The organism is Phyllobacterium sp. SL163 (genome assembly GCF_049896885.1).
In the GTDB taxonomy this organism is placed as follows: domain Bacteria; phylum Pseudomonadota; class Alphaproteobacteria; order Rhizobiales; family Rhizobiaceae; genus Phyllobacterium; species Phyllobacterium calauticae.
Map to the genome: position 1 here is coordinate 504,905 of NZ_JAFCVE010000002.1, position 55,560 is coordinate 560,464.

A 55,560-nucleotide genomic window follows, 5' to 3' on the forward strand; every position below is an offset into this window, starting at 1 on the left:
TTGGGGCCGGAAAAAATAAATGAATGCATTCATGATGTTGTTCGTAAGTAATTCTAATTTTATGTAAATTTGAATCAAGGTAAGAAGCTATTGCCAAAAGTTGTGATCATTGCAGGGCTTTTCAAGCGGTGAATTTTGCTAATAATACCGTGAGAAAACTTTCAATATAAACTGCAAGAACAATTAACTACTGAGGAAAATATCCATCAATTGTGCCGTAGAGTTTGTTGATCGTGCGGTCTGCAACGTGGATTTTTATCTGCAATAGTGTGAATGTTTCAAAGAAAAGAAAAAATGATAGTGCCGCTGGTGGGATCTGGAGAGAATAGCATGAACAAAAGAGTTCAGACGCTGAAAGTATTGAAAACAGAACTCTCGAAACTGTGCGCTATTGCCGATGGTGAAGGCTTTGAAATGATCGCCTATTTCATTGAAACGGCTATCCGTGAGTCCGATGAGCAATTGTCCCAGGAAACACGTGCGCTTGTTGGAATGGAATTGCGTGCCGAGGCTGCCGGTCTGCGGGTCCTGAAGAACTGAATGCTGGTCCAATTCAGGGTGCTGGGATTCATTATCTTCCATTGAACATGGCTTCAAATTTTGTGAATCATGAATCGGTTGGCGCGCATTGTGTGCGATGATTGCGCGCCTATATGAAGGCAATGACCCCACTTTCCGTCCTCGACCTTTCACCGGTTCCCGTTGGCAGCACGCCAGGGCAATCCCTCCGCAATTCGCTGGATCTGGCTCAGCATGCCGAACGTCTCGGCTACAACCGATTGTGGCTTGCCGAGCATCACAACATGCGCGGCATTGCGAGTGCAGCGACAGCCGTCGTCATTGCGCATGTGGCCGCGGGCACGTCGACCATTCGCCTTGGTGCTGGCGGCATCATGCTGCCGAACCATGCGCCGCTGATGGTCGCCGAGGCTTTTGGCACCCTTGCTGCATTGCATCCGGGCCGTATTGATCTCGGCGTCGGTCGCGCGCCGGGGACGGACCAGATAACGGCCCATGCCCTGCGCCGTAATCTTGAGCAGGACATCAACGGTTTTCCGCAGGATGTGGTGGAACTGATGGGCTATTTCCGCGAACCGGAACCCGGCCAGAAAGTCCAGGCCGTACCGGGTGCGGGCCTCGATGTTCCGGTCTGGATTTTGGGTTCGAGCCTGTTTGGCGCCCAGCTGGCCGCAGCCCTCGGGCTGCCTTACGCCTTCGCCTCGCATTTTGCCCCGGCCGAGATGGAACGGGCAGTGGAGATTTATCGCGCGCGTTTCGAACCGTCCGAACATCTGGAAAAGCCCTATGTGATGCTGGGGCTGAACGTTTTTGCAGCGGCAACGGATGATGAAGCACACTTGTTAAAAAGCTCGCAGCAGCAGGCATTCGTCAATCTGCGCACGGGTATGCCGGGGCCATTGCCCGCACCTGTCGAAGGCTATGAGGAAACACTCGACCTGCACGCGCGGGCGATTTTGCGCCAGTCGCTGTCGTGCACGGTCGCTGGCTCACCGTTGACCGTCAAGGCGGGTGTCGAAGAGTTCATCCGGCGCACAGGCGCCGATGAAATCATGGCGACGGGCCACATATTCGATCACAAGGCGCGGATTCGGTCCTATGAAATTCTCGCCGAGGTCATGATCGCAGGGCAGCAGGCCGAGCCTGCACGGGCCAGCGGCTAAGGCCGCAGACCCCCTGCGGTCTCAATGAATGCGATGACCTCGTCAAGCCCGTTGCGCCGCAGCATGTCGGTGAAAACATAGGGCTTGGCCCCGCGCTGCAGCTTCGTGTCGGCATCCATGACATCAAGATCGGCGCCGACATAGGGTGCCAGATCCTTTTTGTTGATGATCAGGAGGTCGGAGCGGGTGATGCCGGGGCCTCCCTTGCGCGGTATTTTTTCGCCCTGGCAGACCGAGATGACATAAATCGTCAGATCGGCGAGATCGGGCGAGAATGTTGCGGCCAGATTGTCGCCGCCGGATTCGATGAAGACGATATCGAGGTCCGGATGGCGCTTGTTCATCTCGGCAATCGCCTGCAGATTGATTGTGGCATCCTCGCGAATGGCGGTATGCGGGCAGCCGCCGGTCTCCACACCCATGATCCGGTCTTCGGGTAGGGCCTGCAGGCGGCTGAGGATCAGTGCATCTTCCTTGGTATAGATGTCATTGGTCACGACGGCGACGGAGTAGCGGTCGCGCATCGCTTTGCACAGCATTTCGGTGACTGTGGTCTTGCCGGAGCCAACGGGGCCGCCAATCCCGACGCGAAGCGGTCCATTCTGTGAGATCATGAGCGGAAAACCCTCGAATATTGTGTTTCATGCTGCATCGCCATGATGTCCGACAGGATCGCTGCCGATCCCAAATCATCGAGGCTTGAGGCGGCGGCGCGTTGCGCAACCGCCAGGATCGGCTGTTCCAGTGCCGCCATCAGCGCGACTCCGTGGCTTTGGCCAAGGGGAACAAGCCGCACCGCACCCTGAATGAGGTTGGAAATGACCGCATGCAGAATGGCGGCCAGCCCTGGCTGCAGCGCCACGCCATTGCTGGCGGCGGCAATGGCAACCGCAACGGGGTAGGGCATTTCGCCGGTCGTGCCCGATTGGTCTGCACCCCAGTGCGCGATGGCTTGCAGGAAAGCGCTGCCTTGCAGCATGGTTTCCATGTGCCGTTCCCTCGATCCGGCCATGGCCTCGCCGAGGGTTGCAATGGGCTGGCAATCCCCACCTTCCCGCGCATCATGCCAACCGGCGGCAAACAGCACGGCGTCGTTCCAGACGGAGCCGTGATGCAGAAGGTCTGTCAGCCATGCGTGCAGCGTATCCTTGTCGCGGATCAGTCCGTCATGGACCGCCCGCTCAATGCCGTGGCTGTAGGAAAAGGCCCCGACGGGAAAGGCCGGGGACAGCCAGGTCATGAGCCGCAGCAGCGCGGTGTTTGCGGTAAAATCAGTCATGGGAATGATGGTGATGCCCGTGATCATGATGCGCATGATCGTGGTGATCGTGACCATGGCCGCTGTGATAGGCACCCCGCAAAGGATGGAACGGGGCGACAATCTCGGTTACCTTGGCTCCAAGACCTTCCAGCATGGCCTTGATCACATGGTCGCGCAGGATAACGATGCGGTCTTCTTCCAGCTGGGCCGGCAAATGGCGGTTGCCCAGATGCCAGGCCAGTTCCGACAGGTGCTGCCGGTTGCGCGGCGTCACTTCGTAGAGGACTTCCTCGGCGGCGATAATCTCCGCCATCCTTCCATCGTCGAGGACAAGGACGTCGCCATGGGTGAAGGCGATTGGATCGGGCAGGTCGATCAGGATCTGCTCGCCCCGTTGCAGGGTCAGGACCTTGCGGCGCAGATGTCTCTCGTCATGCGCCAGGACGATATGGTCGAAGGGCGTGCCGCTGTAGTGACCGGCATGCGCATGGCCTGTGACGCGTTTCATGGTTCATTCTCCTCAAAACAGGAAGTAACGCTGCGCCATGGGCAGCACTGTCGCCGGTTCGCATGTCAGAAGTTCGCCGTCGGCGCGCACTTCATAGGTTTCAGGGTCAACTTCCACGTGCGGCGTGGCGTCATTGTGGATCATCGATGCCTTTGAAATGCCGCCACGGGTGTTCTCGACGCCGATCAAGCGTTTGTCCGTTCCAAGCGACTGGCGCAGGCCAGCCTCCACCGAAGCCTTGCTGACAAAGACAACGGAGGAATTGGAGACATTCTTGCCGAAGGTGCCGAACATGGGGCGGTAATGCACGGGCTGCGGCGTCGGGATGGATGCGTTGGGGTCGCCCATCGGCGCGGCGGCGATGGAGCCGCCCAGCAGCACCATGTCGGGTTTGACACCGAAGAAAGCCGGGTTCCACAGAACGAGATCGGCGCGCTTGCCCACCTCGATCGAGCCGATATGCCGGGACACACCCTGCGCAATCGCCGGATTGATCGTGTATTTGGCAATATAACGTTTCACGCGGAAATTATCGTTGTCGCCGGTTTCCTGCGGCAGGCTGCCGCGCTGGCGTTTCATCTTGTCGGCGGTCTGCCATGTGCGGATCAGAACTTCGCCGACGCGGCCCATGGCCTGGCTATCCGACGAGATGATCGAAAAGGCGCCGATATCGTGCAGGATATCTTCGGCCGCAATGGTTTCCTTGCGGATGCGGCTTTCGGCGAACGCCACGTCTTCGGGGATCGACGATGACAGGTGATGGCAGACCATCAGCATGTCGAGATGTTCGGCAATGGTGTTCTTCGTGTAAGGCCGTGTCGGATTCGTCGACGAGGGAATGACATTGGGCAGGCCGCAGATCTTGATGATGTCAGGCGCATGTCCGCCGCCTGCGCCTTCCGTGTGAAAAGCATGGATCGTACGCCCCTTGAACGCGGCAACCGTATCCTCGACAAACCCGCTCTCGTTGAGCGTGTCCGTATGGATCATCACCTGTATGTCGAACCGGTCGGCAACGGTGAGGCAATTGTCGATGGCGGCCGGCGTGGTGCCCCAATCCTCGTGCAGTTTCAGCGAGCAGGCGCCGCCGAGGATCATCTCCTCCAACGCTTTCGGCTGCGAGGCATTGCCCTTGCCCGATAGTCCGAGATTCATCGGAATGGAATCGAAGGCCTGGATCATCCGCGCCAGATGCCATGGGCCCGGCGTGCAGGTGGTCGCCAGCGTGCCGTGTGCCGGGCCGGTGCCGCCGCCGAACATGGTGGTCACGCCCGACATCAGCGCTTCGTCGATCTGCTGCGGGCAGATGAAGTGGATATGCGCGTCCATGCCGCCGGCCGTGAGAATCTTGCCTTCCCCGGCGATGATTTCCGTGCCCGGACCGATGATGATGGTAACGCCCGGCTGCGTGTCGGGATTACCGGCCTTGCCGATGGCGGCAATCAGCCCGTCCTTGAGCCCGACATCAGCCTTGTAAATGCCGGTATGGTCGACGATCAGGGCATTGGTGATGACCGTATCGACGGCACCGTCAGCCCGGGCCACCTGGCTCTGTCCCATGCCGTCGCGAATGACCTTGCCGCCGCCGAACTTCACCTCTTCGCCATGGATGGTGAAATCCTTTTCCACTTCAATGAACAGCTCCGTGTCGGCAAGGCGCACCTTGTCGCCGGTTGTCGGGCCGAACATGCGGGCGTAGGCGGAGCGGGAGATTTTAGCGGGCATGATGGTTCCCTCCTGGGCTGTAGGTCTGGCACGGTACGCGCACGGCGGCGGGAGACCGGAGCCACATTCCGGCCACGATATCGCCCCGGAATGACCCGATGACCGACCGCTTGAGATCGAATTCCGCAGGTGAACTGCGCCCGTCATCAAAAGATGATCGTTCGCCAATCACGTGAAAGGAAAAACGATGCGAAAGATGATGATCCTGGCCATGTGTGCCGCTTTCCCGCTCGCCACGTCCGCTGCCTATGCGCAGACTGCGGCACCAGCCACGCAGCAACCGGCCAGCAAGGCCCCGGCGCAATCCGGAACGGTGCCGGTCACGACGATCAACATTGTTGATATCAACGAATTGCCGGAGAGCACAAAAACCCAGGTCAACGATGCCGTGGCCAAGCGCTCCGACAAGGACATGCAGCAGCTGCGCACCTCGATCGATGCATCGCCGCAAGTCTCCGCAGCCCTGAAGGAGAAGGGCCTGACGTCGGCGGCGGTGGTTGTCGCGAGCCTCGATGCCAAGGGCCTTTTGACCCTTGTCACCAAAAAGCCGAGCTGACCGCGCGACAGAGCATTGGGGAAGCTGGTCGGTCAAAGCTTTCCCATGATCTTTTGCTGGAACCCGTAGACGGTCCTGTTTCCGCCAAGCGGCACGAGCGTCACGTCGCGCTCCTGTCCCGGCTCGAACCGCACCGCGGTTCCCGCCGCGATATCCAGGCGCATGCCGCGTGCCTGAGCACGGTCGAATATCAGCGCATTGTTGGTTTCGAAGAAATGATAATGCGAGCCGACCTGCACGGGACGATCGCCGGTGTTTGCAACCTTTAGTGTTACAGTGGTTGCGCCGGCGTTCAGTTCGATCTCGCCTGCGGAAGGAATGATTTCACCCGGGATCATGGTGTCTCCTAACGGATCGGTTCGTGAACGGTGACGAGCTTGGTGCCGTCGGGGAACGTGGCTTCCACCTGAATGTCGTGGATCATCTCGGGGATGCCTTCCATCACCTGCGCACGGGTGATTACGTGGGCCCCGGCTTCCATAAGTTCGGCAACCGAGCGGCCGTCGCGCGCGCCCTCCACGACAAAATCCGTAATGAGCGCAATGGCTTCCGGATGATTGAGCTTGACGCCGCGTTCGAGGCGGCGGCGGGCGACCATTGCCGCCATGGCAATCAGGAGCTTGTCTTTTTCACGGAGTGTCAGGTTCATTTTGTCCTCTTGGCCATCCCATGTTTGTTCCGTGCGCCGCGGCCCAGGCCCTAGATTGACCAGACTTTAGGCACGCCTGCCTTTTGATTCAGCAGTTCGATCAGCGGTATCAGCCGTTTCCGCAGGGAATAGGCATCCTCATCCACCAGCCTCGCAAGAAGCTTGCCAGACCAGGCGGAAGCACCGCCTTTTTCACCTATTATTTTTCGCGCCGGCTCCAGATGCCGCTCCGCATCGTGGTCGAGCAGCAGGATGGTGGCCATTGTCCGCATTCCGCCGAGCAGGGCAGGCCGGGCAAGCATGGCTGCCGTATCGGGACCAATCGCAAAGTCTTCGGCATGAACCAGCCTGTCCTGCCGGTAGATGCGCCAGCGGTCGCGGAACGTGCAGGTCTGGACGTCCTCGCCCATCGCCTTGCGGCCGAACACCAACGGCTCGATGATCAGCGCGCGGCCCGTTCCGGCCAGCCGCGCCGTCAGCGTTCGCTTCAGGGCCGAGCGCTCGAACAGGATCGTCTCCTGTGGCAGCCAGGCGAGACTGGCGTTCTCGCCAACCGACAGTGTGGTTTCCACCTCGGCGACAGAGAACGAGGCTTTGTAAATGCGCTCGCAGGCCTGCGTGGTGATCTGCGCGTGGCAATCATTGCCCGCATCGAACTGCCAGTGCATGTCGTCGCCGCCGGTGAGGCCGCCGGATGTGTTGATCATCACGGCTTCCAGCGCCGCATCGTCCCGGTCCGGCAGCCGGATTTTCGCGCAGCCTTCCTGATAGAGCGTGGCGATGCGCGTACGCCCGTTGACGGGTTTCACAGCCAGCCGGGCGTGCCCGTAGGCGCGCTGCGGCCTGGTTTCCGGTATCAGGTCAAGGGACGGGTGAACGTTCATACCGCAAGGCTAGCGCAGCCCGGCGGGGTGGGAAAGCTCAAACTTTCCCAAGTTCGATGGCTCGCTGGTGCGCCGCATGCACGGCCTCGGTCAGAAGGTTCTTCAGCCGGTCCTCGCCCATCAGCACCTTCAGCGCCGCAGCGGTGGTGCCGTTGGGGCTGGTCACCTGTTCGCGCAGCGTCGTCGGGGTGTCGGCACTGGCCGCAGCCAGCGCACCGGCGCCATAAACGGTCTGCATGGCGAGAAGGCCGGCGATCTCCCGCGTCAGTCCGGCGGCAACACCGGCCTCGGTCAGGCCTTCGATGAAATGGAACACATAGGCCGGCCCGGAACCCGAAACGGCCGTCACCGCATCGATCAGGCTTTCATCGTCAACGGAGGCGACGGCACCGCTGGTTTTCAGCAGCCTATCGACAAATGCCGCATCGTCGTCACCGACATGGGAATTGCGGAAGGTGACGATCATGCCCTTGCCGATTGCCGCCGGGGTGTTGGGGATCGTGCGAATGATTGCGGTCTTGTCGCCCAGATGCTTCTCGAAAAAGTTTACCGTAATGCCGGCAGCCACGCTCACGAATGTCGCGTGTTCCGCAAAACGCTTGTAGGCGGGCAGGACATCGCCCATCACCTGCGGCTTGACCGCAACAAGGATCACGCGCGGCTGAAGACTGGTGGCAAGCGATGCGGCGCCCGCGACGGCGTTGACCCCGAGTGTCGCTGCCCGATCCCGCAAGGCATCGGTCGGCTCGACGACATGGACCTGTCCCGGCTGCAATATGCCGGCATCCAGCCAGCCCTTGAGCATGGCGAAACCCATATTGCCGCAACCAACCAGAACCACGCTGTCAACCATTTGTCTTCTCCCAAATCATGTGGCCGCACTTTGATCCGGTCCTAAGCGCCGGGTCAACTGTGCAACCCTGCGGCCGGTGCACCGATCATTGAAATAATGGGAGACACCGCGACGCCGCAGGGCATCTTCGGATAAATTCCCCGGTGTTTCACCAATGATTAACGATTTATTTCCCATAGAACTTTAGGTTGGGTTAACCGTAAGCCATGCTTCGGGGGTAAGGTATTGAACGGTTCTTATGGAGTGCGGACAGGAATGGGTGATCGGGACAACGGGATAGACAAGCGGCCACGACGCTCGCTGCTCTCGTTTGCCAGCCAGCCGGAAACGGTGGGCAGTGCGCCCGCACGCGTGGCGCCTGCAACACCCCCGCAAGCACCCCGCCGCGAAGACGATCTGGAACACTATCAGCGGATGCGGGCGCTGCGTCTGGCGGCCAGCAGCGAAATCACGCAGCTCCCCGCGCCGGCGCCCGATACTGCCTTGACGGATGAAGAGGCCGAGCAGATCGCCATCGATCGCATGCGTGCGGACATGGCGGCCATCAAGGCCGAACTCAACCGCCGGATCGACGATAGCGCATCCGCCGCGCCGGTTTCGGCGACGGTTGCTGTTGATGCACCCGTTGCACCGGCGACAAGCCCCGTTGAGCCCGTTGCGGACAATCACGTCACGATGAAACGGTTCATCGAGCCATCCAACGCCCTCAATCGCGTCGTCAATTCCAAAAAACTGATTATCGCGACGACCCTGATCGGTACTTTGCTTGGTGCCGGCTATGCGATGACAATGCCGAAGCTCTACCCGTCAACCGCTGAACTGCTGGTCGACCCGAGCAACATCCCGTTGAGCGGGACGGCGCCTGTGCCCGGTCAGCTGCCGACCGAGGCATCCCTGGCCATTGCAGAGAGCCAATTGCGCGCTATCCGCTCGAACCGCGTGCTTTCCCAGGTGATCGACCGGACGGGTCTCGCCAAGGATCCGGAATTCAATGGCAATCTGAAGGACAAGGGCTGGCTTGCCGCCGTTCGCGAGCTTTTCTCGACCGACAGCACACCGGACACAGCGTCACGCGAAGCATTGCTCGTGCGCAATCTCTCCGACAATCTCACCGTGGAGCGGAGCGCGCAGAATTTTGTCTTCGATATCACTGTCAAATCCAGCGATCCGCAGAAATCCGCGCGCCTTGCCAACACCCTGTCCGATGTCTTCATCGAGGAGCAGCGCAATCCGTCACCGGGTGCGGGAGCAGCGGCCCCGCTTGCCGGGCGGCTGAATGAGCTGCGCAGTGCTGCGGAAGATGCCGAGAACGCGGCGCAGAAATTCAGGATCGACAAGAATCTCGCCGATGCCCAGGGCGGACCGGCCGACGATGTTGCAAAGGCGGGCGATGCGCTCGCCGCCGCCCGCGATCAGACGATAAAGCTCAACGCGCAGGCTGCCGCCATCCAAGGCGCGTCGGTGGACAGCGTTCTCGGCAACACGGTGCCGGATGCGTTGGGGTCCGACGCGATGGCAGCTTTGCGTTCGCAATATTCGGTTCTCAAGCAGCAGGCCGATACGCTGGCGATCAAGCTTGGACCGCGCCATCCGCTGCTCATACAGGCGCGGTCGGAAGTTGAGGCAATCCGCAAGGACGTGCGCAGCGAATTGAGCCGCATGGTGGCCTCGGCGCAGGCCGAACTCAAGCGTTCGGTGCAGCGGGAGCAGGATCTGGCAAACCAGCTTGCGCAGCTCAAATCGCGCACGGCCGGAACGAGCGGGGATATGAGCCGGCTGCGAGCACTGGAGCAGGATGCCGCAACAAAGCGCGCGGCCTATGACGCCCATGCGCAGCGCGGCCAGGCAAGCGCGCAAACCGCCGATATGAGCGGCACCAGTATCCGGGTTGTTTCGCCAGCGCAGCCGTCAGCCGAGCCCGCAGGGCCGTCACGCAGTATTCCCGTGATTGGCGGCATGCTGGCTGGCCTGCTTGCCGGACTGGGTGTCGCAATGCTGCGCGGGTGGGCTGTCCGCAACCGACATGAGCCTGCGGCAGCCGGTGCCGGAAACGACGGCCCGTTTGATCCGCCGTCGGGCGGAAAGCGGACGGAACAGGCTGCTATCAGCCCACTCACGGCAACCGCCGAGTCACGCCTGGGTGCTGCCATCAAGCAGGCCCAAACGCGCAATTCCGCTTCCGATGCGGCGGAAATGGCCGATGAAGATGCGGCATGGGCCGAGGATCAGGTCGCGGTTGCGCAGCTTCTCTACGAATATGCCGACATGCATTTCGCCCCGCGCCATCATGACAACTCCAACATCGAGGACATGCTCGCGGATATTGCGGAGATTCGCGATGTGTTGCGCCAGCGCGCCGCCGGAGACTAAAGCCGCGTTCAGTGCAGGCGCGGCGTCGGCCCCATGCCTTTATCGTCGATGACATAGCCCCTGTAGAACCGGTCAAGCGTGAACGGCGCCGACAGCGGGTGTGGTTCGTCCTTGGCGATGGTCCAGGCGAAGCATTTACCGGAGATCGGCGTTGCCTTGAAGCCGCCATAACACCAGCCGGTGTTGAGATACATGCCCGGCAGTGGTCCGGTGGTGATGATGGGGGAGCCATCCATGGACATGTCCATGATTCCACCCCAGGAGCGCAGCAGCTTGACGCGGGCCAGCGCCGGCATGAGGGCGACGAACTCGCTCATCACATCTTCCACCACCGGCAGGTTGCCGCGCTGCGCATAGGAATTGTAACCGTCGATATCGCCGCCGAAGACCAGCCCGCCCTTGTCCGACTGGCTGAAATAGAGATGGCCGCCGCCGAACGTCGCAACCGTATCGACGACGGGCTTGAGCGCTTCCGAAACGAAGGCCTGCAGGACATGCGATTCCAGCGGCAGCCGGTCGACACCTGCCCGGCGCATCAGCTCGCTTGTATGTCCAGCGACGGCGCAGGCGGTCTTTTTCGCATTGATCGGACCGCGCGTGGTCATGACGCCGGTGACCTTGTCGCCGTCCTTGATGAAGCCGGTGACTTCGCAATTCTCGATGATATCAACACCGAGCTGGTCGGCTGCACGGGCATAGGCCCAGACCACTGCATCATGGCGCGCGGTTCCCGCGCTGCGCTGCATCAGGCCGCCAATGATCGGAAACCGCGCCGATGCACTGGTGTCGAGACCGGGAATGAGTTTTTCCAGCTGTTTGGGATTCATCAGTTCGCAATCGATGCCGTTGAGCCGCATCTGGTTGCCGCGCCTGACATAAACATCAAGCTGCGGAAGATTGTGTGCGAGATTGACCACGCCGCGCTGCGAGAACATCACATTGTAGTTGAGGTCGTGCGACATGGTTTCCCAGAGCTTCATGGATGCTTCGTAGAAGTGCTGGTTTTCCGTCAGGAGATAATTGGAGCGCACCGCCGTCGTGTTGCGGCCGATATTGCCGGAACCGAGCCAGCCCTTTTCAACGACAGCGATATTGCGGATGCCGTGTTCCTTGGCCAGGTAATAGGCGGTCGCCAACCCGTGTCCGCCGCCGATGATCACCACATCATAGGCCGGCTTCGGATCGGGTTTGCGCCACGCAGGCTTCCAGTCCTTGTTGCCGTTGAGGGCGTTCTTGAGAAGGGAGAAAGCGGAATAGCGCATCGACGAATCCAGTTTGCGGGCGGAACAGTGTGATCATGCGTGGTTTTGGCGTATTCGCAAGCCCCAGAACCATCCTTGGGTCACATCATCGCATTGCCCTTATGGGCCGCTTTCGTTATTGCGTCAGTGAACGCCGTTCTGGCGGTATTGTATTGCCTAAGAATCCTCAGAATGACGTCCATTCCCGAAGCGCGATGCCCAGGAGCAGCACATGGCAGTGACGATTGATGGCAAGCAGATTGCCGAAGACGTGGTTTCAAAGGTCAAGGCGTCCGCCGCCGAGCTGATTGAGGTCACTGGCATCACGCCCGGTATTGCCGTGGTGATCGTCGGCGAGGACCCGGCCAGCCAGGTCTACGTCGCCTCGAAGGGACGCAAGGCCAAGGAGTGCGGCTTCCATTCCGTGCAGCACACCCTGCCGGAACAGACGAGCGAAGATGAACTGGTCAGGCTGGTGGAAACGCTCAATGCCGATCCGGCCATCCATGGCATTCTCGTGCAATTGCCTTTGCCCAAGCACATCGATTCCGGCCGCATCATCCAGACCATTTCGCCCGACAAGGATGTCGACGGCTTCCACTTCATCAATGTCGGCAAGCTGGGAACCGGCGAGCTCGACACCGCATTCGTCCCCTGCACGCCCGAGGGCTCGATGCTGCTGATCGACCGCATTCTCGGCCGTGATCTCTCCGGCCTCAATGCGGTGGTTGTTGGCCGTTCCAATATTGTCGGCAAGCCGATGTTCAACCTGCTGCTCGCACACAATGCCACGGTCACGATCGCCCACAGCCGGACGAAGGATCTGCCGGGCCTTTGCCGCAATGCCGATATTCTGGTGGCTGCCGTCGGTCGTCCGCAGATGATCAAGGCCGACTGGGTGAAGCCTGGCGCGACCGTCATCGATGTCGGCATCAATCGCATTCCGGCTCCCGAGCGGGGTGAAGGCAAGACGCGTCTTGTCGGCGATGTCGATTTTGCCGATGTGGCTCCCGTCGCCGGTGCATTGACGCCGGTTCCCGGCGGTGTCGGGCCGATGACGATTGCCATGCTGATGGCCAACACGCTGGTTGCCGCCCACCGCAGTGCCGGAAAAACGCCGCCCCGCTTCTAATTCATTGGTTTGCAACCGGATTGTCGTTAGAACAGCATATGCCCGAAGCCCTCAAGGTCAGTAGAACCTTCGCTTTTCTGCTTGTCGACAAATTCCCGATGTTCAGCCTTGCCGCTGCCATCGATACGATGCGCACGGCCAACCGGATGGCGGAAGAGCCTTTCTACGGCTGGACCACCGTGTCCGCCACGGGTGCGCCGGTCACCGCATCGAACGGTCTGCAGATCAATGTGCAATATTCGCTGGCGGAGCTTCCCGCCGCCGATATTTTCTTCATCTGCGCCGGGCTGACCACGGAGTTTGAAGAAAAACCCAAGGTGATTGCAGCGCTGCGCAATCTCGGACGGCGCGGTGCGGCGCTGGGTGGGCTCAACATCGGCAGTTACATCCTCGCCGAAGCAGGGCAGCTTGAGGGGCATCGCTGCACGATCCATTGGGAAAACCGCGCTGGTTTTCAGGAGCGTTTTCCGCAGATCGAATGCACCGGCAATGTTTTCGAGATCGACCGCAAGCGCTATACCTGCGCGGGCGGGACGACCTCGATCGATCTGATGCTGGAGATCATCCGGCAGGATTTCGATCCCGGCCTTGCCAATGAAGTGGCCAATCAGTTCCATCATGAGCGCATCCGCTCGCAGACCGATCGCCAGCGCATCGGGCCCGAGCGGGACCTGACCGGAAAATCCGAAAAGCTGCGCAAGATCGTCGAGCTGATGGCCGACAATCTCGAACAGCCGAAATCGGCGGTGCGGCTGGCCAAGGCTGTCGGCTTGTCCGTCCGGCAGGTGGAGCGCTTGTTCCTGCGCCATCTCAACATGACGCCGGGGCGCTATTACATGAGCCTGCGGCTGGAGCGGGCGCGCGAGCTGTTGCGCCAGACGCATTCGCCTATTCTCGACGTGGCGCTGGCAACGGGCTTCACGTCCCATTCCTATTTTGCCCAGAGCTACCGGGCACAGTTCGGGCGCTCACCCTCCGATGAGCGCCGCACCACCTATTGATCAGCCGAAAACCGAAGCGCCTTCGTCGGCGCGGCCCACGACATTGCGGAAGGCGGCGAACAGTTCGCGGCCCATGCCATAGCTGTTATGGCTGAGGTCGACGACCGGTTCAGGACGGGCGGCGAGAACCTCAGGGTCTTCCAGCACGTCGAGCGTTCCGATTTCCGCGTCGAGCCGCATCATGTCGCCGTCGCGGATCTTGCCGATGATGCCACCACTCAAGGCTTCCGGCGTCACGTGGATTGCCGCGGGCACCTTGCCCGAGGCACCCGACATGCGCCCGTCCGTTACCAGCGCAACCATATGGCCGCGATCCTGCAGCACGCCGAGCGGCGGCGTAAGCTTGTGCAGTTCGGGCATGCCATTGGCCTTTGGACCCTGGAAGCGGACCACGGCGACAAAGTCACGGTCGAGCTTTCCGGCCTTGAAAGCGTCCTGCAGCGCCGCCTGGCTGTCGAACACGATGGCAGGCGCCTCGATGATGCGCCGTTCCGGCTTGACTGCCGATGTCTTGATGACGGCGGTGCCGAGATTGCCCTTCAGCATCTTCAGGCCGCCGGTTGCCTGGAACGGCTCCTTGACCGTGGACAGGACCTTCTTGTCGGCGCTTTCGCTTGGAATGGGATTGCGCTGCACCGTGCCGTTTTCACCGAGCTTGACCTCGATCGTATAGGCACGCAGGCCTTCGCCCCAGACGGTCTTGACGTCCTCGTGCAGCAGGCCCGCATCCAGAAGTTCACGGATGATGTAGCCCATGCCGCCAGCCGCGTGGAAATGGTTCACATCGGCGAGGCCGTTCGGATAGACGCGGGCGAGCAGCGGCACCACGTCGGAAAGGTCGGAAATATCCTGCCATGTCAGCTTGATGCCCGCAGCCGCCGCCATGGCGACGAGGTGCATGGTGTGGTTGGTCGAACCGCCCGTGGCATGCAGCCCGATAACGCCGTTGACGATGGTCTTCTCGTCGATCATTTCGCCGACCGGCGTGTATTCATTGCCGAGTGCGGTGATGGCAAGGGCGCGCTTGGCGGCCTCGCGCGTCAATGCTTCGCGTAAGGGGGTACCCGGATTGATGAAGGACGAGCCCGGCGTGTGCAGCCCCATGATTTCCATGAGCATCTGGTTGGAATTGGCCGTGCCGTAGAAGGTGCAGGTTCCCGGTCCGTGGTAGGACTTGGATTCCGATTCCAGCAGTTTGTCGCGGCCGACCTTGCCTTCCGCATAGAGCTGGCGGGTTTTTGCCTTCTCATCATTGGGAAGGCCCGTGGTCATCGGACCAGCCGGGATGAACACGGCGGGCAGGTGACCGAATGTCAGCGCGCCGATGACGAGGCCCGGCACGATCTTGTCGCAGACGCCGAGATAAACAGCCGCATCGAACATGTCGTGCGACAGGCCAACGGCCGTCGCCATGGCAATGACATCGCGGGAAAACAGCGACAGGTCCATGCCCGGCTGTCCCTGGGTCACGCCATCGCACATGGCCGGCACGCCGCCGGCTACCTGCGCCACGCCGCCCGCCTCGTGCACGGCCGCCTTGATCAGCTGCGGATAGGTTTCGAACGGCTGATGCGCCGACAGCATGTCGTTGTATGAGGTGATGATACCGATATTGGGCACAACATCGCCAGCCAGCGCGGCCTTGTCGGACGGTCCGCAGGCGGCAAAGCCGTGGGCAAGATTGGCGCAGGCGAGAGCCGAGCGTTTCGGCTTGTGGGAGGCAGCCTCGCGCAGACGGTCGAGATAGACATCGCGGGTCGGGATCGACCTCTCACGGATGCGGTTGGTAATGCTTTTGACCCTTTGCAGGACGGTCATCGGTTTTCTCCTTATGGAGCCCAGAAAATCTCAAGATTGATGGGTGTGTGGCGCAGGACAGCGCGAATGGGCATGTCAGCGGTTGCCCCGTCGCCAAGCGCCTTGTCGAGAACGGCTTTTTTGCCGTCGCCTTCGATGTGCAGGACAACGAACCGGGAATGAACGATCACCGGCAGGGTGAGTGTCAGGCGCGGCTCACCGGCACCTTCCGCCTGCATCGGCAGGACGAGCGCCGGCTGCGTCATCGAAATCGCGTCGGCAAGGCGGTCTCCGCCGGGGAAGAACGAGGCCGTGTGACCATCGCCGCCCATGCCGAGAATGGTCACGTCGAAAGGCTGGCCCAGTGCGGCGATGGCGGTCGCCGCGGATTGAACCGCAGCGTCCGCATCCGCAGACGCATGATAAAGCCCGACGAAATTGGCCTTCGCTGCGGCATTCTGCAGAAGCAGCTCCGTCACCAGCTTCTGGTTGGAGCGGTCATTGCTTGGCGGCACGAAACGTTCGTCCACCAGCGTGACGGTGATCCGGGTCCAGGGCAGGTCCTTGACCGACAGCGCCTTGAAAAAGCGGGCAGGGGTGGTTCCGCCCGATACGGCCAGAACCGCCTTGCCGCGCGCATCGCATGCGGCCTGCAGGTGTGCTGCAACACTGGTCGCCAGTGCTTCCGCAAGAGCGTTTCCATCGGCAAAACTGTTCAGTGTCTGCTGCATCATCATGTCTCGTGCCAAGTGCGTCCGTCGCGTTCAATCAAGGCGATGGCTGCGGATGGTCCCCATGTACCGGCGGTATAACCTGCTGCGGACTGGTCATTGTCGGTCCAGGCTTTCAGGATCGGATCGATCCAGCGCCATGCGGCAACAACTTCGTCGCGGCGCATGAACAGGGTCTGGTTGCCGCGCACCACATCCATCAGCAGGCGTTCATAGGCATCGGGGCTGCGCACCTGGAACGATTCCGCAAAACTCATGTCGAGCGGAACATGGCGCAGGCGCATGCCGCCCGGACCCGGATCCTTGATCATCATCCACTGCTTCACGCCTTCGTCGGGCTGCAAGCGGATCACCAGCTGATTGGCGACGACCCGGCCCGCGCTCTCGCCAAAGATCGAGTGCGGAATGGGCTTGAACGAAACGACGATTTCAGAGGCCCGCGTGGCAAGGCGTTTGCCGGTGCGCAGGTAGAACGGAACGCCGGCCCAGCGCCAGTTGGCGATCTCGGCCTTGATGGCGACGAAGGTTTCCGTATTGCTCGTCGCGCCCAGTTCTTCCTGATAGCCCTTGACCGGGCCGCCGGCGGACGCGCCGGCGCGGTACTGGCCACGCACGGTCAGCTCTTCGGCATTCTTGCCATCGATGCGGGCAAGCGAGCGCAGGACTTTCAGCTTCTCGTCGCGCACGGCATCGGCATCCATGGATGCGGGAGGCTCCATCGCAACAAGGCAGAGAAGCTGCAGCATGTGGTTCTGCACCATGTCGCGCAGTGCACCGGCCGTATCGTAGTAGCCAGCGCGGCCTTCGAGGCCCACCGCTTCCGCGACCGTGATCTGCACGTGGTCGATATGCGCCGAGTTCCACAGGGGCTCGTACAGCGCATTGGCAAAGCGCAGCGCCATCAGGTTCTGCACCGTTTCCTTGCCGAGATAGTGATCGATGCGGAAAATCTGCTGTTCGTTGAAGACGCTGCCGATCGTGTCATTGAGCGCAATGGCTGATTTAAGATCGCGGCCGATCGGCTTTTCGACGATGATGCGGGTCTGATCGGTGATCAGCTCATATTTCTTCAAGCGGCTGGCAATGTCGCCGAACAGGCTCGGGCTGACCGCGAGGTAAAACGCCCTGATCTTCCTGTTCGCATCGCCAATCGCGCTCTTGAGATCGTCCCAGCCATTGTCCGATGTCGCATCGACGGCAACGTAGGACAGGCGCTGCAGGAATTGCTCCACCTGCTTCTTGTCGATCTCTTCCGGTTTGACATGTTCCTTGATCGCGGCTTCCGCAAACTTGCGGTAGTCGGCATCGGACATCGCCGAACGCGATGCGCCAATGATGCGCGTGGGCTCCGTCAACTGGCCGTCCCGCTGGCGCTGATAGAGCGCGGGGATCAGTTTGCGCTCGGCAAGATCGCCGCTGCCGCCGAAGACGATGCAGTCAAAAGGTTCAACCGGGATAATCTGGCTTGTCATAAGATTAAGTCTCGCTATGCCAAAAATAGGTGTTCCGCTAATGCAGGCCTGTATAATCTAATCGATTTAAAAAGGCCAGCACCGATCCGTCTTCTGCGTCAAAATGCATTCCCAAGACGGTTCAATTCCAATACCATCGGCGCAAAGCAGGAACCCGTCATGGATCAGAATCTCTCTCGAATTGTCGCACAGGATAAGAATTTCCTGAATATCATTAATGGCCGGCGGGTCGCCGCACTCTCGCAGGAAACGATCACTGTTTTGTGTCCGTCCGATGGTTTGCCCTTCGCCACCATCCCGGCGGGCAATGCCGATGATGTGGATCGCGCCGTGCGTGCAGCGCGGCAAGCCTTCGAACACGGATCCTGGAGCCGGATGCCGGCCTTCGAGCGTGGCCGCCTGCTGACACGGCTCGGCCAGCTCGTCGAAGAGCATGGCGACGAACTTGCAGCGCTTGAATCGCGCGATACCGGCAAGCCGGTCCGTCAGGGCAAGGCGGATGTCGCCGCGACCATGCGTTACTATGAATTCTATGGCGGTGCCGCCGACAAGATTCATGGCGATACCATTCCCTTTCTCGACGGTTTCACGGCGCTGACGCTGCGCGAGCCGCACGGTGTGGTTGCCGGCATCATTCCATGGAACTATCCGATGCAGATCATGGCGCGCGTGGTTGGTGCCGCGCTGGCGATGGGTAACACGCTGGTCATCAAACCGGCCGAGGATGCCTCGCTGTCCACCATCCGTATCGGCGAACTGGCCATTGAGGCAGGATTTCCCGATGGCGTTCTCAATGTCATCACCGGCTATGGCCGTGATGCAGGTGCCGCACTGTCATCGCATCCGGGCATCGATTACGTCACCTTCACCGGCTCACCCGTCACCGGGACCGCGATCCAGCAGGCCGCCGCCGCGAACAATCGCGGCGTCACCATGGAACTCGGCGGCAAGTCGCCGCAAATCCTGTTTGCCGATGCGGACGTGGAAAAGGCCCTGCCGGTTCTGGTCAATGCCATCATCCAGAACGGCGGTCAGACCTGCTCGGCAGGAAGCCGTATCCTGATCGAGCGTCCTCTCTATAATGACGTCGCTGCCGCCCTTGGCGAGCGCTTCAGCAAGCTTGTCGCCGCACCGCACGACATGGACCTTGACCTTGGCCCGATGGTGAACCCGGCGCAGAAGCGCAAGGTCGAGAACTTCATCACCTCCGCTGCCGAGTCCGGGATCGAGGTTGTCGCCCGCGGCTCCATTCATGTGGATGCGCCGCTGGAAGGCTATTACGTCGCCCCCGTGCTTTTCGGCGCTGTCGATCCCGCGTCGGTTCTGGCACAGGAAGAAGTGTTCGGGCCGGTATTGTCGCTCTTTGCTTTTGATGACGAAGCGGATGCCATCAGGCTTGCCAACGGCACCGATTACGGCCTTGTCGCGGGTATCTGGACGCGGGACGGTGCCCGCCAGCACCGTGTCGCCAAGAAAGTTCGCGCCGGACAGGTTTTCGTCAACGCCTATGGCGCTGGCGGCGGCGTCGAACTGCCGTTTGGCGGTTTCAAGAAGTCCGGTCACGGGCGGGAAAAGGGCTTTGAAGCGCTCTTCGATATGTCCGCAACCAAAACGGTCGTGTTCCGCCACGACTGACCGGGCCGACATCCGGAACAATCCCATTCAAGATCAATAGCATGAGGAAATGACATGACCCGTTTGGCAGGCAAGACAGCGATCATCACCGGCGCAGCCGCCGGTTTCGGCGAGGGAATGGCGAAGCGCTTTGCCGAAGAGGGGGCCAATGTCGTCGTCGCCGACCTGAACCACAAGGGTGCGGAAACGGTTGCGGCCGCCATCGGAAAAAAGGCGATTGCCGTAGAGGTGGACGTCTCGCGCAAACACGATATCGATGCGATGGTTGCTGCCGCAATGGATGCATTCGGCCGCGTTGACATCATGATCAACAATGCCGGGTTCACGCACCGCAATGGTTCCATGCTGGAGGTGGATGAAAGCACCTTCGACCTGATCACGGCCGTGAATATGAAGGCGATTTATTATTCAACGCTTGCCGTGGTGCCGATCATGGAAATGCAGGGCGGCGGCTCCATCATCAACACGGCCTCGACGGCGGGCCTGCGCCCGCGTCCCGGCCTGACCTGGTACAATGCGTCCAAGGGCTGGGCGATCACCGCGACGAAATCCATGGCGGTTGAACTGGCACCGAAGAATATCCGGGTCAATTGCCTGTGCCCCGTGGCGGGCGATACCGGCATGCTCAGCCTGTTCATGGGCGAAGACACCCCGGAAAAGCGCGCGCAGTTCAAGGCTTCGATCCCGCTCGGCCGCCTGTCGACACCGCTGGATATCGCCAATGCGGCCCTTTGGCTCGCTTCCAGCGAGGCTGAGTTCATCACGGGTGTGGCGCTGGAAGTCGATGGCGGGCGCTGTATTTAGGCGGGATCAACTGATTTTGTCTTGAATCACGCCCGTATCGGCCTACATCCGGAGTGTCGTCCAATTTCCCCAATGGCTGTATTCGGCTGAACGTGATCCGATCAGCGGCGCGGCTCATCTTTCAAGGACATGATCATGACATCGAAACCTGTCTGGTTCATCACTGGCTGTTCAACCGGTTTTGGCCGCGAGCTGGCGCGCCATACGCTTGAGCTGGGTTATCCCACCATCATCACCGCACGTAATCCCGCACAGGTCGAAGATCTGGCGCGGGGCAATGAAGACAAGGCACTTGTCCTCAAACTCGACGTGACCAATGCGGACGATATTGCCGCTGCCGTCAAGGCGGCGGAAGCCCGCTTCGGCCGTATCGATGTGCTCGTCAACAATGCCGGTATCGGCTATTTCGGTTCGCTCGAAGAGAGCGACATCGATGAAGTGCGCAAAATGTTCGAAATCAACGTCTGGGGTCTCGTCAACATGACCCGGGCCGTCCTGCCCGTCATGCGCAAGCAGCGGTCGGGGACCGTCGTCAATATTTCATCGATTGGCGGTCTCGTGGCCAATTCGGCCGTGAGCTTCTACAATGCCACCAAGTTCAGCGTCGAAGCGATTTCGGAAGCCCTGTCCAAGGAAGTCGCGCACCTTGGGATCAAGGTTCTGATCGTGGAACCCAGTGGTTTCCGCACGGACTGGGCCGGACGCTCGGCCAACGAGGCACCCACGACCATTGAGGATTATCGCGAGACGTCCGATCAGCGCATGCAGCAGATCAGGACATCCAGCGGCAATCAGCCGGGCGATCCGGTGCGGGCGGTCAAGGCAATCGTCCAGGCCGTGGAAGCGGACACGCCGCCCCTGCGCCTGCTGCTTGGCAAGTTTGCACTCGCCGGAGCCCGCAGCAAGATTACCGAACTGCAGCGGGATTTTGATGCCTGGGCCGAGGTAACCGAAGGCGCCGATGCGCCGAAGGGATCCTGATCGAGCAAAAATGGCCGGCATCGCCGGCCATTTTTTCATTCTGGCCTAAATCAATTGGCGCAGGATCACGAACAGGGTGAAGGACAAAGCAATCGACACAGGCAGTGTCAGCACCCAGGCCATCAGCAGGTTACGCACCGTCGACATCTGCAGGCCCGAGCCATTTGCCACCATCGACCCCGCCACGCCTGACGAGAGAATGTGGGTCGTGCTGACCGGCAGGCCCAGTGTGTCGGCAGTGAAGATCGTGCCCATGGCAACCAGTTCGGCCGAAGCACCCTGCCCATAGGTGAGATGCGTCTTGCCGATCTTTTCACCGACGGTGACGACGATCCGCCGCCAGCCGACCATCGTGCCCAGACCGAGGGCCAACGCCACGGCAACCTTCACCCAGGTCGGGATGAACTTCGTCGCATTGTCGATGGCCTGGTGATAGGTCTTGATGGTGGCAAGGTCAGCAGGCTGCATCGGCAGCAGCTTGGCCTTGTCGATCAGCTTCAACGCTTCGCCGGTCAGATACATGTTGTTGCGGGTGTTGCTGACCATGCCGACCGGAACCGTCGACGCGGAGCCGTAGGGCGATATGCTGGCATTGGTCTGGTCAATGAACTGGCGCAAGGCGACGGTGGTCTCATCGCTCCATGTCTTGTTGCGCACCGCATTGCTGACCACCGCATTGGCGTCGGTGACGGTGATGCCGGGCTTTTCATAGGAGCGCAGCGTTGTCGCGGCTGCGGTTGCGGCGGACTTGTAGGCTTCGAGATAATTGATATCCGGGGTGCGGTTGAGCGCGAAGGATGTCGGCACGACACCGATCAGGATAAGCATGATCAGGCCCATGCCCTTCTGGCCGTCATTGGAGCCATGGGCGAAGCTGACACCCGTGCAGGTGAAAATCAGCAGGCCGCGGATCCATAAAGGCGGAGGAGTCTGGCCTTTCGGCGCTTCATAAAGGGCTTTGTTTTTGATCAGCAGCCGCATCGCCAGCAGCAGCAGGGCGGCCATGCCGAAGCCGACGAGCGGCGAAATCAGCAGCGACATGCCGACTTCCGTGGCCTTCGACCAGTCGACGCCGCTGGTGGCAGTGCCTGTCGGCGCCAGGAACTGATTGGCGAGACCGACGCCGACAATCGAACCGATCAGCGTGTGCGAGCTGGAGGCAGGCAGGCCCAGATACCAGGTGCCAAGGTTCCACAAAATGGCGGCGGTCAACAGCGAAAACACCATGGCAAGACCGGCGCTCGAACCGACCTGCATGATCAGTTCCACCGGCAGAAGCGAGATGATGCCGAAGGCAACGGCACCGCTTGCGGTCATGACCCCAAGAAAATTGAAAATGCCCGACCAGATCACGGCGATCTCGGCGGGCAGCGAATTCGTATAGATCACCGTTGCAACGGCATTGGCAGTGTCGTGAAAACCGTTGACGAATTCAAAGCCCAGCGCCGTAACCAGTGCAAGCCCCAGAAGAATCCACGGCACGGCGACCGAGCTGGTCAAATCCTGGGTGAGTGAATATCCGACATAAAAAAGGCCGCCGATCAGGATGGCGACCACCGCATAATTAGGCCAATTGCCTAAATTGCTTGGTTTGTCGAGCGGGTGTTCGTCTTTCAACAGACGTGTGTCAGTCGCATTGCTTACCGTCATCAGGAAATCCCCAGTATTTGCTTCAAACACTAGGGGGAACGCTAAGGCCGGCGCGTGAACTCTTGATGACAACTTGCGCGAGGGCGTTTGAGCGTCTAACGCTTGAGACAGATAAAAACTATGGAAACGCCATGCATAAGGTTGTCATAAGCGGTACCGGTGTCTTTACGCCGGAACTCTCCATCAGCAATGCCGAACTCGTTGAAGCATTCAACAGCTATGCCGCGCGGCAGAATGAAATCCATGCGGATGAGATTGCGGCTGGCACACGCGCACCGATGACGATGTCCGCGGAAGACTTCATCGTCCGCGCATCGGGGATCGAGCGGCGCTACGTGCTCAACAAGTCGGGAATTCTCGATCCGGCGATCATGCATCCCGTCCTGCCGGAGCGCAGTGACGATGAACTGTCAGTCATGGCCGAAATGGCGGTCAAGGCAGCAACCGCGGCGCTGGCCAAGGCTGGCCGAACCGCTGCCGACGTTGACGCCGTGATCTGCGCCGCGTCCAATCACGAGCGCCCCTATCCGGCGATTGCCATCGAGGTGCAGGAAGCGCTGGGAATACAGGGCTTCGGCTTTGACATGAACGTTGCCTGTTCGTCGGCGACATTCGGCATCCAGGCGGCGGCCGACATGATCCGTTCGGGGTCGGCCCGTGCCATCCTCATGGTCAACCCGGAGATTTGCTCCGCCCATCTCGAATGGCGTGACCGCGACTGCCATTTCATTTTCGGCGATGTCTGCACCGCAGTGCTTCTGGAGCGCGACGACCTCGCAACCGCACCGGACCGGTTTGAGATCATCTCGACCCGCTGCCTGACCCAGTTCTCCAACAATATCCGCAACAATAACGGGTTCCTGCGCCGCACGCGCGAGGGCCACATGACCGACCGCCGCGACATGCTGTTCCGTCAGGAAGGCCGCAAGGTGTTCAAGCAAGTCGTGCCGATCGTTTCCGACCTGATCCTTACCCACCTTGCCGACGAGAATATCGCACCGGCGCATCTGTCGAGGCTCTGGCTGCATCAGGCCAACAAGGGCATGAACGATCTGATCGGCTCGAAGGTGCTGGGGCGTGAACCGGAAGCGGGAGAACAGCCGAACATCCTGCAGGACTATGCCAATACGTCCTCCGCAGGATCGATCATCGCCTTCTCCCAATATTCCGACGACCTCGCACCGGGCAGTCTCGGTGTCATCTGCTCCTTCGGTGCCGGCTATTCCGTCGGCAGCGTGATTGTGAGGAAGGTGTAGCTTGGCGGCATCGGAGCCTGTCACCACGGCGAAAACGTTGCGGCCCGATCCGTCGGAGTTCCAGTCCGGTGATTTTGTGTGGCCGAAGAAGCCGGGCGTCATCGTTCCCTATTCCGCGGCCTACGCGCCTGACATGCGGCAGGTTCCAACCGATTTTTACGACAGGCAAAAATTCGAGACTGAGAAGCGTGCTTACCTGGAGCATGTGGCGAAATCCGACCGGAATTTCACCGCATCGCGAGAAGATCGGTTCAATCGGCTGAGTTTTGAAGCGTTTGCCAAACAATATCAGGGGTCGCAAACCCTGAATGTGGAGTCATTGGGAACGGGATCGATCGTCTACGTCGGACATGTGGCTGTTCTTGAAATTTGGGATGGCAAGCCGTTTGTGATTGAAGCCGTTTCCGGCAGGGGCGTTGTCAGGCAACCCTATGAAAATTGGCTTGCTTCCCGTCCTGGGGAAGAGGTCTGGCATGGCCGTGTTGCGGACTTGCCGCAGGAACAATGCTCAAAAATACCAGCCGAAGCAAAAAAATATCTTGGCCGCCCCTATGAATTCTTCAATCTGGATTTGAATGACGATTCCGGCTTCTATTGTTCCAAGCTTGTCTGGCTGGCCATCTTCCGCAGCTTGCAATTTGCCATCGATGACGATCCGGAGAGCGAGAGATTTTTCTGGTTCTCTCCCAAGCAGTTGATGAACGCCAGGCGAGTCCAGCTTCTCTACAGTCCCGGAAGCTATTTGGACAACTGAGGCTTGTTTGAAAGCGAATATCGCTCGGCATCCCTGATTTCTGACAGGTGAACAAGTGCCGCCGCCGCTTTGCCCGCCGCCTCGACATAGCTGGCATCACGATGGACAAGCATGATGGAAAAGGCGCCGTCCATCAGCAGCACGATCTGCCGGGCGAGGGCTGGCGGCTCTTCCACTCCGGCTGTTGCCAGAACATCCGCCAGCCACGCTTCGAATTTCTTCTTGTGCGCGGAACCGATCTTGATGGCGGGGTGGCCGGGCATGTTGGCCAGTTCGGCAGCTGTCCGCAGAAAACCGCAGCCCTTCCATTTTTTGTGCCGCGCAGCCCTGGCCAGATGGGTGAAGATCGCTTCGACCTTGCCCGCAATCGTGCCGTCCGCCGCGTTGAACCATTTCGTAAACAGCGCAAGATTAGGCTGGTCGCGCGACTGGAGATAGGCGGCAACCAGATCGTCCTTGCTCTTGAAATGATAGTACAGCGTCCGCTTTGTGAGCTCCGCCGCTTCCGCAACGGCATCCACGCTGACCGCACGGATACCCTCCGCATAGAACAGGCGGCTGGCAGCATCGAGAATGCGGTCGCGGGTGGGGTCGGATGTCTTTGGCATGACGAAAAAGTATACTAACCAGTGAATATACACAATGCGCATGGAGCACTACATCTTCGGCCTTGATCCTTCCCAGTGAAAGGCAATATCGATGTCCGATCCCGTGCTCTTCGAAATCAAAGGCAATATCGCGTTTCTGACCCTGAACCGGCCGGAAAAGCTCAATGCCCTGAACTACGCAACCAATGATCTGCTGCTGCAGCTTCTCGATCGCATCGAGGATGATCCCGGCATCCGCGCCGTCATTCTGACAGGCGCGGGCGACCGGGCATTTTCGGCGGGAGGAGACATTCATGAATTCTCGCAAAGTATTGCCGCGGGGCCGGATATCGCCGTCAAGGCGTTCGTGCGGCGGGGGCAGGCGATGACCGCGCGGATGGAGGCGTTTCGCAAGCCCATCATTGCTGCCGTCAATGGCATTGCCTTCGGCGGCGGTTGCGAAATCACCGAGGCGGTGCATCTGGCCGTTGCGAGCGAGCGGGCGGTGTTTGCCAAGCCTGAAATCAACATCGGCATCCCGCCAACCTTTGGCGGTACGCAGCGCCTGCCGCGCCTTGCCGGTCGCAAGCGCGCGCTGGAACTGCTGCTGACCGGCGATACGTTTTCAGCGGCGAGAGCCCTGGAACTCGGGCTGGTCAACAGGGTGGTTCCCCATGATGAACTGATACCGGCAGCGCTTGAGCTTGCCGGCCGTATTCTGCGTCATTCCCCGGTGGTGGCTGCGGGCATCATCACCGCCGTCACCCGCGGGTTGAACATGCCCATTAGCGAGGGGCTGCAGATGGAAAGCGAACAGTTTGCCCGTGTCGCACCATCCTATGATACAAGAGAGGGACTGAACGCGTGGATCGAGCGGCGATCGCCGATTTACAGAGGCAACTAAGTCTATATCCGGTCCATCAGGGCATACCAGCTGAGTGCGAGAAACAGCAGCGGCGTGCGGAAGGTGCGCCCGCCCGGAAATGCCGGTACTTTCAGCTCTTCCAGCAGTTTCAGGCGGTCGCGGTTGCCGGCGACGGTCTCGGCATAGAGCTTGCCGACATAGTTCGACAGCATCACACCGTGACCGGAATAGCCGCCCGCCGAAATGACGTTGGGCATGACTTCGCGCACGAAAGGCTGCCGGGGCAGGGTGATGCCGACGGAGCCGCCCCAGGCCTGCGTGATTTCCACGTCGGCGAGAGCCGGATAAATCTCGGCGATCTGCCGGCGGATATGGGTGCTGATATCGAGCGGATTGTCTGCGGTATAGGCTTCCCGTCCGCCGAACAGCAGCCGCCCATCCTTGGAGCGGCGGAAATAGCGCACGACAAAGCGCGAGTCATCGACACTTTCGCCACCGGGCAGGACCGGACTGTCCCGGCCAAGCGGCACCGTGGCGCCGATGAACGAGCGGATCGGCATGACATGCGAAGCACTGACCGGTTCAAGGTTGCCGCCATAGGCATTGACCGCGATCAGGCATTTGGCGGCCGTCACATTGCCCTTGGCCGTTGCCACCGTCACCCGCCCGTTCTGCGAGGTGATGCCGGTAACCCGGGTATTCTCGTGAATACGGGCTCCGGCCCGGGCCGCTGCTTGTGCCGTGCCAACCACAAGTTTCATCGGCTGGATATGGCCGGTGCCCGCATCATAGACACCGCCGAGATAGCGGGTGGAACCGAGGCGTTCCGCTGTCTCCGCAGCATCCATATAATGAATATGCGGATAGCCGAAACGGGTTGCCATCAGTTCCGCGTGGGCGCGGTAATCTTTCAGATAGCGCTTCTTGTGCACAACGGACATTTGCCCCGGCACGAATTCGATGTCGATCTTGTGCGTGTCGGCGAACTGCAGAAGGTGCGCCTTCGCCTCTTCGGCAAGGTCGAACAGCGCCTTGGCGCGGGTAAAGCCATACTGTCCTTCCAGCTCCTCCGCCCAGGCGCGCTGCCCGGTGCCGAGCTGACCGCCATTGCGCCCGGAGGCGCCGTCACCGAAACGGTAGGCTTCCAGCAGGACGACATCGACACCCGCCGAGGCGAGGTGAACGGCGGCGGAAAGGCCGGTAAAGCCGCCGCCCACGATGACAACGTCGGCGGTGCGCGAACCGTCCAGTGCCGGATATTCGGTGCGATCCGCAATGGTCGACTCATACCAGGAGACGCCGGGGGAAATCGGTGACTGATAGGACATGTTATGAAGCAATCTTGTTTGCTGGTTTGCTGCACGACCATTGTGCGTGGTTCGACAAGCTCACCATGAGGGGAAGGTATTGGCTGCAATGCCGATTCTGCAATCCTCCATCTCCCTCATGGTGAGCTTGTCGAACCACGCACAGTGCTCCTGAAGCCAAAGAAACCTCACTCAAATCAGACGTTCAACAGCAGATATTCACGCTCCCATGGACTGATAACCTCCATGAAAGTCTCGAACTCCGCCCGTTTGATGGCTGCGTAGGTGATGGCAAAGGACTGTCCCAGCATGGCGGTCAGGTCCTTGTCCTGCTCGAACAATATGGTCGCCTCGATTAGCCCGCGCGGCAGTTCGATGAGGTTGTCATTGACCGTGGTCGACGCAGGTGCATCCGGCTCGATCCGGTTGTTCATGCCGAGCAGGCCGCAGGCCAGCGACGCCGCCAGGGCAAGATAGGGATTGGCGTCGGATGACGGAATGCGGTTTTCCACACGCCGGGCATTGGGGTCCGAACGCGGCACGCGGAAGGCCGTCGTGCGGTTGTCATAGCCCCATTTGACATTGACCGGCGCAGAAGCCGCCGGTGTCAGCCGCCGGTAGGAATTCACGTAAGGCGCGAACATGACCAGAGAGGCCGGAACATGCTTCTGCATGCCGCCGATGAAGTGGCGGAAGGCCTCGCTTTCGCTGCCGTCGGGATTGGAAAACACGTTGCGGCCGGTCTTCTTGTCAACGATCGACTGGTGGATATGCATGGCCGATCCGGGCTGGCCCTGGATGGGCTTGGCCATGAAGGTTGCATACATATCGTGCTTCAGCGCCGCTTCGCGGATGGTACGCTTGAACAGGAACACCTGGTCCGCAAGCTCGACGGGGTCGCCATGGCGCAGGTTGATTTCCAGCTGCGCCGCGCCTTCTTCATGGATCAGCGTGTCGATCTCCAGGCCCTGGCCCTCCGAGAAATGATAGATATCGTCGATCAGTTCGTCGAATTCGTTGACGCCGGCGATGGAATAGCCCTGGCCGCCGCCGATGGCGCGGCCGGACCGGCCGACAGGCGGGGTCAGCGGATAATCGGGATCGGGGTTCTTCTTGACGAGATAGAACTCGATCTCAGGCGCGACGACAGGCTTCAGGCCCTTCTTGTTGTAGGCGGCAACAACGCGCTTGAGCACGTTGCGCGGGGTGAATTCCACCGCGGCGCCATCCTTGTTCACGAGGTCGCAAATGACCTGCGCGGTGGGATCGCTCTCCCAGGGCACGACGGAAAGGGTCGACAAATCCGGCATCAGTTTGAGGTCGCCGTCGTCTTCCGGATAGGAGAAGCCATAGCCGTCTTCGGGATAGTCACCGGAAATCGTCGCCATGAACACCGCGGAAGGCAGCGCCAACGATGTGTTGGAGGTGAATTTCTTCGACGGCATCATCTTGCCACGGGCAACGCCCGCCTGATCGGGAGTGATGCATTCGATGTCTTCGATATCCCGCCAGGCCAGCCACTCGGAAGCTTCACGCCAGTTTTTTACGCCGCGTGTGGCTTTGACATAGGCGGGCGTGCGCCGCCGCGTTGAGGTCCGTGCGGGTTTCTTCTCAGGGGTTTCAGAAGGCATCAATCACCAGAATTTATTGCGGTTTTCGGATGATAGATCAAAACTCATCGCTATGGGAAGGCTGGCGCGAGAAAATTGTGGTCGCGTTTTTTGCCGTCAAAAACCAAAACCGTCCGCAATCGCTTGCGGACGGTGCAAAGGTACGAAGCTGAACTCTATGCGGCGTGTTTCGGCGTAACAGCAAGCTGCACACCCAGCGCCTTCAGGACGCCAAGCAAAGTGGTCAGTTTGGGATCGCCCTTGGCGCTCAGCGTTTTGTACAAGGCTTCCCGCGTGACACCTGCTTCCCTGGCAATTTGTGTCATGCCTTTTGCGCGGGCAACGATTCCAAGGGCGTCGGCAATATAGCTTGCATCGCCAGTTTCAAATGCGTCGCTCAAGAGTTCGGCCTGTGACTCCGGCGTATCGAAATAGCGCGCCGGGTCGAAGGGGGTTGTCCTGATCGTCATTTTTCTTTCTCCAAATCCGCAGCGAGAGCTTTAGCCTTCCGGATGTCTTTCTGCTGGCTGCTTTTGTCGCCACCGCACAGAAGAATGATCAAGACCGTTCCATGCTGGACAAAATAAAGGCGATAGCCGGGGCCGTGGTGAAGGCGAAGCTCGCTGACACCCTCGCCGACAGGCTGCACGTCGCCGCTGTGCCCATGCCGAAGACGCACAATCCTTTGCGCTATCATATGCCTGGCGTGCCTGTCCTTCAGGCGATCTAGCCAATCCGCGAAGACCTGTGTTTGACGTATCTCAAGCATGTAATAATTAGATTACAAATGCGATGACGTCAATCAATCCAGACTTTCGGCTAATCCGCGTGCAAAAACCAAAACCGTCCGCAATCGCTTGCGGACGGTTCAGCGCGCCGTGCTGGTTCCAGACCGAAACCAGAGAAGGCCACGGTGAGCTATTGCCGGGTGACGACCACCGGGATCAGCAGGTCGCCCCAATTGCCGTCGCCGCCGTGGTGGCGGGCGGAGCGGACCAGCTCCACGGACACGCCGGCATCCACTGCCTTCATGACGGATTGGTTGAGGCGATGCAGATCATTCGCGACCATGCGAATGACAGCCTGCTGGTCTGCATTCATGGCCGATGATTGCTCCTCGGCCCGTTCCTTCACGCGTGTCTGCGGTGCCATGATGATGCTCCTTGTTTCTGGCGTTGCAGTGGGCAGTCCCTGTGACTGCCCGGGAACAACCGGAATGATTGTCCCGTATGGACCGGCGGCATGTAAGGGCCTCGCCGGCGGTCCGGATTGGGTGCCTGTTACTCGGCTGCCGGACGGAACTGTGCCGTCTCGGTCGATTCCCTCATGGCCGTCGTCGACGACTGACCGCCCGTGATGGCCAGAGAGACCGCATCGAAATAGCCCGTTCCAACCTCGCGCTGGTGCTTGGTGGCGGTGTAGCCGTTTACCTCGGCGGCGAATTCCGCTTCCTGCAGCTCCGAATAGGCGGACATCTGACGCTCCTTGTAGCCGCGGGCCAGTTCGAACATGCCGAAGTTGAGCTGATGGAACCCGGCCAGCGTGATGAACTGGAACTTGTAGCCCATCGCACCCAGTTCACGCTGGAACTTGGCAATCGTCGCTTCATCCAGATGCTTCTTCCAGTTGAACGACGGCGAGCAGTTGTAGGCGAGCAGCTTGTTCGGGTGCTCCTTGCGCACGCCTTCGGCAAAACGCTTGGCCTGTTCGAGATCCGGCTTCGACGTCTCGCACCAGATCAGGTCCGCATGCGGCGCATAGGCGATCGCCCGGGCGATGCAGGAGTCGAGACCGTTCTTGACCTGATAGAAGCCCTCTGTGGTCCGTCCGGCATCATAATCGACGAAGGGACGATCACGCTCGTCGATATCGGAGGTCAAAAGCTTGGCGGCTTCAGCATCCGTGCGGGCGATGACCAGTGTCGGCGTTCCCATGACGTCGGCAGCAAGCCGCGCGGCGTTCAGGTTGCGGATATGGGCAGCGGTCGGGATCAGAACCTTGCCGCCGAGATGGCCGCACTTCTTTTCCGACGCCAACTGGTCCTCATAATGCACGCCTGCAGCACCGGCCTCGATGAAAGCCTTCATGATCTCGAAGGCATTGAGCGGGCCGCCGAACCCGGCTTCCGCGTCGGCAACGATCGGTGCGAACCATGTATCGACCGACAGGCCCTTGCCTTCCGCGGTTTCGATCTGGTCGGCGCGCTGCAGCGTCTTGTTTATGCGTTTCGCAAGCTCCGGCGCAGCGTTTGCAGGGTACAGTGACTGGTCAGGATACATGGCGGAAGCGGTATTGGCGTCGGCTGCAACCTGCCAGCCGGAGAGATAAATCGCCTTAAGGCCCGCACGCACCATCTGCATCGCCTGGTTGCCCGACAGAGCGCCAAGGGCATTGACGAAGCCGTCTTCATGGATGAGCTGCCACAGTCGGTTGGCGCCGTTTTCAGCAAGAGTATATTTGATCTGAACCGAACCGCGCAGTTTTTTGACATCGTCAGGCGTATAGGGACGTTCAATACCATCGAACCGACCTCCCGGAGCATTGGGTACGAGATTGTAAAAATCAGTCATTATCTTTCTCCAGCTTCTGTTGACGCGATCGCAGACAGGTCGTTTGGGAGTTTCGATGGCTGCGTTCATGTGACTGAATTTACATTGCGGTGCAGTAATTCCAATAAATATCGTTATAATCGGCGGATTTATCGAGTTAGCATGTGTTGTGTTTGACAAATATGGTTTGTAAATCTGTAAAAATTGTAATATTGGTTGATTGCCTGAAATTGTGTAAATTTTGTCAATATTGCTGACATAAGGGGTGGAAATGGCTGAAGGCAAGATATTCGCCGGTCCCCGCATCCGGCGCATCCGCAACGAGCAGGGGCTGACGCAGACGGCCATGGCCGAAGCGCTGGGCATTTCGCCGTCCTACCTCAATCTCATCGAACGCAACCAGCGTCCGCTGACGGTGCAGCTGCTATTAAAACTGTCATCGACCTACAAGATCGAACTCGACACGCTGCAGGTCGAAACCGGCTCGTCCATGGCAGCACTGAAAGAAGTGTTTTCCGATCCCTTGCTCAACGGTGAATTGCCCGGCGACCAGGAACTGATCGAGATCGGTGATGCCGCACCCAATGCGGCGGCCGGTGTCATCAAGCTGTACCGTGCCTACCGGGAATCGCTGGAGCGCCTGTCCGACCTCTCGGGAATGCTGGCAAAGGAAGGGCATGTGCCGTCGCTGTCGGCGACGCGTTTGCCGCTCAGCGAAGTGCGGGACGTGCTGGAGCGCAAGCCCAATCATTTTGCCCGCATTGAAGGGGAGGTCGACAGCTTCATCCATCTGATCAAGCCGGGCGATGATCTCTCAGGCGCCTTGAAGGCATGGCTGAAAAGCGAGCATGGAATCACGGTGCGCGTCCTGCCGGTCGCGACAATGCCGAACTGGCGGCGGCGCTATGACCGCCATTCGCAGCGCCTGTTCATCTCGGAACGGCTGTCGCCATTCGATCAATTGCGCGAGCTGGCCATCGAGGCGGTGCTCATCCGCATGCAGGTGGTCATCGCGGCGGAGATCCAGGAGCTGAAGCTATCCTCCGACGAAGCGCGCCGCATCGCCCGGTTCGAACTTGCCCGTTATGCCGCTCAGGCCCTGATGATGCCGTATCAGGCATTCCAGACCGCTGCCCTGCGCGCCCGCTATGATGTCGACGTGCTGCGCTCGCGTTTCAATGTCTCCTTCGAGCAGGCGGCCAACCGGTTGACGACCCTACAAAGACAGGGGGCTGCGGGCATTCCATTCTTCATGCTGGAGGTGGATCATGCGGGCAACCGCTTCCGCCGGGCAGGCGCACAGGGCTATCCGCAGTCGCGCTTCGGCGGCGAGTGTCCAAAGCTGGCCGTGCATGCCGCCTTTGCCCAGCCAGGGCAGATTCTGGTGGAAGCCATCGAGATGCCGGGTGGCGCTGAGTTCATGACCATCGCCCGCACGCTTGAGGGGCCGCAAGGCAGCTTCAATGAACGCCCGCGACGCACGGCGATCCTGCTCGGCTGCGATATCGGTTTCGCCGATGAAACGGTCTATGGCGCTGCGCTCGGCGGCAGGAATATCGGTGCGACGCCGGTCGGTCCGGCCTGCCGTCTCTGCGAGCGCTCTGCCTGTCTTTCGCGTGCCGAGCCGCCGGTCACCCGTCCGCTGGGGCTGGATGAGATGGTGACGGGCCTGAGTGCCTTCGATTTTCAATGATGCCGCTGGATTTGCCGGCGAAAACGATGCAGAAAGCGACAATCTCCAGTCGTTTCCCAAACTCACCGCAGATTTGAAATTTGGCATTGTACCCGCATGAGTGTTTCGTCCGTCCCGCTGCCACCGGTTGCTGCGCCCGATCCCGCCAAGAGCGCGTCGGAGACCGCGGTCGGCTGCCTGCTGGTTGCGGGCTCGGCAATCGCCTGGAGTACGGGCGGCGCTCTGACCCGCTTTCTCGAAACCACGGATAACTGGACCGTGGTGTTCTGGCGGTCCGTATTCGCCGGGCTTTTCCTTTTGTGTTTCATGCTGGTCCGCGATGGTCCGCACGGAACGTTGCGGCTGTTTCGCAACATGGGGCTGGCCGGGGTGGGCGTCGGCATCTGTTTTGCCATCGCGTCGTCCTGCTTCATCGTTGCCCTGTCCTACACGACGGTCGCCAATGTCCTGCTGCTCCAGGCGGCAGTGCCGCTGCTGGCAGCGCTGATTTCCTGGGTGCTCTTTCGCGAAAGGGTCAGCCTTGCAACCTGGGGTGCCATTGCCGTGGTGATTGCCGGCGTTGCCATCATGGTTTCCGATTCGCTGGATGGCGCGGTTTCTCCCATCGGCGACCTTCTCGCCTTGCTGATTGCCATCGCCTTTGCGTCCGCCACGGTGATCACGCGGCGCAAGGCGCATCTGCGCATGACGCCCGCGGTTTTTCTCGGCGTGGTGATGGCCGCCTGTGCGGCCTCGGTGATGAGCGGATCATTCTCGGCGAGCGTGCGGGATTTCGGTTTCCTGTTTGCTCTTGGGGCCGTCAATCTTGGTCTCGGCCTTGCCCTTTTCGTCAGTGGCGCCCGTCTTATTCCCTCGGCGCTCGCCGCATTGATCGGAACGCTCGAGCCTGTACTCGGGCCCGTCTGGGTCTGGCTTTTGCACAATGAAGTCCCGACGCAGCGCACCATCATTGGCGGCGGTATCATCCTTTGTGCATTGCTCTTTCATCTGGGCTGGGAATACCGGCGCCAGCGTGCGGCTTTGACACGAAAGCCACCAGCCTGACGCCGTGCGCCAAAATGCGGCGATCAAAATTGCGTTGATCTGCAACTTTAGATGAGGGAGTTGCTGCAACCCTGTTGACGAAGTGATCGCAATCTAAAAAGGTAGGGGAAATTTGGGAACCCCTGGCATGGCTGAAAGATCAGGTGCCAGCAGCATGGAGGCATTTTATGGGTATCAAATCCATCCTTTTAACGGCCACTTTCGCCCTTGGGCTTGCCACGGCAGCCGGCGCGCAGGAACGCGTTGTCAATGTCTACAACTGGTCCGATTATATTGATGACAGCATCCTTGCTGACTTCACCAAGGAAACGGGCATCAAGGTTGTCTATGATACCTTCGACTCCAATGAAATCCTCGAAACCAAGCTGCTGGCAGGCGGAACCGGTTACGACGTCGTTGTTCCGACCGCATCCTTCCTGCAGCGCCAGATTGCCGCCGGTGTTTTCCAGAAGCTCGACAAGTCGAAGCTGCCGAACCTGAAGAACATGTGGGATGTGATCAACCAGCGCATCGAAAAATATGATCCGGGCAATCAGTACGCTGTCGACTACATGTGGGGCACCACGGGCCTTGGTTACAATGTCGACAAGATGAAGGAAATTCTCGGATCGGATGCGCGTCCGAACTGGGATATCCTGTTCAAACCCGAGATGGCGGCCAAGTTCAAGGATTGCGGTGTCCATGTGCTTGATTCTGCCTCGGATGTCCTGCCGTCCACGCTGGCCTATCTCGGCCTCGATCCGGACAGCAAGAATCCCGACGATCTTGCCAAGGGCGCGGACCTGTTGACAGCGGTTCGCCCGTCGATCCGCAAGTTCCATTCGTCGGAATATATCAATGCACTCGCTGCCGGCGATATCTGTCTGGCACTCGGCTATTCCGGCGATATCCTGCAGGCCAAGTCGCGTGCGGAAAAGGCCAATGCCGGCGTGAAGCTGGACTATGCCATTCCGTCGCAGGGTGCGCAGATGTGGTTTGACGTGATGGCCATCCCTGCCGATGCACCGCATGTGGCGGAAGCGCACGAGTTCATCAACTACATCATGCGTCCGGAAGTTGCGGCGAAAGCCTCGAACTTCGTGTCCTATGCCAATGGCAACAAGGCCTCGCAGGAATTCATCGACAAGGCCATTCTGGAAAATCCGTCGGTCTATCCGGATGCGGCCACATTGGCCAAGCTCTTTACCGTGACGCCTTATGACACGAAAACGCAGCGAACCGTCACGCGGCTCTGGACCAAAGTGGTAACAGGCCAGTAAATCTCGAGAAAACCCCGGCAGAAAATGCCGGGGTTTTTAACGTCAAGACCAAAATGCCGGGGCAATCATGAAATCACTGGGAAGCTTTCGCCGTAAATTCGCACCTTGGAATGATCCTGAAGCAAAACCCTATATTTCCTTCGAGAATGTAACCAAAAAGTTTGGTGACTTTACCGCTGTCGATGACTTGTCCCTGACGATCTACGATCGTGAATTCTTTGCCCTTCTCGGCGCATCCGGCTGCGGCAAGTCCACGCTCCTGCGCATGCTGGCCGGATTTGAAGAGCCGACCTCGGGCCGTATCCTGCTTGACGGTCAGGATATGCGCGGCATCCCGCCCTACAAGCGGCCTGTGAACATGATGTTCCAGTCCTATGCCCTGTTCCCGCACATGACGGTCGAGGGCAACATCGCGTTCGGTCTGAAGCAGGATGGCATGCCGAAGAATGAAATCGACGCGCGTGTTGCGGAAATGCTCAAGCTGGTCAAGCTCGAGCAGTTCGCCAAGCGCAAACCGCATCAGCTGTCCGGCGGCCAGCGTCAGCGCGTGGCTCTTGCCCGCTGCGTTGCCAAACGGCCAAAGGTCCTGCTGCTGGACGAACCGTTGGGGGCACTCGACAAGAAGCTGCGCGAAGAAACGCAGTTCGAGCTGATGGACCTGCAGATGAAGCTTGGCCTGACCTTCGTCGTCGTGACGCACGATCAGGAGGAGGCCATGACCATGGCCGATCGCATCGCCGTCATGGACAAGGGCAAAGTCAAGCAGGTGGCAACGCCCGCGGAAGTCTACGAAGCCCCGAATTCCAAGTTTGTGGCGGATTTCATCGGCAATGTGAACATGTTCGAAGGTACAGCCTCGACAGTGATGCCGGGCAAGGTCGATATCGATGTCCCGGCCGACAGGATCACCATTCGCACGGATGCAACGCGCGACTGCTCCACCGGCCAGTCCGTCGGGTTTGCCATCCGCCCGGAGAAAATCCGCCTCAGCCGCAAGGAACCGGCAAACACTGCCGTCAACGCGGCGCATGGCGAACTCTACGATATCGCCTATTTCGGCGACATGACGGTTTTCCACGTCCGGCTTGAAAGTGGCCGGATCATCAAGGCAGCCAGTTTGAACGCGGTGCGCACGGTCGAAGACCCGCTTGGCTATGACGACAAGGTCTGGGTCAATTTCGATACCGACGCCGGCATCCTGTTGACGGCTTAGGGGGCTGCCATGCAAAAATTGATCGCGTCCGTCGTCAGCCGCCTCGTCATCAGCGTTCCCTATCTGTGGATGCTGATTTTCTTCCTCATCCCGTTCATCATCGTCTTCAAGATTTCACTCTCGCAAGTGACGATGGCGATACCGCCCTACACGCCAACGATTGATGTCTGGGCGGGCTGGCAGGGGCTGATCAACAGCGTGTCCCAGTTCTCCTGGGACAACTATACCTTCCTCGGCAGCGATCCGCTCTATGTCAAAGCCTATCTGTCCAGCGTGATCATTGCTGCCATTTCGACATTCCTGACGCTGCTGGTGGGCTATCCCATCGCCTACGGCATGGCACGGGCGCCCGCCACCGTGCGGTCAACCCTGCTGATGCTGGTGATCCTGCCCTTCTGGACAAGCTTCCTCATCCGCGTCTATGCGTGGATCGGTATTCTCAAGCCTGAGGGGCTGCTCAACCAGTTTCTTATGTGGGCCAATGTCATCCACACGCCCCTGAACATTCTCAACACCAATACCGCGGTGCTGATCGGCATCGTCTATTCCTATCTGCCGTTCCTGGTGCTTCCGATCTATTCGACGCTGGAAAAGATGGACTACTCCCTGGTTGAGGCGGCGGAGGATCTTGGCTGCCCGCCCATCACTGCCTTCTGGAAAATCACGTTCCCGCTGTCGCTGCCCGGCGTTGTCGCCGGATGCTTCCTTGTCTTCATTCCGGCTGTCGGCGAATTCGTTATTCCCGATCTTCTCGGCGGGTCGGAGACATTGATGATCGGCAAAACCCTGTGGAACGAGTTCTCCGCCAACCGCGACTGGCCGCTGTCTTCCGCGGTCGCCGTGGTTCTGCTGGCGCTGCTCGTCGTACCCATCGTGCTGTTCCAGCGGTCGGAAGCCAAAGCCCAGGAAAGCGAGAAGTGACATGAACACCACCTGGTCCCGCTTCAATATCGTCTCGCTGGTCATCGGTTTCGCGTTCCTGTACCTGCCGATCGTGCTGCTGGTTGTCTTCTCGTTCAATGAATCCCGCCTCGTCACCGTCTGGGCCGGCTTCTCGACCAAATGGTATGTGTCGCTGTTCAACAACAAGAGCTTTATCGATGCGGCGTGGGTGACCATCCGCGTCGGGTTGATCTCGGCGACCTTCGCGACAATCCTCGGAACGCTCGGTGCCCTCGCGCTCACCCGCTATACCCGTTTCCGCGGGCGGATGCTGTTTTCAGCGATGATCTACGCGCCGCTGGTCATGCCCGAAGTCATCACCGGCCTGTCGCTGCTCCTGCTGTTCGTCGCCATTGGCTTTGACCGGGGTATCTGGACCGTCACGCTCGCCCACATCACATTCACCATGTGTTTCGTGGCCGTCGTAGTGCAGTCGCGCCTGGTCACGTTCGACCGTTCGCTCGAAGAAGCGGCCATGGATCTCGGGGCGACGCCGGTCACCACCTTCTTCAAGGTCACCTTGCCAGTGATCATGCCGGCGGTGGTATCCGGCTGGATGCTCGCCTTCACGCTGTCGCTCGATGATCTCGTGATTTCAAGCTTCACTTCGGGTCCTGGTGCCACCACCCTGCCGATGCGCATTTATTCGCAGGTGCGTCTCGGGGTGACGCCGGAGATCAATGCCGCCTGTACCATCCTGATTGCCGTTGTCGCGGTGGGCGTGGTGATCGCGTCGATTGCCAACAAGCGCCGCGAGGTGCAGAAGGCGCGTGACGAGCAGGCCGCTGCCCGTCACTAACCTCTCGGTGCACTTAATTCGCCGGTGCGATGATCGGCGAGATAAACGGATTGTCCCAGGAACCGCCGATAAAGAAGCGCGTGTGGTTGAATACCGGCGCAGGCTTCTGGTCGGCGGGTGCAGCTTGCGCCGTCGCGTCGGCGGGCGCTGGAGCAGGGGCTGCTGTTGCCGCTGGCGCGGGTGCGGGTGCAGCAGGAACAGGCACCGCATAGTCTCCCGTCAAGGCCAGGCTCTTGCCGATAAGGGTGACGATGCCGGCAAAGCTCAGCACGCCGGATTTCATCTGGACTTGCGCGGTCTCGAGGGCTGCCACGCCGTCCATGATATTGGCCTTGATCTCCATCCGGTCGAATGCCAGCCAGGCGTCGGTTTTTTCATTCAGGCTGAAAAACCGGTCCGTTTTGGCCCGGTTGAGCAGATTGTTGAAATCGATGCTTTTGATCTGCCCCGTGCCGAAGCGCATGCTGAGAGTGCCCTTGGCGTTCTCCATGGCCGATGACCACCGGGAGATCGGTCCCTTGAGAAGGAGGGATATCGTGCCTTTGCCGAGCTCGAACCGGTTGCCAAGCCCCAGCAGCGGAGCGATGGCCGCGCTGTTCACATCCGTGCCGTTGAGACGCAGTTCACCCGTGGCGCCGCCATCGCCTTCTTCGGCCAGCTGGAAACTTGCGGCAATGGAGCCGTTGAAGGCTGCGGCCTCGCCGATGTCGAAAATGGCCCGGCCGTTGCGAACCTGCGCGGTTGCGGCAACATTCGTCAGATTGACCGAACCCGCCGTGGCCTTTTGCGTGGAGACGCGCAGGTCCACATTGGCCTGCTTGAGGAAGCGGGTATCGATAACCGCATTGGCGTTGGCCGACCCGTCGGGCAGCGGCATGAAGCCCGACAGCACGGAGCGGAGGTCAAGCGTCTCGAAGGCGAGCGTGCCGGTGATGCTTGGCGTTCCATCGTTCAGGACGATTTCAATGCCGCCCTTTGCCGGATTGTTGTTCAGGGTTGCCGTCAAACCGTCGAGCTTCATGCGGTTGGCCGAGCCGGAAACCGTGGCGTCGAGGGCGAAGCTGCCAATCGGCGCGCCGGGAATGGATGGGGTCTTCGACCATTCCAGCGTCCGGCGCAGGGACGGGGAGGTCAGCGACAGGGTGCCTTGAAAGAACTGGTTCTTGGCAATATTGGCCGAGCCGTTGAAAGCAAGGGTGAGCGGCGTCGATGTCAGGTTCACCTGCAGCGGGCTGGTGCCGCCAGCCAGCAGCAGCAGCGCCTTGCTGGCGGAGCTGTCGATCTCGGTTTCCTCGCCATGCCAGATGGCATTGCCGCGGAAGCTGGCGACGCCCGAGGTCTGCGGCCATTCAAAAACGCCGCTGATGCTGGAAATCTGCTCTTCCGACCCGTTGAGCGGCCGCTTGAACGTCACCATCGCATCTTCAAGCCGGATACGTCCGAACGGCTGCGACGACACATTGCTCATATCCGGTTTTGCCGGATTGGCCTCGATGGCCGCCCGTGCCTCGCGCATGACGTCGCCGATGCGCCCATCGGTTTTTGCCAGGGATTCGCCGATCTGTGACAGGCTTTTGATCGGCTCGTCGATGACAAAACGCGGCCGGATAATGGTTGTCTCGGTGAATTCCGTCCGGCCCATCAGCGCGGAAAGCAGCGACAGATCGACTTCGATGCGTTCCGCCTTCATGAAGGGTGTGCCTTCACTCTGCCAGGGATTGCGGATGGTCACGTCGGCAAGCGAGGCGGAAAAGACCGGAAAGAACGAAATTTGCGGCATCTGCCGCGATTCGACACTGTAGCCGGTCCAGTTGCTGAGTTCCTGAATGAGCCGGGCACGGATGACATCCGTGCTGACGAGATAGGGAATAGCGGCGAGAAGTCCCGCGGCAACGAGAGCCAATGCGATGATTGTCGCGAATATGTTCCTCGGCCGGTACCAGGACATGAATATTCCGATGTCTGCTGTTCTTCCGGCTGCACGCCGGAAGGTTTTACGCTTCTCCATCTACGGTTTAGCGATGATGCGTTGCAATTCAAGGGCCTGAGATGGTCAGGCGCCAATTTGTTGCAGAGCGTTGCCATCGCATTGCGGACTGAATGAGGCGATGGGAAGCTGTCTTACAATTTTCAGTCGGCGAGGACGCGGGTCGACGGAAAACTGATTTCGACCATCGTGCCGCGCCCCGGCGCGGAATCGATGGCAAAGCTTGCGCGGTTTGCCTCGGCCATGGCCTTTGTTAATGGCAGCCCGAGACCCGTGCCGTCGGTGCGCGCATGTTTGGGCGTGGTGATCTGCTTGTAGGGGCGCAGCGCCTGTTCGACTTCTTGCCGCGTCATGCCGATACCGGTATCGCGCACCCGCAGAAGCACGTCTCCGCTGGGTTCGTAACTGGTCGAAACGATCACCTGTCCGCCCGGTCCGGTAAAACGCACGGCGTTCGACAGGAGGTTGAGGGCAATCTGGGTGATCGACCGCTGGTCGGCGACAATGTCGGGCAGGCGCGAGGTCAGGCTGGAGCGGATGATCACCCGTTCGCGGTTCGCCTGCGGCTGCATGATCGCCACCGCCTCGGTGAGAGCGTCGTTCAGCGAAACCGCCTGGAAGTCGAACTCCACCGCGCCCGCCTCGATCTTGGAAATGTCGAGGAGGTCATTGACCAGTGACAGAACGTGATTGCCGGAACGGCTGATATCGTGGAGATAGTCGCGATACCGCTCATTGCCGACAGGGCCGAATTTTTCGTCCGCCATCAACTCGGAAAAACCGATGATGGCATTGAGCGGCGTGCGGATTTCATGGCTGATCCGGGCGAGGAATTCGCTCTTCTGGCTGGAGGTGCGCTCTGCCTCGCGCTTGGCGCTGAGCAATTCTTCCTCGGCCTGTTTCCAATGGGTGATATCCCGCAACACGACGCAAAAGCCTTTTGACGCATCAAGCTTGCCGATGGTCATGAACAGCGGGATGAACCGCCCCTTGCTTTCGCGGCCGATGACCTCGCGGCCGTCATTGAGAACGCTGGCGACCCCGTTGTCCGACAGGCTGCTGACATAGTCCATGGCCGTCCGCTGGCTCTCGATGGCAAAGAGCAGGGAGAACGCCTTGCCTTCCACGTCTTCCGGATTATAGCCAAACAGTGCTGCCGCCGAATGATTGACCGAACGGATCGCACCGGCGGAATCAAGCAGGATAACCCCATCCGTCGCGGTATCCAGAATCGCATTCAACTCGTCGATGCGGGTTTGCAGGAGCTGCCGCTCGCTGTCGTCGAACCGCTGTTCCGGCGATTGCACCACGGGCGGCTGCGCCTCAGGCGACAAGGCCAGCAGCAGGGCGCGTTCGCCGTCCTCGTCCCAGCGCACGGCCTGAAGGTGCGCCTGAACGCGCCGGGTCGTACCGTCGCTCAGACGCAGGTTCACACCATCCGCTGTCTCGCTGTCGGCCTGTTCCGGATTCTCGGCGAAAAGTGCATTCAGGCCGCCTGCCGCGTTGATGCTTTCATGCGTTTCATAAAGCGTGGCGTCAAGCAGGGCCTTGTTGGCGTAGAGAAGAATGCCATGGCGATGGATGAGGACCGGAAGAGGCAGGGCGGCGAGAACGGCGGTATCAACGCCTTGCCGGGCTTGTGTGCGGATATTCTCGGCAAAATCCGTCTGCGGCGCTGGATCGGCCGCAATTGCCGCTGCCTCGTTGTCTGCCGGCACGGTGAACCCGGGGCCGACGACTTCCGCATCGGGAACCGGCGGCACGATGGGAGCGGGCACTGCCGGCTGTTCCGATGGCGCTTCGGCGTTGGTTACGGCAGCCGCAGGGGCGGCTTCCTTCGGGTTGTCGGCCAGAACTTCGCGGCGCAGCCGTTCGGCGATTTCCCTGAAGGCATTGCGTTCCGCATCGTTCAGGCGCCCGTCATCGCGCGGAAGACGGTTGGTCTTCAACGGGATGACGTTGCCTTCTATCGCTTCGGTCCTGGCGTCGTCGCGGGCGGGCTCAACCGGTGCGGCGGGTGTGATGGCAATGGCGGGTTTTTCGCCATTGAACACATCGACGGGAGGAACGGGCTTGGGCGCGAGCGCCTTGCCAATCGCCTCGGGATCGGTCGTAACATCACCCATGCGGGCAACGCCGAACCCGCGAAAGCCCATGAACACCCGTTCGCGCGAATAGATCGGCAGGGCCGCCAGTTCGATGGGCACGCGTAAATCGGTGCCTTCGATCGGCCACAGAACGGAGCGGCCCGACCAGGTGTCGCGCCGTTCGAGAAGTTCAGCAATCTCGCCGCCGCTGTCGAGCCCGTAGACGTTGGCGACATCGCGGAAGGATTTTCCGATGACCGCCGCCGAGTTGGGGCCTACCGCGCCGACAAATTCGGGAGATATTTCGTCGAAATGCGCATCCGCATCCACTTTCCAGACAAAACGGACAGGGTTGTCCGAGGGCCTGTACTGAAAAGGCTCATCCTCGGGCGCCGCGTTCTCCGCCTGTTGCCCCGCTGGTTCAACGGCGGGGGTGCTGTGCGGCGGTTCCGTGGCCTCGACGCCGCTGTCCCGGACTTCCTGGACAACGGTGATGGGCGGTGCCGCGGGCGGTTCGGGCTGCTTGTCCGCGGTTTTTACCGGTTGCTCTGCGCTTGCATTGACGTCGCGGATGGCGAAGAGAAGATGCAGGGCAGGGCTGTCGGTCAGCCGCGCTATGCCGGCCGGCACAAAACCGTTGGCGGTCTGCACCGGGCGTTTCACCAGCCGGTTGCGTTCGAGCCGCACTTCGCGCACCAGATCGCCCAGCATCTTGTCGTTGAAGCCGATGCTGCGGAACTGCTCGGAGGCCGCCAAGACCGTGCCGGCGGCATCGATCATGGCCGCATGGGTGGTGCTGTCTCCAAAGCCCTTGATGGCCAGCGCGGCGATCTCCGCTTCGGATGTCAGTCGAGCCGTATTGGCGATGGACAGCAGGATGGCGGCTTCACCGCGCGGCAGGGTCAGGTCGCTTGCCTGGAATGTCAGGATGCGGCTGGCCAAGCCGAAGGCCACACGCAATGACACCGTGCGGCCATGGCCGATTGAAGGGAAACCGTCGAGCGCCATGAGCTGGCGTCTTGCCTGTACATTGAGCACGGAGCCGGCATCGAGAATATCGTCGATGGTCGCATAGCCAAGCGCGTTTGCACCCTGGCCATTCGCCCAGATGACATTCTCCAGATCCGGCGAAATCACCACAAGCGCATCGCCATTGGCAAAATGCTCGCGAATTTCATCCAGAACGGCAATATCGATGAATGGGTAAGTTCCAGACGTCATCGTTTGACCGGTGCACTCCACAATAAAGCATCCGCTGTCTGCGGATTGTCTTAATACTCTGTTAATAATCGTCTGGCGATCAATCGTCCACTCACAGTCCCTTACGTCACACGTCTTTCTCTTGGTTTAGTTAACTTGGAAGACGCTCCACAAAAATATTTGGATGAAAAATCAGACGTTTGATTGTGCGGTGCGAAAGAAATGTTGCAATGCACAATAAATTGGGTTATATACGTGTCATGAATTCACAAGCAGTCGCATAGACCGGCTGCACATGGAAGGAACATATTATGAGCAAGACCACCAAACAGACTGCTGATGCGTTCTCGATCCCTGCCTTTGATGCGACCGCTGTAACCGATCAGGTTCGCGAATTCACCGAGAAGGGCGTTGCCCAGTCCAAGGAAGCCTATGCCAAGATCAAGGATCAGGCCGAAGCTGCCCAGAAGACACTCGAAAGCACGTTTGAAACTGCACAGTCGAACACTGCTGCTCTCTCCCTCAAGGCTCTGGCTGCGCTGCGCGCCAACACCGAAGCCAGCTTCGCTCATATCGAAGCCCTGATCGGTGTTAAGTCTTTCGGCGAAGTCATCGAACTGCAGAGCGCATTCGTTCGCAAGCAGGCTGAAGCCCTGACCGACCAGGCCAAGGAATTCCAGACAGTTGCAACCAAGGCTGTTGAAGAAATCTCCGCTCCGGTCAAGTCGGCTGTCGAGAAGGCAATCAAGGACGTCAAGGTCGCCTGATTTAACGGCCCTTGATGAAAAAATACTCCGGCGGCACTCCTCCTCCCGGACGCTGGACAAGCAAGACCCGATAGTTCCTCCCGTATGGGTCTTGCATTAATGGAAAAGGCCGGTTCCTCCCCCGGCCTTTTCTTTTTTGTTGGTTTTTACCTTTCTGTTGCATCGGGTGCTTGCCAAAAGCATCAATCTTACGTATGTGACCCCTGTCGAAAAGAAGACGGTGCGCGGTCGTAGCTCAGTTGGTTAGAGCGCAGGATTGTGGCTCCTGAGGTCGGTGGTTCGAATCCACCCGTCCGTACCACTTCTTCCCAAAGCCTCCCCAATACCCCGCAAAATACAAAGCCGGATCAAACCAGTTCTCAGGCTGGCTGCTGCATGTGAATCAGCGGAAAAGGGCGGCCCGATCCGTCGCGCTCGGAACGCCCGACGGCAACAAATCCATAATGTCTGTAAAAGCCGTGCGCGTCGGGATTCTGCTCGTTCACATCAACGCTGAGCCGGCCCTTGAGCGTTCGCGCGTGATCCAGAAGCTGCCGCCCGGTTCCCTGGCCGTGCCATGCCGGATCGACGAACAGCATCTCCACCTTGGCACCCGACAGGCCCATGAAACCCAGAAGCGGGCCGGATGGCGACTGTGCCACCCACACTTCAAGTCCGGGAAGAGCTTCGTCGCGCACGAGCGGCAGGAAGAACTGGATGTCTGCTTCGGACAGGAAATGGTGCGTCGCCCGGACGGCGCTTTCCCAGATTGCCACGAGCGGCGGTATGTCGTCGGGCCGTATCGGTCGGATCATCATCATCTTCATTCTCTGCAAGATGTCGTCAACGGGAGTTCGATATCGCCCCGGCGCCCGTTTGCCAAGCGGTCGGGTTCGCCTGGCCCATGCGTCCGCTGCATTCAATCCCTGCATGGTAAAAGCATTCATCGTCAATTGATCCCGGCGGGCGTTCATGCCAATGAAAACCATGCGCATATTGCTGGTTGAGGATACGCATGATGTGGGGGAGGCTATCGCCAAGCGTTTCGAGGCGATCGGCCATGCTGTCGATTGGGAAACCGACGGCCGTGCCGCGGCGGAAATCATCGATTTCACTGAATATTCGCTGATCATCCTTGATGTCATGCTGCCGGGCATGGACGGCTTTGAGATTCTCAAGCGCCTGCGCCGATCCGGCAATGCCGTTCCCGTCCTCGTGCTGACGGCGCGTTCCGAGATCGAGGACCGCGTCGGCGCCCTCGATCTCGGTGCGGATGATTATCTCGTCAAGCCCTTCGATTTTCGCGAGCTTGAGGCGCGCGCCCGCGTGCTGATCCGGCGGCGCACCGGCGGCGAGGCGACCAATCTGATCAAATGCGGCGATATCGCCATCGACCGTGGCGCACGGTCCGTCCATGTCGGCAAGCGCGAAGTCCAGTTGAAGCGGCGCGAGCTGACATTGCTTGAAGTCATGGCGGCGCGGCCCGGCCGTGTTTTCAGCAAGGACGAACTGCTCGACCAGATTTTCGGGTTCGACGAGGCGGCCAATGCCAATGCCATCGAACTCTATGTCGGGCGGTTGCGCAAGAAACTGGAAGGCGCGCAGGCGCGTATCGTGACAGTGCGCGGGCTCGGCTATCAACTGGTGGCCGGCGATGCAGCATGAGCCGTCCCTCTTTGCCCGTCTGGCCCGGCGTATTTCGCTGGTTCTGGGTATCGGTGCGGCGATTCTTGTCAGCGCGGCCTGGTATTACGCGGAAACAGCGGCCGACAAGGCCTATGACCGGCTGCTTGTCGGCGCTGCCCTGCAAATGGCCGAGAGTCTTTCCGTCGAAAGAGGCGCGCTCAGCGCCCGTCTGCCCACATCGGCGTTTGAATTGCTCGGTCTTGCCGAACGCGACCGGATTTTCTACCGCGTCATCGATACCAACGGCAAAACAGTGACCGGCTATGATGATCTGCAAAACCCGGCGCCGCCGGATGGTGCGCGCGACGCCGTCAGCATCAGCGAAGGTATCTACAAGGGCGAGGCGGTGCGCATAGCCCGCGCCACCCGCGTGCTGGCGGACCCGTCGGTGACGGGGCATGCCTATGTCGTCGTGGCGCAGACCAACGAGGCGCGCTCCGCTCTGACGCGTGAACTGACGCTGCGTGCCACCATCCTTGTCGTCGTCATGAGCTTTCTCGCCTTTGCCGGTGCCATGCTGGCCATCCGCTATGCCTTGCAGCCCGTAGAGCGATTGGGGGCGGCCGTGCGCCGCCGTGACCCGCACGACCTGACGCCGGTTTCGGTCGGCGTTCCGCGCGAACTCGATCCGTTTGTCAGTTCCATCAATCATTTCATGGGCCGCCTGAATGAACGTGTTGACCTGCTGCAACGGTTCATCGCCGATGCCGCGCATCAGATCCGGACACCGCTGACGGCCCTGTCCGCACAGATCGATCTTCTTGGGCATGACAAGCTGGACAAGACCGGACGGCAGCATTTCGAGCGCGTGCAGCAGCGCACCGGCGAGCTGGCGCGCCTGACCAACCAGTTGCTCAGCCACGCCATGGTCATCCACCGCGCCGACTCCATCCAGCTCGAGCCGATCAGCCTCGTCGACGTGGCCCGCCGTGCCTACCGCGCCGCCATTCCCATCACCGTGGACCCCGATATCGTCATCTCGTTCGAAGCGCCCGATGACCGCCCCTTTGTCCTCGGCGATGCGGTCAGCCTGCGCGAAGCTATCGTCAATGTCATCGACAATGCCCTGCGGCACGGAACAGATCAGCGGCTTGAGGTGCGGGTGCGCTCCGACGCGCTCGACGCCTATGTCGAGGTCGAGGATGACGGCCCCGGCATTCCGCCGGAGGGCTGGGAAAAAGCCACCCAGCGTTTCGCGACATCGAAATCGCACGAAGGCAGTTCGGGCCTTGGCTTCGCCATTGCCCAGGAAGTCGTCAATGCCCATGGCGGCACGCTGGGTTTTCGCGCACGGGATGAGAAGAGCTTTACGGTTATCCTGACATTGCCGCTGTATAAGGGGCCCGCGAAATGATGAAACGTTTCACGGCTGTCCTGATTGCCACGATCTTAGCGCTGACATCGCAGGTTCTGGCGGCAACGGACAATCATACACGATTTCCGGCGCTGCAGACGGAAACCGGCAAGCTGACGATCTATTCGACCACCGATCTGGCCGCTATGAAGCCGCTAATCGACGATTTTCAGCGCACCGCACCGGGCATATCGATTGATTACATCGAGTATCTCACCAATGAACTGCATGCGCTGGCCAGCGAAGCCTGCCGCAAGGACGAGCCGCTCGGGGACCTGCTCCTGTCGTCGTCAGTGGATCAGTTGCTGAAACTGGCCAATGATGGCTGTGCCGCGTCCCACACATCGCCGGAAACGCTGCGTGTGGCGGATTGGGCCAACTGGCGCGACGAGGTTTTTGGTTTCACCTATGAACCGGCCGTCTTCGTCTACAACACCCGCAAGGTCCCGCCAGCCGAGGTGCCGCGCACCCATGTGGAACTCGCCGACCTCCTGCGCGAACGTCTTGATTACTATCGCGGCCGTGTCGGCACCTACGATATCCGCCTCTCGGGCATTGGCTATTTGCTGGCCTTCAACGACGCCCGGCAGACGAACACCGTCTTCGGCCGCCTGCTGGAAAGCATGGCACGCGCTTCTGCGGTGGCGCGATGCTGCACGGGCGAAATTCTCGAAGAGGTAGCGAGCGGACGCCTCTATATCGGCTACAACATGCTGGGTTCCTATGCCTATGACGCGGCGCGAAGGCATCCGGATCTCAGGGTTGTCGTGCCGCGGGACTATACGCTGGTGCTCAGCCGTGGAGCGCTTATTCCCAAATCCGCAGAGCGCGGCGACCTTGGCGCGCAGTTCCTGGATTATCTCCTGTCGGAGCGCGGCCAGTCGATTGCGCGGAGCAATGCGTTCTATTTTTCCGAAACGGGCGGCCTGCCGCCGGATGTCGACGGGCCGCAGAACCTGAAGGAATCGGGAATCGCCCAACCCATCCGCATCGGGCCAGGGCTGCTGGCAGTGCAGGATTGGGCGCAGAGACAGCGCTTCATCGAGGATTGGTCGCGCTCATTGATCGAACTCAACAGCCCGGAATGGACACGGGAGTAAATTAAAAAAGCGAGCCTTGGTCCGTGCCGGGCGCGGCAGGCTTCTTTGCCGGAGCCGGGCGTTCCGGCTTTGGCCTGATCGGATTGGCTTCACCTTCCCCGGCCACGGCCTGAACCTCGCCATCCTGGAAGCGCAGCGTCAGATGATCGCCGCTGGCAATGGCAGCGGCGCGTTTTACAGGTGCGCCCGCCGTATCGAGCACGATGGCAAAGCCGCGCTCGAGTACGCTCTCGTGCGAAAGGGTTTTCATCAGCCGTTCGAGTTCGCTGCCGCGTCGCCTGGCCTGGTCCAGCGTGATGCCGATGGCCTGATCCTGCCGCCGTTCCAGCTGAGTGAGCGATTGGCGCCCCCGCACGGCAAGGCGGGCAATCGGTTCAGGCGACAGACGCTGGGTATGACGGGCAAAGACAGCGCGCCGGTCACGCAGGAAGACGCTCAGGCTGCGCGGCAGGCGGTCGCCGAAAACAGTCACTTCCCGCTGCTTTTCGCGGAACCGCTGCTGCAGGACCCGCGGCGACAATTGCCGGGCGCGGCCATCGAAATGCGCACGCTTTTTCTGGGTGTTCGCCTGCAGGGCGCGGCCGAGCCGGGCGGCAGTCTCGTCGAAATGCCGCCGGGGCAGGGCAAGCAGCTGGTCGGCCGAGGGCAGGGCGCGCGACAGGGCGCGCTGGGCCTGACGGCGATTGTCGAGGTAACGCGACATACCCGCCGCCAGCCGCGCGCCATAGGTTGCAACGCTGGCCTGCAGGTCAGCCCGCACGGGCACGGCCATTTCAGCTGCACCGGTCGGTGTCGGCGCACGGACGTCAGCGGCAAGATCGATCAGCGTCCAATCCGTTTCGTGCCCGACGGCTGAAATGACAGGGATATCGGAGGCCGCAACGGCGCGCACGACGATTTCGTCATTGAAACCCCAGAGATCTTCCAGGCTGCCGCCACCGCGCGCCACGATCAGCACGTCGGGCCGGGGCAAGGCGCCGCCCGGCTGCAGGGTATTGAAACCATTGACGGCCGCTGCCACTTCCGCGCCGGAGGTTTCGCCCTGCACGCGCACCGGCCAGACCAGCACGTGCAGCGGAAAGCGGTCGGTAATGCGGTGTATGATATCGCGGATAACAGCACCGGTCGGCGAGGTGACCACACCGATGACGCGCGGCATGAAGGGCAGCAATTGCTTGGCGGCCGGATCGAACAGGCCTTCAGCACCGAGCTTGCGCTTGCGTTCCTCCAGAAGCGCCATCAAAGCCCCGGCACCGGCCGGTTCCATCTGCTCGATGACGATCTGGTATTTCGACGAGCCGGGATAGGTGGTCAGCTTGCCTGTCGCGATGACTTCCATGCCCTCTTCGGGCTGGAATTTCAGCCGGCTCATGCTGCCGCGCCAGACGACGGCCTCGATACGGGCCTTGTCGTCCTTCAGGGAAAAATAGGCATGGCCCGAGGAATGGGGGCCGCGATAACCGGAAATTTCACCGCGCACGCGCACATGGCCGAACGTGTCCTCAACAGTGCGCTTTAGCGCTCCCGAGATTTCGGATACGGAATATTCGGCAACGTTGGACGTCGATTCGGACTTTTCGGTCATTCCCTATTCCTAACGGGGTGATGAATGGCGTCAAGTCTTGGAGGCCTGTGTTGCAGGGCCGGGGGATGAAAAGGGGAATGCTCATGACGCAACGTCTCAGTCTGCGCCATTATCTGATGATCGGCACCGCGATGATCGCTCTGACCGCCATCATCCTGCTGTGGATGGGCCGCAATCCCATCTGCACCTGCGGAACCGTCAAGCTCTGGGTGGGCGAAGTCAACTCGTCCGACAATTCCCAGCATATTTCCGACTGGTATTCCCTGTCGCACATCATCCATGGTTTTCTGTTCTACGGCCTTTTGTGGCTGGTTGCGCGCAGCAAGCCGGTGGGCTTCCGCCTGCTCCTTGCCATTGTGGTCGAAGCCGCGTGGGAGATTTTCGAGAACACCGACATGGTCATCAATCGTTACCGCGAGGCGACTATTGCGCTCGGTTATACCGGAGACAGCGTGCTGAATTCGGTGTGCGATATCCTGTTCATGGTGATCGGCTTCTTCTTTGCATCGCGCGCGCCGCTCTGGCTGACGGTCCTCATCGCCATCGTCTTCGAATTGCTGGCGGGATATGTCATTCGCGACAATCTCACCCTCAATGTCTTGATGCTGGTCTATCCGCTCGATGCCATCAAGGCGTGGCAGGGCGGGCTATAACCGCCTACCAGCCCGGAACCAGCTCTGTCGAGCGCACCTGCCGCAGGCGCTGGTTGACCTGGTTCGGCGCGGCCGCCGGGGCCATGCTGACCGGGGTTGGCATCGACAAATTGTCGAGGCTTTCGACGATATGCTGCGCCAGCGCATCCACGATGGCGGAGGGCTTGGTGTGACCGCGCATGATGCCGATGCCGAATTCCGGCAGGCGGCCAAAGCCGTCGGCTTCGCTGAGCACACGCATGCCGGGGCGCAGCGCGCATTCCGGCAGGATCGAGACCGCAAGGCCGGCAAGCACTGCCGCTGCCAGAACCGTCGCCGACCAGCTGGTGAACAGGATGCGATAGTCGTGATGCATGGTGTCGAGCACGTCAATTGCCGCAGCGCGCCAGATGCACGTGGGTCGGCCAACGGCAAGCGGCAGCACCTTCTCCTCATGCACCGTATGGTGCGCCGAGGTGACCCAGAGCAACTGCTCGCTTCGCACCACTTCGGAACGGCGCATGTCGTCGCACTGGGTGACCAGCGCCAGATCGAGCTGCCCCTTGCGGATCATCTCGTCGAGATTGACCGTGGGTTCGCACACCACGGAAAGCTCCACGCGGGGATTGGAGCGGGAAAAGCGTGCCATGATCTCGGGCAGGAAGCGGTCCGCATAATCATCCGGCGTGCCGATGCGGATATGGCCCTGCAGCTGCGTGTCATCAAAGGCGGCGATGGTTTCACCGTTGAGCTGCATCATGCGCCGCGCATAGGCCAGCAGACGCTCGCCGTCTTCGGTCAGCTTGTTGGTGCGCCCATCGCGTTCGAACAGGGCCTTGGAAACCCGCTCTTCCAGCCGGCGCATCTGCATGGAAACAGCCGACTGAGTCTTGTTGACCGCATCAGCCGCTCTGGTGAAGCTGCCACTGTCGGCAATGGCGATAAATGTCTGCAACTGGTCAAGATCAAGAGGCGCACTCATGGCTTTGCTCCCGGACGGTTCAATCCATCATTATTATTGAACGTTTACATGAAAAACATTCGTTTGAATAATCAATTTTTGTGGATCATTCTACGGATGTTCAGGAGACGCCTGTGTTGAAACGATACCGGGCGTAATGCGTAGAAAATGGTTTCCACGCGATTCAACCCTTCTTGATCAGCGCCATTCAAAAAAGGAGTAGGGCGATGACGACGACAACGAGAACGACTGAAGTAAATGGATTGGTGCCCGCGATCACTTTCGCGCTGGCTCAGGCCTTTGGCTTTGTCACCCGAATGATCGTCGCCCGCCGCAATCGCAAAACGATTTTGAGCCTCGGTGAGTGGAACGATCAAATGCTGCATGATATCGGTGTCACGCGCGGTGATCTGCATTCGGCCCTTGGCACGTCGCTGCTTGAAGATCCGAGCGAAAAACTGGGCGCATTGGCCGATGTACGGGCCCGTTTGCGCGCAGCACGCTCGATCAGCTGAGCATCGATCTTGACGGTTTAGCAGGCGTCCCATTCACACCGGAATCCCCTCCCGGTGCCCCGCCTGCCCACTGCCCGGCCTTCTGGCCGGGCTTTTTCTTTATGGGGCCGACTATTTGTTGCGATCCATGCCGCGCAGATACTGGTCGAAAATGGATTCGACACCCTTCTGATACTGCTCGTTGGTTTTCCGGCCCGTTTCGAACATCTGGTCGAGGACATCCTTGAACGGATTGTTGGCAGCGGGCGGCTGGTCCGGCTGCCGGGGCTGAGGCTCCGGTGCCGTGCGCTGTTGCGCGCCGCCGCCGAGCATATCGCCGAAGATTTTGCCGAGGGGATTGTCGCCGAACGGGTTCTGCGCGTTTCCCGACGGCTGCTGGCCTTGCGGCGTGGCGCCGGGAAACCCGCCGCGCGTCATCTGTTCGAGGATTTGGCCAAGCGGATTGTTGCCCCACGGATTGGCTTGGCCTTGCGGCTGCTGCGGCGTTCCGGCAGCGCCGCCGCCGAGCATGTTTTCCAGAATCTGGCCCCAGGGGTTGGCGGCGCCCGGCTGGTTGGGAGCGGTCTGGCCGCCGATGCCGCCGCTTTGCCGCATCATCTGCTCGATGAAATCGCCAATGACATTGCCGCCGCCGAGCCCGGCCGCCGCAAACTGGCCCGTCGACTGCTTGTAGAGCCCGCCCATCGTCATCGATGCGAGCACGGGCAGCATCTGCTGCAGCGTGCTGACGGCGATACCGGTCATCCGCGCGGCATGATCGGCGACGGCACGTGACAACTCCTTCGAGCCGAACAGATTGTTCAAAATGGCATTGCCGTCGGCAATGCCTGCCGGATTGAAGGCCGCCTGCGGATTATCAAAATAATTGACGTGCTGGCCCGACGACAGCGACTGGATGAAGGCGCCGACACCCATGGGATCGGCGGTATTGCGCTGCAAGCCCTGCGAGAAAGCGGGCATCAATGCCTCGATGGCAGCGATTGTCTGTTGTTGCGAGAGCTGAAACTGGCGGGACAATGCCTCCACGGCCTGCCCGCCCTGTCCCTTCAGAAACATGTCTACGAGATTCATGGCGCCGATCCTCCTTCGGGCTGATGCACGAGGGAAGAGTAGCCCTGTCGATAAGCAAAGTTCAATCTTTTTATCGGGTTAGAAGTACTGCGCCAGATTCTTGCGGATGCGTTCCAGCGGATCGACGGCGGGATCGCCGGGCGTGAATGTTGCACCGGTAATCGTTTCATAGGCCTGGATATAGACCTTGGTCGTCGCCTCGATCATATCCTGCGGAATCTCAGGGATATCATCTTTGTAGGGATCGCAGCGCTCGACCACCCAGGTGCGGATGAAATCCTTGTCGAAACTGACCGGGCGCTTGCCCGGCGCATAGCTGTCGGCAAACCAGTAGCGGCTGGAATCCGATGTGTGGATTTCGTCAGCCAGCACGATGTTGCCATCCGCATCCGTGCCGAATTCGTACTTGGTGTCGGCCAGGATGAGGCCGCGGCTGGCGGCGATTTCCTGTCCGCGCGCGAAAAGCTTGAACGCATAGGCGGAAATCGTATCCCACTGCTCCTGCGTCAGCAGCTTCTGCTCAAGTATTTCCTTGGCGGTCAGCGGCTCGTCGTGGCCGCCATCGAACGCCTTGGATGTCGGCGTGATGATCGGGGCGGGAAGCTTTTCATTGTCCTGCAGGCCGTCGGGGAAGGTCGTGCCATACATCTCGCGCTTGCCGGCCTTGTAGAGTGTCAGGATCGATGTGCCGGTGGTTCCGGCGAGATAGCCGCGTACGATGATTTCGACCGGCAGGATATCGAGGCGGCGGGCAACCACGACGTTCGGGTCGGGATAATCGAGCACATGGTTGGGACAGATATCCTTGGTCTGCTCGAACTGGTAACGCGCGGTCTGCGTCAGCACTTCGCCCTTCAGCGGAATGCAGGCAAGAATCCGGTCAAACGCGCTGATGCGGTCCGTGGCGATAATGATGCGCCGTCCATCCGCCAGATCATAATTCTCCCGCACCTTGCCGCGGTAGTAGTTCGGCAATTCGGGAATGAAGGCTTCAGTAAGCGCTTTGTGTGTGGGCATGGTGTGAAGAATCCGCGTCAGACAATCTGGCTTCCGCATAACACATAAGTCGGGGAACGGGAGTCAAATTCTTGACTAGCGCCCGCCGGTTACATCGAGAAGCGCCCCGGTGACATAGGATGCCGCATCGCTGAGCAGCCAGACGATGGATTCGCCGACTTCGTCAGCCGTGCCCGGCCGCCCCAGCGGTGCCGTCACGCCGAGGCGCTGGGCCCGGTCCGGCTGGCCGCCGCTGGCATGAATGTCGGTTTCGATCAGACCGGGGCGGACGGCATTGACGCGGATGCCTTCGGCACCGACTTCCTTGGAAAGGCCGATGGTCAGCGTATCCATTGCGCCTTTTGATCCGGCGTAGTCGACATATTCTGACGGCCCGCCAAGACGGGCTGCGGCGGATGACAGGATGACGATTGATCCACCCTTGCCGCCGCGAGACCGCGCCATCCGGCGGACACCCTCGCGGGCGCAGACATAGGCGCCGAGAATGTTCACATCGAACATGCGCTTGAGACGTTCGGTATCGATGTCCATCAGCTTGGATGCGGGCGCTACGATACCGGCATTGACGACAAGTCCGTCGAGCGGGCCGAGTTCCTCGGTCTGCTTGAACATGGCGATGACATCGGCCTCGTTGGCAACGTCACCCTGTATGGCTTTTGCCTTGCCGCCAGCCGCGACAATCGCCGCCACCACGTCATCCGCAGCGGCCTTGTTGCCGACGTAATTGACGCCGACCGACCATCCCTTTTGACCCGCAAGAATGGCCGCCGCGCGGCCAATGCCACGGCTCGCGCCTGTTATCAGGATGG

52 protein-coding genes and 1 tRNA gene (1 of these 53 running past the window's edge) are annotated in these 55,560 nt (G+C 60.1%); 25 read left to right on the top strand and 28 right to left on the bottom strand.

What is annotated here, in order from left to right; all coding sequences use genetic code 11:
• Window positions 1–330: 330 nt before the first annotated feature.
• Together ACP7B1_RS06075 and ACP7B1_RS06080 are read left to right on the top strand one after the other, a co-directional pair.
• A complete protein-coding gene (locus ACP7B1_RS06075) occupies window positions 331–540 on the top strand; it encodes a hypothetical protein (RefSeq protein ID WP_091883335.1) in 210 nt (69 codons plus the stop codon).
• 122 nt (window positions 541–662) lie between these two features.
• Window positions 663–1,682, top strand: coding sequence for an LLM class flavin-dependent oxidoreductase (locus tag ACP7B1_RS06080; protein WP_346306015.1), 1,020 nt, complete (start codon window positions 663–665; stop codon window positions 1,680–1,682).
• On the opposite strand, the gene ureG is transcribed toward ACP7B1_RS06080, so the two are convergent.
• From ureG to ureC, 4 genes are read right to left on the bottom strand one after another with little or no spacing between them, the layout of a single operon-like run.
• Window positions 1,679–2,296, bottom strand: coding sequence for an urease accessory protein UreG (ureG, locus tag ACP7B1_RS06085; RefSeq protein ID WP_346306016.1), 618 nt, complete (start codon window positions 2,294–2,296; stop codon window positions 1,679–1,681). The genes ACP7B1_RS06080 and ureG overlap by 4 nt on opposite strands.
• Window positions 2,293–3,018: an urease accessory protein UreF gene (locus tag ACP7B1_RS06090; RefSeq protein ID WP_426136725.1), complete on the bottom strand. Its 726-nt coding sequence runs from the start codon at window positions 3,016–3,018 to the stop codon at window positions 2,293–2,295. Before ACP7B1_RS06090 ends, ureG begins: the two co-directional genes overlap by 4 nt.
• Window positions 2,954–3,451 (bottom strand): urease accessory protein UreE, encoded by a 498-nt coding sequence (gene ureE / locus ACP7B1_RS06095; RefSeq protein WP_346306017.1) that lies wholly within the window; start codon window positions 3,449–3,451, stop codon window positions 2,954–2,956. The genes ACP7B1_RS06090 and ureE overlap by 65 nt, the downstream gene beginning before the upstream one ends.
• Before the next feature lie 12 nt (window positions 3,452–3,463).
• A complete protein-coding gene (gene ureC, locus ACP7B1_RS06100; protein WP_346306018.1) occupies window positions 3,464–5,176 on the bottom strand; it encodes an urease subunit alpha in 1,713 nt (570 codons plus the stop codon).
• A gap of 187 nt (window positions 5,177–5,363) precedes the next feature.
• Here ureC and ACP7B1_RS06105 point away from each other — a divergent pair, with 187 nt between their 5' ends.
• Window positions 5,364–5,732: a hypothetical protein gene (locus ACP7B1_RS06105; protein ID WP_346306019.1), complete on the top strand. Its 369-nt coding sequence runs from the start codon at window positions 5,364–5,366 to the stop codon at window positions 5,730–5,732.
• A gap of 32 nt (window positions 5,733–5,764) precedes the next feature.
• Here the strand turns inward: ACP7B1_RS06105 and ACP7B1_RS06110 are convergent, their stop codons facing one another.
• Genes ACP7B1_RS06110 through proC form a run of 4 tightly spaced genes read right to left on the bottom strand, consistent with a single transcriptional unit; the run spans window position 5,765 to window position 8,118 of the window.
• A complete protein-coding gene (locus ACP7B1_RS06110; protein ID WP_346306020.1) occupies window positions 5,765–6,070 on the bottom strand; it encodes an urease subunit beta in 306 nt (101 codons plus the stop codon).
• Between the two features lie 8 nt (window positions 6,071–6,078).
• The gene (locus tag ACP7B1_RS06115) at window positions 6,079–6,381 is read right to left on the bottom strand and encodes an urease subunit gamma (protein WP_105736392.1); all 303 of its coding nucleotides are present in this window, start codon (window positions 6,379–6,381) and stop codon (window positions 6,079–6,081) included.
• A 50-nt stretch (window positions 6,382–6,431) separates the two neighbouring features.
• Window positions 6,432–7,265, bottom strand: a complete 834-nt coding sequence (locus tag ACP7B1_RS06120; protein WP_346306021.1) for an urease accessory protein UreD — start codon at window positions 7,263–7,265, stop codon at window positions 6,432–6,434.
• A gap of 37 nt (window positions 7,266–7,302) precedes the next feature.
• A complete protein-coding gene (gene proC / locus ACP7B1_RS06125) occupies window positions 7,303–8,118 on the bottom strand; it encodes a pyrroline-5-carboxylate reductase (protein ID WP_346306022.1) in 816 nt (271 codons plus the stop codon).
• Window positions 8,119–8,373: 255 nt separating this feature from the next.
• Between proC and ACP7B1_RS06130 the strand changes: the two genes are divergently transcribed.
• Window positions 8,374–10,488, top strand: coding sequence for a GumC family protein (locus tag ACP7B1_RS06130; RefSeq protein ID WP_346306023.1), 2,115 nt, complete (start codon window positions 8,374–8,376; stop codon window positions 10,486–10,488).
• A gap of 8 nt (window positions 10,489–10,496) precedes the next feature.
• Here the strand turns inward: ACP7B1_RS06130 and ACP7B1_RS06135 are convergent, their stop codons facing one another.
• The gene (locus ACP7B1_RS06135; RefSeq protein ID WP_346306024.1) at window positions 10,497–11,750 is read right to left on the bottom strand and encodes a sarcosine oxidase subunit beta family protein; all 1,254 of its coding nucleotides are present in this window, start codon (window positions 11,748–11,750) and stop codon (window positions 10,497–10,499) included.
• Between the two features lie 211 nt (window positions 11,751–11,961).
• On the opposite strand from ACP7B1_RS06135, the gene folD reads away from it, so the two are divergent.
• On the top strand, window positions 11,962–12,861 hold the full coding sequence (gene folD, locus ACP7B1_RS06140) for a bifunctional methylenetetrahydrofolate dehydrogenase/methenyltetrahydrofolate cyclohydrolase FolD (RefSeq protein ID WP_223611778.1): 900 nt from the start codon (window positions 11,962–11,964) through the stop codon (window positions 12,859–12,861).
• 38 nt (window positions 12,862–12,899) lie between these two features.
• Window positions 12,900–13,862, top strand: coding sequence for a GlxA family transcriptional regulator (locus ACP7B1_RS06145; protein WP_105736378.1), 963 nt, complete (start codon window positions 12,900–12,902; stop codon window positions 13,860–13,862).
• Here the strand turns inward: ACP7B1_RS06145 and edd are convergent, their stop codons facing one another.
• From edd to zwf, 3 genes are read right to left on the bottom strand one after another with little or no spacing between them, the layout of a single operon-like run.
• Window positions 13,863–15,680, bottom strand: coding sequence for a phosphogluconate dehydratase (gene edd, locus ACP7B1_RS06150; RefSeq protein WP_403169979.1), 1,818 nt, complete (start codon window positions 15,678–15,680; stop codon window positions 13,863–13,865).
• Window positions 15,681–15,691: 11 nt separating this feature from the next.
• Window positions 15,692–16,390, bottom strand: coding sequence for a 6-phosphogluconolactonase (gene pgl, locus ACP7B1_RS06155; RefSeq protein WP_403169981.1), 699 nt, complete (start codon window positions 16,388–16,390; stop codon window positions 15,692–15,694).
• A 2-nt stretch (window positions 16,391–16,392) separates the two neighbouring features.
• Window positions 16,393–17,862: a glucose-6-phosphate dehydrogenase gene (gene zwf, locus ACP7B1_RS06160; protein WP_223611772.1), complete on the bottom strand. Its 1,470-nt coding sequence runs from the start codon at window positions 17,860–17,862 to the stop codon at window positions 16,393–16,395.
• A 159-nt stretch (window positions 17,863–18,021) separates the two neighbouring features.
• On the opposite strand from zwf, the gene ACP7B1_RS06165 reads away from it, so the two are divergent.
• The 3 genes from ACP7B1_RS06165 to ACP7B1_RS06175 all read left to right on the top strand — a co-directional run bounded on the left by ACP7B1_RS06165 (window position 18,022) and on the right by ACP7B1_RS06175 (window position 21,282).
• A complete protein-coding gene (locus ACP7B1_RS06165; protein ID WP_346306967.1) occupies window positions 18,022–19,497 on the top strand; it encodes an aldehyde dehydrogenase family protein in 1,476 nt (491 codons plus the stop codon).
• 54 nt (window positions 19,498–19,551) lie between these two features.
• Window positions 19,552–20,301: an SDR family oxidoreductase gene (locus ACP7B1_RS06170; protein WP_346306968.1), complete on the top strand. Its 750-nt coding sequence runs from the start codon at window positions 19,552–19,554 to the stop codon at window positions 20,299–20,301.
• 135 nt (window positions 20,302–20,436) lie between these two features.
• Entirely contained in the window at window positions 20,437–21,282 is an 846-nt protein-coding gene (locus ACP7B1_RS06175; RefSeq protein ID WP_346306969.1) for an oxidoreductase, read from the top strand.
• Between the two features lie 45 nt (window positions 21,283–21,327).
• On the opposite strand, the gene ACP7B1_RS06180 is transcribed toward ACP7B1_RS06175, so the two are convergent.
• Complete coding sequence (locus tag ACP7B1_RS06180; protein ID WP_223611766.1) at window positions 21,328–22,932, bottom strand: inorganic phosphate transporter; 1,605 nt, start codon at window positions 22,930–22,932, stop codon at window positions 21,328–21,330.
• Between the two features lie 131 nt (window positions 22,933–23,063).
• Between ACP7B1_RS06180 and ACP7B1_RS06185 the strand changes: the two genes are divergently transcribed.
• Entirely contained in the window at window positions 23,064–24,188 is a 1,125-nt protein-coding gene (locus ACP7B1_RS06185) for a beta-ketoacyl-ACP synthase III (RefSeq protein WP_346306970.1), read from the top strand.
• 133 nt (window positions 24,189–24,321) lie between these two features.
• Entirely contained in the window at window positions 24,322–24,942 is a 621-nt protein-coding gene (locus ACP7B1_RS06190; RefSeq protein ID WP_346306971.1) for a YiiX/YebB-like N1pC/P60 family cysteine hydrolase, read from the top strand.
• Here ACP7B1_RS06190 and ACP7B1_RS06195 read toward each other — a convergent pair.
• On the bottom strand, window positions 24,927–25,550 hold the full coding sequence (locus ACP7B1_RS06195) for a TetR/AcrR family transcriptional regulator (RefSeq protein ID WP_346306972.1): 624 nt from the start codon (window positions 25,548–25,550) through the stop codon (window positions 24,927–24,929). The genes ACP7B1_RS06190 and ACP7B1_RS06195 overlap by 16 nt on opposite strands.
• 91 nt (window positions 25,551–25,641) lie before the next feature.
• Between ACP7B1_RS06195 and ACP7B1_RS06200 the strand changes: the two genes are divergently transcribed.
• Complete coding sequence (locus ACP7B1_RS06200; RefSeq protein WP_346306973.1) at window positions 25,642–26,433, top strand: crotonase/enoyl-CoA hydratase family protein; 792 nt, start codon at window positions 25,642–25,644, stop codon at window positions 26,431–26,433.
• 2 nt (window positions 26,434–26,435) lie between these two features.
• Here ACP7B1_RS06200 and ACP7B1_RS06205 read toward each other — a convergent pair whose 3' ends face one another.
• The 6 genes from ACP7B1_RS06205 to aceA all read right to left on the bottom strand — a co-directional run bounded on the left by ACP7B1_RS06205 (window position 26,436) and on the right by aceA (window position 31,881).
• Window positions 26,436–27,722, bottom strand: coding sequence for an FAD-binding oxidoreductase (locus tag ACP7B1_RS06205; protein ID WP_346306974.1), 1,287 nt, complete (start codon window positions 27,720–27,722; stop codon window positions 26,436–26,438).
• Between the two features lie 176 nt (window positions 27,723–27,898).
• Complete coding sequence (locus ACP7B1_RS06210; protein WP_105736357.1) at window positions 27,899–29,332, bottom strand: glutamine synthetase family protein; 1,434 nt, start codon at window positions 29,330–29,332, stop codon at window positions 27,899–27,901.
• A gap of 155 nt (window positions 29,333–29,487) precedes the next feature.
• On the bottom strand, window positions 29,488–29,781 hold the full coding sequence (locus ACP7B1_RS06215) for an addiction module antidote protein (protein ID WP_288192023.1): 294 nt from the start codon (window positions 29,779–29,781) through the stop codon (window positions 29,488–29,490).
• Window positions 29,778–30,080, bottom strand: a complete 303-nt coding sequence (locus ACP7B1_RS06220; RefSeq protein WP_346307600.1) for a type II toxin-antitoxin system RelE/ParE family toxin — start codon at window positions 30,078–30,080, stop codon at window positions 29,778–29,780. The genes ACP7B1_RS06215 and ACP7B1_RS06220 overlap by 4 nt, the downstream gene beginning before the upstream one ends.
• 149 nt (window positions 30,081–30,229) lie before the next feature.
• Entirely contained in the window at window positions 30,230–30,463 is a 234-nt protein-coding gene (locus ACP7B1_RS06225) for a hypothetical protein (protein WP_027230260.1), read from the bottom strand.
• Between the two features lie 128 nt (window positions 30,464–30,591).
• Window positions 30,592–31,881 (bottom strand): isocitrate lyase, encoded by a 1,290-nt coding sequence (gene aceA, locus ACP7B1_RS06230; protein ID WP_346307601.1) that lies wholly within the window; start codon window positions 31,879–31,881, stop codon window positions 30,592–30,594.
• Window positions 31,882–32,131: 250 nt separating this feature from the next.
• Between aceA and ACP7B1_RS06235 the strand changes: the two genes are divergently transcribed.
• The 6 genes from ACP7B1_RS06235 to ACP7B1_RS06260 all read left to right on the top strand — a co-directional run bounded on the left by ACP7B1_RS06235 (window position 32,132) and on the right by ACP7B1_RS06260 (window position 38,810).
• Window positions 32,132–33,553: a helix-turn-helix domain-containing protein gene (locus ACP7B1_RS06235; protein ID WP_346307602.1), complete on the top strand. Its 1,422-nt coding sequence runs from the start codon at window positions 32,132–32,134 to the stop codon at window positions 33,551–33,553.
• A gap of 96 nt (window positions 33,554–33,649) precedes the next feature.
• The gene (locus tag ACP7B1_RS06240) at window positions 33,650–34,597 is read left to right on the top strand and encodes a DMT family transporter (protein ID WP_346307603.1); all 948 of its coding nucleotides are present in this window, start codon (window positions 33,650–33,652) and stop codon (window positions 34,595–34,597) included.
• Between the two features lie 167 nt (window positions 34,598–34,764).
• Window positions 34,765–35,856 (top strand): polyamine ABC transporter substrate-binding protein, encoded by a 1,092-nt coding sequence (locus ACP7B1_RS06245; protein WP_346307604.1) that lies wholly within the window; start codon window positions 34,765–34,767, stop codon window positions 35,854–35,856.
• A 67-nt stretch (window positions 35,857–35,923) separates the two neighbouring features.
• Window positions 35,924–37,069, top strand: coding sequence for an ABC transporter ATP-binding protein (locus ACP7B1_RS06250; RefSeq protein WP_426136737.1), 1,146 nt, complete (start codon window positions 35,924–35,926; stop codon window positions 37,067–37,069).
• A 9-nt stretch (window positions 37,070–37,078) separates the two neighbouring features.
• A complete protein-coding gene (locus ACP7B1_RS06255) occupies window positions 37,079–37,990 on the top strand; it encodes an ABC transporter permease subunit (RefSeq protein ID WP_288192018.1) in 912 nt (303 codons plus the stop codon).
• A 1-nt stretch (window position 37,991) separates the two neighbouring features.
• A complete protein-coding gene (locus ACP7B1_RS06260) occupies window positions 37,992–38,810 on the top strand; it encodes an ABC transporter permease (protein WP_223611740.1) in 819 nt (272 codons plus the stop codon).
• Between the two features lie 13 nt (window positions 38,811–38,823).
• On the opposite strand, the gene ACP7B1_RS06265 is transcribed toward ACP7B1_RS06260, so the two are convergent.
• Together ACP7B1_RS06265 and ACP7B1_RS06270 are read right to left on the bottom strand one after the other, a co-directional pair.
• Window positions 38,824–40,758 carry an AsmA family protein gene (locus tag ACP7B1_RS06265; protein WP_346307606.1) on the bottom strand — a complete coding sequence of 645 codons (1,935 nt, stop codon included), beginning with the start codon at window positions 40,756–40,758 and terminating at the stop codon, window positions 38,824–38,826.
• Between the two features lie 182 nt (window positions 40,759–40,940).
• A complete protein-coding gene (locus ACP7B1_RS06270) occupies window positions 40,941–44,105 on the bottom strand; it encodes a histidine kinase dimerization/phospho-acceptor domain-containing protein (protein ID WP_346307607.1) in 3,165 nt (1,054 codons plus the stop codon).
• A gap of 290 nt (window positions 44,106–44,395) precedes the next feature.
• Between ACP7B1_RS06270 and ACP7B1_RS06275 the strand changes: the two genes are divergently transcribed.
• Both ACP7B1_RS06275 and ACP7B1_RS06280 read left to right on the top strand, forming a co-directional pair.
• On the top strand, window positions 44,396–44,851 hold the full coding sequence (locus ACP7B1_RS06275; protein ID WP_105736338.1) for a phasin: 456 nt from the start codon (window positions 44,396–44,398) through the stop codon (window positions 44,849–44,851).
• Between the two features lie 224 nt (window positions 44,852–45,075).
• Window positions 45,076–45,152 (top strand) — tRNA-His (locus ACP7B1_RS06280).
• 58 nt (window positions 45,153–45,210) lie between these two features.
• Here ACP7B1_RS06280 and ACP7B1_RS06285 read toward each other — a convergent pair.
• Window positions 45,211–45,645: an acetyltransferase gene (locus ACP7B1_RS06285; RefSeq protein WP_346307608.1), complete on the bottom strand. Its 435-nt coding sequence runs from the start codon at window positions 45,643–45,645 to the stop codon at window positions 45,211–45,213.
• A 172-nt stretch (window positions 45,646–45,817) separates the two neighbouring features.
• Between ACP7B1_RS06285 and ACP7B1_RS06290 the strand changes: the two genes are divergently transcribed.
• The 3 genes from ACP7B1_RS06290 to ACP7B1_RS06300 are packed head-to-tail and all read left to right on the top strand — an operon-like array spanning window position 45,818 to window position 48,970.
• Entirely contained in the window at window positions 45,818–46,495 is a 678-nt protein-coding gene (locus tag ACP7B1_RS06290) for a response regulator transcription factor (RefSeq protein WP_223612394.1), read from the top strand.
• Window positions 46,485–47,870: a sensor histidine kinase gene (locus tag ACP7B1_RS06295; protein ID WP_346307609.1), complete on the top strand. Its 1,386-nt coding sequence runs from the start codon at window positions 46,485–46,487 to the stop codon at window positions 47,868–47,870. Before ACP7B1_RS06290 ends, ACP7B1_RS06295 begins: the two co-directional genes overlap by 11 nt.
• The gene (locus ACP7B1_RS06300) at window positions 47,867–48,970 is read left to right on the top strand and encodes an ABC transporter substrate-binding protein (RefSeq protein ID WP_426136742.1); all 1,104 of its coding nucleotides are present in this window, start codon (window positions 47,867–47,869) and stop codon (window positions 48,968–48,970) included. Before ACP7B1_RS06295 ends, ACP7B1_RS06300 begins: the two co-directional genes overlap by 4 nt.
• 1 nt (window position 48,971) lies before the next feature.
• Here ACP7B1_RS06300 and xseA read toward each other — a convergent pair whose 3' ends face one another.
• Window positions 48,972–50,555 carry an exodeoxyribonuclease VII large subunit gene (xseA, locus tag ACP7B1_RS06305; protein ID WP_346305506.1) on the bottom strand — a complete coding sequence of 528 codons (1,584 nt, stop codon included), beginning with the start codon at window positions 50,553–50,555 and terminating at the stop codon, window positions 48,972–48,974.
• An 83-nt stretch (window positions 50,556–50,638) separates the two neighbouring features.
• Here xseA and ACP7B1_RS06310 point away from each other — a divergent pair, with 83 nt between their 5' ends.
• A complete protein-coding gene (locus ACP7B1_RS06310; protein ID WP_346305507.1) occupies window positions 50,639–51,208 on the top strand; it encodes a DUF2585 domain-containing protein in 570 nt (189 codons plus the stop codon).
• 4 nt (window positions 51,209–51,212) lie between these two features.
• Here ACP7B1_RS06310 and ACP7B1_RS06315 read toward each other — a convergent pair whose 3' ends face one another.
• A complete protein-coding gene (locus tag ACP7B1_RS06315) occupies window positions 51,213–52,169 on the bottom strand; it encodes a LysR substrate-binding domain-containing protein (RefSeq protein ID WP_346305508.1) in 957 nt (318 codons plus the stop codon).
• 206 nt (window positions 52,170–52,375) lie between these two features.
• On the opposite strand from ACP7B1_RS06315, the gene ACP7B1_RS06320 reads away from it, so the two are divergent.
• Window positions 52,376–52,663 (top strand): DUF1127 domain-containing protein, encoded by a 288-nt coding sequence (locus ACP7B1_RS06320; RefSeq protein WP_223611725.1) that lies wholly within the window; start codon window positions 52,376–52,378, stop codon window positions 52,661–52,663.
• 111 nt (window positions 52,664–52,774) lie between these two features.
• On the opposite strand, the gene ACP7B1_RS06325 is transcribed toward ACP7B1_RS06320, so the two are convergent.
• The 3 genes from ACP7B1_RS06325 to ACP7B1_RS06335 form a co-directional block, all read right to left on the bottom strand.
• Complete coding sequence (locus ACP7B1_RS06325; RefSeq protein ID WP_426136745.1) at window positions 52,775–53,734, bottom strand: DUF937 domain-containing protein; 960 nt, start codon at window positions 53,732–53,734, stop codon at window positions 52,775–52,777.
• 78 nt (window positions 53,735–53,812) lie between these two features.
• Window positions 53,813–54,751, bottom strand: coding sequence for a phosphoribosylaminoimidazolesuccinocarboxamide synthase (locus ACP7B1_RS06330; RefSeq protein ID WP_346307547.1), 939 nt, complete (start codon window positions 54,749–54,751; stop codon window positions 53,813–53,815).
• Window positions 54,752–54,826: 75 nt separating this feature from the next.
• On the bottom strand, window positions 54,827–55,560 hold the 3' portion of the coding sequence (locus tag ACP7B1_RS06335) for an SDR family oxidoreductase (RefSeq protein ID WP_346307546.1). It continues 10 nt past the right edge of the window; the window shows 734 of its 744 coding nt (coding positions 11–744); its start codon lies off the right edge, out of view — the gene reads right to left on this strand; the stop codon is at window positions 54,827–54,829.

Excerpts from the sequence above, each read along its gene's own strand:
- ACP7B1_RS06275 (WP_105736338.1), top strand. The coding sequence starts at position 44,396 with ATGAGCAAGACCACCAAACAGACTGCTGATGCGTTCTCGATCCCTGCC.
- ACP7B1_RS06190 (WP_346306971.1), top strand. The coding sequence starts at position 24,322 with ATGCGGCAGGTTCCAACCGATTTTTACGACAGGCAAAAATTCGAGACT.
- ACP7B1_RS06295 (WP_346307609.1), top strand. The coding sequence starts at position 46,485 with ATGCAGCATGAGCCGTCCCTCTTTGCCCGTCTGGCCCGGCGTATTTCG.
- ACP7B1_RS06090 (WP_426136725.1), bottom strand. The coding sequence starts at position 3,018 with ATGGTCACGATCACCACGATCATGCGCATCATGATCACGGGCATCACC.
- ACP7B1_RS06320 (WP_223611725.1), top strand. The coding sequence starts at position 52,376 with ATGACGACGACAACGAGAACGACTGAAGTAAATGGATTGGTGCCCGCG.
- zwf (WP_223611772.1), bottom strand. The coding sequence starts at position 17,862 with ATGACAAGCCAGATTATCCCGGTTGAACCTTTTGACTGCATCGTCTTC.
- ACP7B1_RS06265 (WP_346307606.1), bottom strand. The coding sequence starts at position 40,758 with ATGTCCTGGTACCGGCCGAGGAACATATTCGCGACAATCATCGCATTG.
- ACP7B1_RS06285 (WP_346307608.1), bottom strand. The coding sequence starts at position 45,645 with ATGATCCGACCGATACGGCCCGACGACATACCGCCGCTCGTGGCAATC.
- ACP7B1_RS06290 (WP_223612394.1), top strand. The coding sequence starts at position 45,818 with ATGCGCATATTGCTGGTTGAGGATACGCATGATGTGGGGGAGGCTATC.
- ureC (WP_346306018.1), bottom strand. The coding sequence starts at position 5,176 with ATGCCCGCTAAAATCTCCCGCTCCGCCTACGCCCGCATGTTCGGCCCG.
- ACP7B1_RS06130 (WP_346306023.1), top strand. The coding sequence starts at position 8,374 with ATGGGTGATCGGGACAACGGGATAGACAAGCGGCCACGACGCTCGCTG.
- ACP7B1_RS06135 (WP_346306024.1), bottom strand. The coding sequence starts at position 11,750 with ATGCGCTATTCCGCTTTCTCCCTTCTCAAGAACGCCCTCAACGGCAAC.
- ACP7B1_RS06260 (WP_223611740.1), top strand. The coding sequence starts at position 37,992 with ATGAACACCACCTGGTCCCGCTTCAATATCGTCTCGCTGGTCATCGGT.
- ACP7B1_RS06250 (WP_426136737.1), top strand. The coding sequence starts at position 35,924 with ATGAAATCACTGGGAAGCTTTCGCCGTAAATTCGCACCTTGGAATGAT.
- ACP7B1_RS06235 (WP_346307602.1), top strand. The coding sequence starts at position 32,132 with ATGGCTGAAGGCAAGATATTCGCCGGTCCCCGCATCCGGCGCATCCGC.
- ACP7B1_RS06215 (WP_288192023.1), bottom strand. The coding sequence starts at position 29,781 with ATGACGATCAGGACAACCCCCTTCGACCCGGCGCGCTATTTCGATACG.
- ACP7B1_RS06115 (WP_105736392.1), bottom strand. The coding sequence starts at position 6,381 with ATGAACCTGACACTCCGTGAAAAAGACAAGCTCCTGATTGCCATGGCG.
- xseA (WP_346305506.1), bottom strand. The coding sequence starts at position 50,555 with ATGACCGAAAAGTCCGAATCGACGTCCAACGTTGCCGAATATTCCGTA.
- edd (WP_403169979.1), bottom strand. The coding sequence starts at position 15,680 with ATGACCGTCCTGCAAAGGGTCAAAAGCATTACCAACCGCATCCGTGAG.
- ACP7B1_RS06185 (WP_346306970.1), top strand. The coding sequence starts at position 23,064 with ATGCATAAGGTTGTCATAAGCGGTACCGGTGTCTTTACGCCGGAACTC.
- ACP7B1_RS06165 (WP_346306967.1), top strand. The coding sequence starts at position 18,022 with ATGGATCAGAATCTCTCTCGAATTGTCGCACAGGATAAGAATTTCCTG.
- ACP7B1_RS06205 (WP_346306974.1), bottom strand. The coding sequence starts at position 27,722 with ATGTCCTATCAGTCACCGATTTCCCCCGGCGTCTCCTGGTATGAGTCG.
- ACP7B1_RS06200 (WP_346306973.1), top strand. The coding sequence starts at position 25,642 with ATGTCCGATCCCGTGCTCTTCGAAATCAAAGGCAATATCGCGTTTCTG.
- ACP7B1_RS06240 (WP_346307603.1), top strand. The coding sequence starts at position 33,650 with ATGAGTGTTTCGTCCGTCCCGCTGCCACCGGTTGCTGCGCCCGATCCC.
- ACP7B1_RS06210 (WP_105736357.1), bottom strand. The coding sequence starts at position 29,332 with ATGCCTTCTGAAACCCCTGAGAAGAAACCCGCACGGACCTCAACGCGG.
- ureG (WP_346306016.1), bottom strand. The coding sequence starts at position 2,296 with ATGATCTCACAGAATGGACCGCTTCGCGTCGGGATTGGCGGCCCCGTT.
- ACP7B1_RS06220 (WP_346307600.1), bottom strand. The coding sequence starts at position 30,080 with ATGCTTGAGATACGTCAAACACAGGTCTTCGCGGATTGGCTAGATCGC.
- ACP7B1_RS06175 (WP_346306969.1), top strand. The coding sequence starts at position 20,437 with ATGACATCGAAACCTGTCTGGTTCATCACTGGCTGTTCAACCGGTTTT.
- ACP7B1_RS06245 (WP_346307604.1), top strand. The coding sequence starts at position 34,765 with ATGGGTATCAAATCCATCCTTTTAACGGCCACTTTCGCCCTTGGGCTT.
- ACP7B1_RS06270 (WP_346307607.1), bottom strand. The coding sequence starts at position 44,105 with ATGACGTCTGGAACTTACCCATTCATCGATATTGCCGTTCTGGATGAA.
- ACP7B1_RS06120 (WP_346306021.1), bottom strand. The coding sequence starts at position 7,265 with ATGAACGTTCACCCGTCCCTTGACCTGATACCGGAAACCAGGCCGCAG.
- ACP7B1_RS06080 (WP_346306015.1), top strand. The coding sequence starts at position 663 with ATGACCCCACTTTCCGTCCTCGACCTTTCACCGGTTCCCGTTGGCAGC.
- ACP7B1_RS06225 (WP_027230260.1), bottom strand. The coding sequence starts at position 30,463 with ATGGCACCGCAGACACGCGTGAAGGAACGGGCCGAGGAGCAATCATCG.
- pgl (WP_403169981.1), bottom strand. The coding sequence starts at position 16,390 with ATGCAGCAGACACTGAACAGTTTTGCCGATGGAAACGCTCTTGCGGAA.
- ACP7B1_RS06330 (WP_346307547.1), bottom strand. The coding sequence starts at position 54,751 with ATGCCCACACACAAAGCGCTTACTGAAGCCTTCATTCCCGAATTGCCG.
- ACP7B1_RS06325 (WP_426136745.1), bottom strand. The coding sequence starts at position 53,734 with ATGAATCTCGTAGACATGTTTCTGAAGGGACAGGGCGGGCAGGCCGTG.
- proC (WP_346306022.1), bottom strand. The coding sequence starts at position 8,118 with ATGGTTGACAGCGTGGTTCTGGTTGGTTGCGGCAATATGGGTTTCGCC.
- ACP7B1_RS06315 (WP_346305508.1), bottom strand. The coding sequence starts at position 52,169 with ATGAGTGCGCCTCTTGATCTTGACCAGTTGCAGACATTTATCGCCATT.
- ACP7B1_RS06195 (WP_346306972.1), bottom strand. The coding sequence starts at position 25,550 with ATGCCAAAGACATCCGACCCCACCCGCGACCGCATTCTCGATGCTGCC.
- ACP7B1_RS06170 (WP_346306968.1), top strand. The coding sequence starts at position 19,552 with ATGACCCGTTTGGCAGGCAAGACAGCGATCATCACCGGCGCAGCCGCC.
- ACP7B1_RS06255 (WP_288192018.1), top strand. The coding sequence starts at position 37,079 with ATGCAAAAATTGATCGCGTCCGTCGTCAGCCGCCTCGTCATCAGCGTT.
- ureE (WP_346306017.1), bottom strand. The coding sequence starts at position 3,451 with ATGAAACGCGTCACAGGCCATGCGCATGCCGGTCACTACAGCGGCACG.
- folD (WP_223611778.1), top strand. The coding sequence starts at position 11,962 with ATGGCAGTGACGATTGATGGCAAGCAGATTGCCGAAGACGTGGTTTCA.
- ACP7B1_RS06145 (WP_105736378.1), top strand. The coding sequence starts at position 12,900 with ATGCCCGAAGCCCTCAAGGTCAGTAGAACCTTCGCTTTTCTGCTTGTC.
- aceA (WP_346307601.1), bottom strand. The coding sequence starts at position 31,881 with ATGACTGATTTTTACAATCTCGTACCCAATGCTCCGGGAGGTCGGTTC.
- ACP7B1_RS06310 (WP_346305507.1), top strand. The coding sequence starts at position 50,639 with ATGACGCAACGTCTCAGTCTGCGCCATTATCTGATGATCGGCACCGCG.
- ACP7B1_RS06300 (WP_426136742.1), top strand. The coding sequence starts at position 47,867 with ATGATGAAACGTTTCACGGCTGTCCTGATTGCCACGATCTTAGCGCTG.
- ACP7B1_RS06105 (WP_346306019.1), top strand. The coding sequence starts at position 5,364 with ATGCGAAAGATGATGATCCTGGCCATGTGTGCCGCTTTCCCGCTCGCC.
- ACP7B1_RS06075 (WP_091883335.1), top strand. The coding sequence starts at position 331 with ATGAACAAAAGAGTTCAGACGCTGAAAGTATTGAAAACAGAACTCTCG.
- ACP7B1_RS06110 (WP_346306020.1), bottom strand. The coding sequence starts at position 6,070 with ATGATCCCGGGTGAAATCATTCCTTCCGCAGGCGAGATCGAACTGAAC.
- ACP7B1_RS06180 (WP_223611766.1), bottom strand. The coding sequence starts at position 22,932 with ATGACGGTAAGCAATGCGACTGACACACGTCTGTTGAAAGACGAACAC.